The sequence below is a fragment of the Pilibacter termitis genome (assembly GCF_900167335.1).
In the GTDB taxonomy this organism is placed as follows: Bacteria; Bacillota; Bacilli; order Lactobacillales; family Streptococcaceae; genus Pilibacter; species Pilibacter termitis.
The window spans coordinates 1-55,865 of record NZ_FUXI01000020.1 but is presented as its reverse complement, the minus strand read 5'-3'; the positions used below and the strand labels follow the sequence as shown (position 1 = coordinate 55,865).

64 protein-coding genes, 1 tRNA gene and 1 pseudogene (1 of these 66 running past the window's edge) are annotated in these 55,865 nt (G+C 37.3%); 9 read left to right on the top strand and 57 right to left on the bottom strand.

Annotated elements, in window-relative coordinates:
• The 36 genes from B5D30_RS08870 to B5D30_RS13720 all read right to left on the bottom strand — a co-directional run.
• On the bottom strand, nucleotides 1–1,780 hold the 5' portion of the coding sequence (locus B5D30_RS08870; RefSeq protein ID WP_078807718.1) for a hypothetical protein. Its footprint begins 272 nt before the window's first position; only the first 1,780 of its 2,052 coding nucleotides appear in the window; it begins with the start codon at nucleotides 1,778–1,780; its stop codon lies off the left edge, out of view.
• 11 nt (nucleotides 1,781–1,791) lie between these two features.
• Nucleotides 1,792–5,457: a phage tail spike protein gene (locus B5D30_RS08865; protein ID WP_159443279.1), complete on the bottom strand. Its 3,666-nt coding sequence runs from the start codon at nucleotides 5,455–5,457 to the stop codon at nucleotides 1,792–1,794.
• Entirely contained in the window at nucleotides 5,454–7,010 is a 1,557-nt protein-coding gene (locus B5D30_RS08860) for a distal tail protein Dit (protein ID WP_078807716.1), read from the bottom strand. The genes B5D30_RS08865 and B5D30_RS08860 overlap by 4 nt, the downstream gene beginning before the upstream one ends.
• A complete protein-coding gene (locus tag B5D30_RS08855) occupies nucleotides 7,010–11,032 on the bottom strand; it encodes a phage tail tape measure protein (protein ID WP_078807715.1) in 4,023 nt (1,340 codons plus the stop codon). Before B5D30_RS08855 ends, B5D30_RS08860 begins: the two co-directional genes overlap by 1 nt.
• Nucleotides 11,033–11,091: 59 nt before the next feature.
• Nucleotides 11,092–11,496: a hypothetical protein gene (locus tag B5D30_RS08850; RefSeq protein ID WP_144399552.1), complete on the bottom strand. Its 405-nt coding sequence runs from the start codon at nucleotides 11,494–11,496 to the stop codon at nucleotides 11,092–11,094.
• A 217-nt stretch (nucleotides 11,497–11,713) separates the two neighbouring features.
• Nucleotides 11,714–12,016, bottom strand: coding sequence for a phage tail assembly chaperone G (gene gpG, locus B5D30_RS08845; protein WP_078807713.1), 303 nt, complete (start codon nucleotides 12,014–12,016; stop codon nucleotides 11,714–11,716).
• Nucleotides 12,017–12,068: 52 nt separating this feature from the next.
• Nucleotides 12,069–12,659: a major tail protein gene (locus B5D30_RS08840; RefSeq protein WP_078807712.1), complete on the bottom strand. Its 591-nt coding sequence runs from the start codon at nucleotides 12,657–12,659 to the stop codon at nucleotides 12,069–12,071.
• A 60-nt stretch (nucleotides 12,660–12,719) separates the two neighbouring features.
• Nucleotides 12,720–13,088, bottom strand: a complete 369-nt coding sequence (locus tag B5D30_RS08835) for a hypothetical protein (protein WP_144399551.1) — start codon at nucleotides 13,086–13,088, stop codon at nucleotides 12,720–12,722.
• Between the two features lie 11 nt (nucleotides 13,089–13,099).
• Nucleotides 13,100–13,510, bottom strand: a complete 411-nt coding sequence (locus B5D30_RS08830; RefSeq protein WP_159443278.1) for an HK97-gp10 family putative phage morphogenesis protein — start codon at nucleotides 13,508–13,510, stop codon at nucleotides 13,100–13,102.
• Nucleotides 13,503–13,853 carry a hypothetical protein gene (locus tag B5D30_RS08825; protein WP_078807709.1) on the bottom strand — a complete coding sequence of 117 codons (351 nt, stop codon included), beginning with the start codon at nucleotides 13,851–13,853 and terminating at the stop codon, nucleotides 13,503–13,505. Before B5D30_RS08825 ends, B5D30_RS08830 begins: the two co-directional genes overlap by 8 nt.
• The gene (locus B5D30_RS14095; protein ID WP_234984647.1) at nucleotides 13,819–14,124 is read right to left on the bottom strand and encodes a phage gp6-like head-tail connector protein; all 306 of its coding nucleotides are present in this window, start codon (nucleotides 14,122–14,124) and stop codon (nucleotides 13,819–13,821) included. Before B5D30_RS14095 ends, B5D30_RS08825 begins: the two co-directional genes overlap by 35 nt.
• 9 nt (nucleotides 14,125–14,133) lie before the next feature.
• Nucleotides 14,134–14,334, bottom strand: coding sequence for a hypothetical protein (locus B5D30_RS08815; protein WP_078807708.1), 201 nt, complete (start codon nucleotides 14,332–14,334; stop codon nucleotides 14,134–14,136).
• An 11-nt stretch (nucleotides 14,335–14,345) separates the two neighbouring features.
• On the bottom strand, nucleotides 14,346–15,485 hold the full coding sequence (locus B5D30_RS08810) for a phage major capsid protein (protein ID WP_078807707.1): 1,140 nt from the start codon (nucleotides 15,483–15,485) through the stop codon (nucleotides 14,346–14,348).
• A 77-nt stretch (nucleotides 15,486–15,562) separates the two neighbouring features.
• Nucleotides 15,563–16,249 (bottom strand): head maturation protease, ClpP-related, encoded by a 687-nt coding sequence (locus B5D30_RS08805; RefSeq protein WP_078807706.1) that lies wholly within the window; start codon nucleotides 16,247–16,249, stop codon nucleotides 15,563–15,565.
• Nucleotides 16,246–17,373: a phage portal protein gene (locus tag B5D30_RS08800; RefSeq protein ID WP_078807705.1), complete on the bottom strand. Its 1,128-nt coding sequence runs from the start codon at nucleotides 17,371–17,373 to the stop codon at nucleotides 16,246–16,248. The genes B5D30_RS08805 and B5D30_RS08800 overlap by 4 nt, the downstream gene beginning before the upstream one ends.
• Before the next feature lie 15 nt (nucleotides 17,374–17,388).
• The gene (locus B5D30_RS08795; protein ID WP_078807704.1) at nucleotides 17,389–19,068 is read right to left on the bottom strand and encodes a terminase TerL endonuclease subunit; all 1,680 of its coding nucleotides are present in this window, start codon (nucleotides 19,066–19,068) and stop codon (nucleotides 17,389–17,391) included.
• Nucleotides 19,065–19,364, bottom strand: a complete 300-nt coding sequence (locus tag B5D30_RS08790) for a P27 family phage terminase small subunit (RefSeq protein WP_078807703.1) — start codon at nucleotides 19,362–19,364, stop codon at nucleotides 19,065–19,067. Before B5D30_RS08790 ends, B5D30_RS08795 begins: the two co-directional genes overlap by 4 nt.
• Before the next feature lie 119 nt (nucleotides 19,365–19,483).
• A complete protein-coding gene (locus B5D30_RS08785; RefSeq protein ID WP_078807702.1) occupies nucleotides 19,484–19,780 on the bottom strand; it encodes an HNH endonuclease in 297 nt (98 codons plus the stop codon).
• 153 nt (nucleotides 19,781–19,933) lie between these two features.
• Entirely contained in the window at nucleotides 19,934–20,389 is a 456-nt protein-coding gene (locus B5D30_RS08780) for a type II toxin-antitoxin system HicB family antitoxin (RefSeq protein ID WP_078807701.1), read from the bottom strand.
• Between the two features lie 39 nt (nucleotides 20,390–20,428).
• Entirely contained in the window at nucleotides 20,429–20,611 is a 183-nt protein-coding gene (locus tag B5D30_RS08775; RefSeq protein ID WP_078807700.1) for a type II toxin-antitoxin system HicA family toxin, read from the bottom strand.
• A gap of 73 nt (nucleotides 20,612–20,684) precedes the next feature.
• On the bottom strand, nucleotides 20,685–21,110 hold the full coding sequence (locus B5D30_RS08770) for a hypothetical protein (protein ID WP_078807699.1): 426 nt from the start codon (nucleotides 21,108–21,110) through the stop codon (nucleotides 20,685–20,687).
• Between the two features lie 66 nt (nucleotides 21,111–21,176).
• Complete coding sequence (locus tag B5D30_RS08765) at nucleotides 21,177–21,371, bottom strand: hypothetical protein (RefSeq protein WP_078807698.1); 195 nt, start codon at nucleotides 21,369–21,371, stop codon at nucleotides 21,177–21,179.
• 371 nt (nucleotides 21,372–21,742) lie between these two features.
• Nucleotides 21,743–22,030, bottom strand: a complete 288-nt coding sequence (locus B5D30_RS08760) for a hypothetical protein (RefSeq protein ID WP_078807697.1) — start codon at nucleotides 22,028–22,030, stop codon at nucleotides 21,743–21,745.
• A gap of 15 nt (nucleotides 22,031–22,045) precedes the next feature.
• On the bottom strand, nucleotides 22,046–22,201 hold the full coding sequence (locus tag B5D30_RS13725) for a hypothetical protein (protein WP_159443277.1): 156 nt from the start codon (nucleotides 22,199–22,201) through the stop codon (nucleotides 22,046–22,048).
• Nucleotides 22,198–23,067, bottom strand: coding sequence for a rolling circle replication-associated protein (locus tag B5D30_RS08755; RefSeq protein WP_078807696.1), 870 nt, complete (start codon nucleotides 23,065–23,067; stop codon nucleotides 22,198–22,200). The genes B5D30_RS13725 and B5D30_RS08755 overlap by 4 nt, the downstream gene beginning before the upstream one ends.
• A gap of 178 nt (nucleotides 23,068–23,245) precedes the next feature.
• The gene (locus B5D30_RS08750; protein WP_078807695.1) at nucleotides 23,246–23,452 is read right to left on the bottom strand and encodes a hypothetical protein; all 207 of its coding nucleotides are present in this window, start codon (nucleotides 23,450–23,452) and stop codon (nucleotides 23,246–23,248) included.
• Nucleotides 23,453–23,460: 8 nt separating this feature from the next.
• Entirely contained in the window at nucleotides 23,461–23,898 is a 438-nt protein-coding gene (gene ssb, locus B5D30_RS08745) for a single-stranded DNA-binding protein (RefSeq protein WP_078807694.1), read from the bottom strand.
• Nucleotides 23,898–24,584: a putative HNHc nuclease gene (locus B5D30_RS08740; RefSeq protein ID WP_078807693.1), complete on the bottom strand. Its 687-nt coding sequence runs from the start codon at nucleotides 24,582–24,584 to the stop codon at nucleotides 23,898–23,900. Before B5D30_RS08740 ends, ssb begins: the two co-directional genes overlap by 1 nt.
• A complete protein-coding gene (locus tag B5D30_RS08735; protein WP_078807692.1) occupies nucleotides 24,584–25,309 on the bottom strand; it encodes a hypothetical protein in 726 nt (241 codons plus the stop codon). The genes B5D30_RS08740 and B5D30_RS08735 overlap by 1 nt, the downstream gene beginning before the upstream one ends.
• Nucleotides 25,309–25,731, bottom strand: a complete 423-nt coding sequence (locus B5D30_RS08730; protein ID WP_078807691.1) for a hypothetical protein — start codon at nucleotides 25,729–25,731, stop codon at nucleotides 25,309–25,311. Before B5D30_RS08730 ends, B5D30_RS08735 begins: the two co-directional genes overlap by 1 nt.
• Before the next feature lie 25 nt (nucleotides 25,732–25,756).
• Complete coding sequence (locus tag B5D30_RS08725) at nucleotides 25,757–26,029, bottom strand: hypothetical protein (protein WP_078807690.1); 273 nt, start codon at nucleotides 26,027–26,029, stop codon at nucleotides 25,757–25,759.
• A gap of 31 nt (nucleotides 26,030–26,060) precedes the next feature.
• Nucleotides 26,061–26,279 (bottom strand): hypothetical protein, encoded by a 219-nt coding sequence (locus B5D30_RS08720; protein WP_078807689.1) that lies wholly within the window; start codon nucleotides 26,277–26,279, stop codon nucleotides 26,061–26,063.
• 997 nt (nucleotides 26,280–27,276) lie between these two features.
• Nucleotides 27,277–27,543 (bottom strand): helix-turn-helix domain-containing protein, encoded by a 267-nt coding sequence (locus B5D30_RS08715; RefSeq protein ID WP_234984646.1) that lies wholly within the window; start codon nucleotides 27,541–27,543, stop codon nucleotides 27,277–27,279.
• Nucleotides 27,527–27,709, bottom strand: a complete 183-nt coding sequence (locus B5D30_RS08710; protein WP_078807687.1) for a hypothetical protein — start codon at nucleotides 27,707–27,709, stop codon at nucleotides 27,527–27,529. The genes B5D30_RS08715 and B5D30_RS08710 overlap by 17 nt, the downstream gene beginning before the upstream one ends.
• A 32-nt stretch (nucleotides 27,710–27,741) precedes the next feature.
• A complete protein-coding gene (locus B5D30_RS08705; RefSeq protein WP_078807686.1) occupies nucleotides 27,742–27,987 on the bottom strand; it encodes a hypothetical protein in 246 nt (81 codons plus the stop codon).
• 156 nt (nucleotides 27,988–28,143) lie between these two features.
• Nucleotides 28,144–28,308, bottom strand: coding sequence for a hypothetical protein (locus tag B5D30_RS13720; protein ID WP_159443276.1), 165 nt, complete (start codon nucleotides 28,306–28,308; stop codon nucleotides 28,144–28,146).
• Between the two features lie 147 nt (nucleotides 28,309–28,455).
• Here B5D30_RS13720 and B5D30_RS08700 point away from each other — a divergent pair, with 147 nt between their 5' ends.
• From B5D30_RS08700 to B5D30_RS08690, 3 genes are all read left to right on the top strand, one after another.
• On the top strand, nucleotides 28,456–29,166 hold the full coding sequence (locus B5D30_RS08700; protein ID WP_078807685.1) for a LexA family transcriptional regulator: 711 nt from the start codon (nucleotides 28,456–28,458) through the stop codon (nucleotides 29,164–29,166).
• 199 nt (nucleotides 29,167–29,365) lie between these two features.
• A complete protein-coding gene (locus B5D30_RS08695; protein ID WP_078807684.1) occupies nucleotides 29,366–29,554 on the top strand; it encodes a hypothetical protein in 189 nt (62 codons plus the stop codon).
• Between the two features lie 171 nt (nucleotides 29,555–29,725).
• Nucleotides 29,726–30,844, top strand: coding sequence for a tyrosine-type recombinase/integrase (locus tag B5D30_RS08690; protein ID WP_078807683.1), 1,119 nt, complete (start codon nucleotides 29,726–29,728; stop codon nucleotides 30,842–30,844).
• Nucleotides 30,845–30,930: 86 nt separating this feature from the next.
• On the opposite strand, the gene B5D30_RS08685 is transcribed toward B5D30_RS08690, so the two are convergent.
• The 4 genes from B5D30_RS08685 to B5D30_RS08665 all read right to left on the bottom strand — a co-directional run bounded on the left by B5D30_RS08685 (nucleotide 30,931) and on the right by B5D30_RS08665 (nucleotide 38,682).
• The gene (locus tag B5D30_RS08685; RefSeq protein ID WP_078807682.1) at nucleotides 30,931–31,737 is read right to left on the bottom strand and encodes a hypothetical protein; all 807 of its coding nucleotides are present in this window, start codon (nucleotides 31,735–31,737) and stop codon (nucleotides 30,931–30,933) included.
• 372 nt (nucleotides 31,738–32,109) lie between these two features.
• The gene (pyk, locus tag B5D30_RS08675) at nucleotides 32,110–33,960 is read right to left on the bottom strand and encodes a pyruvate kinase (RefSeq protein ID WP_078807680.1); all 1,851 of its coding nucleotides are present in this window, start codon (nucleotides 33,958–33,960) and stop codon (nucleotides 32,110–32,112) included.
• Nucleotides 33,961–34,153: 193 nt separating this feature from the next.
• A complete protein-coding gene (gene pfkA / locus B5D30_RS08670) occupies nucleotides 34,154–35,119 on the bottom strand; it encodes a 6-phosphofructokinase (RefSeq protein ID WP_078807679.1) in 966 nt (321 codons plus the stop codon).
• Nucleotides 35,120–35,391: 272 nt separating this feature from the next.
• Nucleotides 35,392–38,682: a DNA polymerase III subunit alpha gene (locus tag B5D30_RS08665; RefSeq protein ID WP_078807678.1), complete on the bottom strand. Its 3,291-nt coding sequence runs from the start codon at nucleotides 38,680–38,682 to the stop codon at nucleotides 35,392–35,394.
• Nucleotides 38,683–38,870: 188 nt separating this feature from the next.
• Between B5D30_RS08665 and B5D30_RS08660 the strand changes: the two genes are divergently transcribed.
• Nucleotides 38,871–39,053, top strand: coding sequence for a DUF2929 family protein (locus B5D30_RS08660; protein ID WP_078807677.1), 183 nt, complete (start codon nucleotides 38,871–38,873; stop codon nucleotides 39,051–39,053).
• Between the two features lie 404 nt (nucleotides 39,054–39,457).
• Nucleotides 39,458–39,658: a cold-shock protein gene (locus B5D30_RS08655; RefSeq protein WP_078807676.1), complete on the top strand. Its 201-nt coding sequence runs from the start codon at nucleotides 39,458–39,460 to the stop codon at nucleotides 39,656–39,658.
• A gap of 100 nt (nucleotides 39,659–39,758) precedes the next feature.
• On the opposite strand, the gene B5D30_RS08650 is transcribed toward B5D30_RS08655, so the two are convergent.
• From B5D30_RS08650 to tsaE, 3 genes are all read right to left on the bottom strand, one after another.
• Complete coding sequence (locus B5D30_RS08650; protein ID WP_078807675.1) at nucleotides 39,759–41,033, bottom strand: LCP family protein; 1,275 nt, start codon at nucleotides 41,031–41,033, stop codon at nucleotides 39,759–39,761.
• Nucleotides 41,034–41,348: 315 nt separating this feature from the next.
• Entirely contained in the window at nucleotides 41,349–41,873 is a 525-nt protein-coding gene (locus tag B5D30_RS08645; protein WP_078807674.1) for a GNAT family N-acetyltransferase, read from the bottom strand.
• A 323-nt stretch (nucleotides 41,874–42,196) separates the two neighbouring features.
• Nucleotides 42,197–42,679, bottom strand: a complete 483-nt coding sequence (gene tsaE, locus B5D30_RS08640) for a tRNA (adenosine(37)-N6)-threonylcarbamoyltransferase complex ATPase subunit type 1 TsaE (protein ID WP_078807673.1) — start codon at nucleotides 42,677–42,679, stop codon at nucleotides 42,197–42,199.
• Between the two features lie 356 nt (nucleotides 42,680–43,035).
• Between tsaE and B5D30_RS08635 the strand changes: the two genes are divergently transcribed.
• Nucleotides 43,036–43,108: transfer RNA gene (locus B5D30_RS08635), tRNA-Thr, on the top strand.
• 134 nt (nucleotides 43,109–43,242) lie between these two features.
• On the opposite strand, the gene B5D30_RS08630 is transcribed toward B5D30_RS08635, so the two are convergent.
• Genes B5D30_RS08630 through pfkB form a run of 5 tightly spaced genes read right to left on the bottom strand, consistent with a single transcriptional unit; the run spans nucleotide 43,243 to nucleotide 46,294 of the window.
• Nucleotides 43,243–43,683, bottom strand: coding sequence for a PTS sugar transporter subunit IIA (locus tag B5D30_RS08630; protein ID WP_078807672.1), 441 nt, complete (start codon nucleotides 43,681–43,683; stop codon nucleotides 43,243–43,245).
• A gap of 15 nt (nucleotides 43,684–43,698) precedes the next feature.
• Nucleotides 43,699–45,096, bottom strand: a complete 1,398-nt coding sequence (locus tag B5D30_RS08625; protein ID WP_078807671.1) for a PTS fructose transporter subunit IIC — start codon at nucleotides 45,094–45,096, stop codon at nucleotides 43,699–43,701.
• On the bottom strand, nucleotides 45,018–45,197 hold the full coding sequence (locus B5D30_RS13225; RefSeq protein ID WP_144399548.1) for a hypothetical protein: 180 nt from the start codon (nucleotides 45,195–45,197) through the stop codon (nucleotides 45,018–45,020). The genes B5D30_RS08625 and B5D30_RS13225 overlap by 79 nt, the downstream gene beginning before the upstream one ends.
• Nucleotides 45,194–45,319, bottom strand: coding sequence for a hypothetical protein (locus B5D30_RS14335; protein ID WP_268802113.1), 126 nt, complete (start codon nucleotides 45,317–45,319; stop codon nucleotides 45,194–45,196). The genes B5D30_RS13225 and B5D30_RS14335 overlap by 4 nt, the downstream gene beginning before the upstream one ends.
• Nucleotides 45,320–45,331: 12 nt before the next feature.
• Complete coding sequence (gene pfkB / locus B5D30_RS08620; protein ID WP_078807670.1) at nucleotides 45,332–46,294, bottom strand: 1-phosphofructokinase; 963 nt, start codon at nucleotides 46,292–46,294, stop codon at nucleotides 45,332–45,334.
• Between the two features lie 120 nt (nucleotides 46,295–46,414).
• Between pfkB and B5D30_RS08615 the strand changes: the two genes are divergently transcribed.
• Nucleotides 46,415–47,170, top strand: coding sequence for a MurR/RpiR family transcriptional regulator (locus B5D30_RS08615; RefSeq protein ID WP_078807669.1), 756 nt, complete (start codon nucleotides 46,415–46,417; stop codon nucleotides 47,168–47,170).
• Between the two features lie 46 nt (nucleotides 47,171–47,216).
• Here the strand turns inward: B5D30_RS08615 and rsmI are convergent, their stop codons facing one another.
• The 3 genes from rsmI to B5D30_RS08600 are packed head-to-tail and all read right to left on the bottom strand — an operon-like array spanning nucleotide 47,217 to nucleotide 49,267.
• On the bottom strand, nucleotides 47,217–48,080 hold the full coding sequence (gene rsmI, locus B5D30_RS08610) for a 16S rRNA (cytidine(1402)-2'-O)-methyltransferase (RefSeq protein ID WP_078807668.1): 864 nt from the start codon (nucleotides 48,078–48,080) through the stop codon (nucleotides 47,217–47,219).
• 41 nt (nucleotides 48,081–48,121) lie between these two features.
• Complete coding sequence (locus B5D30_RS08605) at nucleotides 48,122–48,448, bottom strand: DNA replication initiation control protein YabA (RefSeq protein WP_078807667.1); 327 nt, start codon at nucleotides 48,446–48,448, stop codon at nucleotides 48,122–48,124.
• A gap of 21 nt (nucleotides 48,449–48,469) precedes the next feature.
• Nucleotides 48,470–49,267: a PSP1 domain-containing protein gene (locus B5D30_RS08600; RefSeq protein ID WP_078807666.1), complete on the bottom strand. Its 798-nt coding sequence runs from the start codon at nucleotides 49,265–49,267 to the stop codon at nucleotides 48,470–48,472.
• A gap of 35 nt (nucleotides 49,268–49,302) precedes the next feature.
• Between B5D30_RS08600 and B5D30_RS08595 the strand changes: the two genes are divergently transcribed.
• Nucleotides 49,303–49,656, top strand: a complete 354-nt coding sequence (locus tag B5D30_RS08595) for a hypothetical protein (RefSeq protein ID WP_078807665.1) — start codon at nucleotides 49,303–49,305, stop codon at nucleotides 49,654–49,656.
• A gap of 83 nt (nucleotides 49,657–49,739) precedes the next feature.
• Here the strand turns inward: B5D30_RS08595 and holB are convergent, their stop codons facing one another.
• The 6 genes from holB to B5D30_RS08565 form a co-directional block, all read right to left on the bottom strand.
• Nucleotides 49,740–50,672 carry a DNA polymerase III subunit delta' gene (holB, locus tag B5D30_RS08590; protein ID WP_078807664.1) on the bottom strand — a complete coding sequence of 311 codons (933 nt, stop codon included), beginning with the start codon at nucleotides 50,670–50,672 and terminating at the stop codon, nucleotides 49,740–49,742.
• A complete protein-coding gene (locus B5D30_RS08585; protein WP_078807663.1) occupies nucleotides 50,672–51,001 on the bottom strand; it encodes a cyclic-di-AMP receptor in 330 nt (109 codons plus the stop codon). Before B5D30_RS08585 ends, holB begins: the two co-directional genes overlap by 1 nt.
• Nucleotides 51,002–51,026: 25 nt before the next feature.
• Nucleotides 51,027–51,674 carry a dTMP kinase gene (gene tmk, locus B5D30_RS08580; protein WP_078807662.1) on the bottom strand — a complete coding sequence of 216 codons (648 nt, stop codon included), beginning with the start codon at nucleotides 51,672–51,674 and terminating at the stop codon, nucleotides 51,027–51,029.
• 190 nt (nucleotides 51,675–51,864) lie between these two features.
• Complete coding sequence (locus B5D30_RS08575) at nucleotides 51,865–53,349, bottom strand: hypothetical protein (protein WP_144399547.1); 1,485 nt, start codon at nucleotides 53,347–53,349, stop codon at nucleotides 51,865–51,867.
• Nucleotides 53,342–55,048, bottom strand: coding sequence for a DUF262 domain-containing protein (locus B5D30_RS08570; RefSeq protein WP_078807660.1), 1,707 nt, complete (start codon nucleotides 55,046–55,048; stop codon nucleotides 53,342–53,344). The genes B5D30_RS08575 and B5D30_RS08570 overlap by 8 nt, the downstream gene beginning before the upstream one ends.
• A gap of 57 nt (nucleotides 55,049–55,105) precedes the next feature.
• Nucleotides 55,106–55,369 (bottom strand): 7(1) septoil knot domain-containing protein, encoded by a 264-nt coding sequence (locus tag B5D30_RS08565; RefSeq protein WP_078807659.1) that lies wholly within the window; start codon nucleotides 55,367–55,369, stop codon nucleotides 55,106–55,108.
• A 312-nt stretch (nucleotides 55,370–55,681) separates the two neighbouring features.
• On the opposite strand from B5D30_RS08565, the pseudogene B5D30_RS08560 reads away from it, so the two are divergent.
• Nucleotides 55,682–55,865: pseudogene (locus tag B5D30_RS08560) on the top strand (hypothetical protein); the annotation flags it as partial.

Sequence of the window (55,865 nt, the reverse complement as noted above, 5' to 3'; positions counted from 1 at the left end):
CTTCCGTTTCTGTTTTATCGAACCATTTTTTAGGTTCAACCGTCAACAGTCGATTCCCTAAATCTAATCTGTCTTGTACCTCTGAAATCGACAGTTTATACTTACTTGCAGAAGTTGAGCGGAATAATGTCCACCCTGAAGTTATTCCTACATTTGCAGCAGCACTACTTGTTCTGTTGTAAATTGACCTTGAGTTTGCAAACTCAATCACGCTATCGCTTGCGTTTCCCAGATAAAGCTCTGCATATGGAATACTCCCAGTATTCCTGTCGTTATTCTTCGCTCGTAAATGCGTATTCCCGTTATATGGTTCAAAAATTAATTCACTCCCTTGGTTGTACATATACGCATCAAATCCTGTTATAATTGATAACTCACTGTCCGATGTAATTTTTCTATCTTCGCCAAGTTTGTTAACACCTAAATAAATATCTCCATTAATGTCAAGCGAGCCTTTTTCATGATATTTGCCAATTCCCACACCGCCACCATTTTTCCCTTTATGCAAATCGAACAAAACGAAAGGGCTTTTCACTTTAAAATTAACAGATACCTTTTTCCCTACTTCGTCCACCACCTCAATCACACCTGCGTAAGTTTTGGTTTCTTCCAAATTCAGCGTAGTTGTTTGAACTGTTTTTGTTCCCGTTCCTGTTGCTAGTGTCGCTGTTTTACCATTGACGACAACTCGGCTCGTTATCACGTTCTCAATTCCATTGATAGAACTTGTTCCTGTTTGGGTGAACGTCAATTTTAATTCTTTTCCTACTCGTTCTACCTGAACATTCGTTGCATTTGGTGCAGTATAAGGGAATATTTGAAATGTTTTTGAGCTTGCAGTAACCGTATAGCCACGGTCGTCTTTTACAGTTAGCTCTACGGTGTATGTGCCACTTTCCGTAGGAGTAAAACTCGTGCCGCCTTTTCCATAACTGAACTTTGTTACCCCGTTTAATTTGACCGTTCCTTGCACTTCTGATAAACCCCAATATGTTCCCTCGCCACTTGTGCCATAGCTAATTGCTGGTATCGTAATTTTTGTTACCGTAGGAATCCCCCAACCAGAAAATTTACTTGGGTTATTACTCGCCTCTGCCGTTGGAGTTGTTGCACTTGTTATTGAATATGGGCTTGTTTGTTGAATATTGACTGTAAAGTTTTTTTGCTCATATCCTAAACTTGTACTGCCATTTTTCCATTCCATTTTACAAAATGCTGTAAAACTTTTCACACCTCTATGTGAACTCGCCCAACCTGCTGGAATGGTTTTCTGGCTATCCACACCATACGTCCAACTCTGCTCTGCACCACTTCCGTTGTCATTCAACGTCGCATATCTTGTCGCATTTGTGCCAGCTGTTGCACTTATTGTAGGGGTTCCTCCGATAGTCACATTTCCTACACTTGACAACACTCCTTTACTAGCCAGTGTCGGCAACGTCCAACTTGTTGATTTACTTCCTGCACTTCCTCCAGCCGTTGGACTTGCACTCATGGAAATGGTCAATCCTGCACCACTTCCCATACTTCGTGTAACTGTCTTTAGATTCGTCCAACCTGTTCCAACACTTCCACCTGCACTATAACTACAATCCGTACCGCCTACGTTTGCAGTAATATAATAATTACTTGCACTCGCACTTGTATAACCACCATTTGTTTTTGCTTTCAGTGTGGCACTCACCGTCTGCGTTGTCCCGCTCGTTGAACTAATGCTCCAGTCAATCTGGAAAACGAAATAGCTATTCGCTATATTGATACTACCGCTTGTACTTGCCATATTTCCCTCCTCTAATCGTCAACATAATAGACAACCGTGTGTCCGTCATTTTCTTTTGTAAAAATGTGATTCGCTACTTGTAGATTCTCCATAATCTGACCATTTGGAATATGGAAAACATCACCAGAAATTTCAGCTGTAACATTCATATCATATTCGCTTTCCCTTCCAATTTTTTCCCAAAAAAGTTCTTTAAAAGCAGCTGAATACCAAGCCTGCGGTGTTGGAATAGAGCCTTTTTCTACTTTCCACGATGAAAACTGCATATACTTTCCAGATGTGTAGCCTAAAAAGCCTCTTATAATTTGTAAAGAATTTCTAACAATCTTTCCAGCCGTAAACATTTCTTCACCCGTTTTAAATGTTGCCCATAAAATATAATATTGACCCTGTACATGTGTAATACTTAAATCTTTACTAATAGCCGTTTCACCGCTCGCAAAAAATCGAACCCTCGGCTTTTTTGTGACATCAACGACATCGTTTGTTTGTAACAAACAAGAAAAAACATACGTTCTACCTTCTTCTAATGTGTAATACTTAATCGGATTTTGAATAATTTCTGTCGCTGTTGTACTTAGTACATCGTTGAAATCGAATTTCCAATACCTTTCACTTTTTATTCCTTCTAAATGCTCAATCGGATTAGAAGATTTTCCAGCGTATAGCCGCAATGGAATACTTTCGTCGTTTTCTAAAATTCCTTGAACATACAGATTTTCCGTTGGTTTCCCAAACTGTATTTTGTCGCCAGAAATCAAAATCGCATAACCACTATCATTCTGAATCAACAACCCACTTCTTGAGAAAATGAATTTCGTTGTTAGTGCATCAATCGTCATAGCAGTATTTCCAAGTTGAATGTTAATACTATTGATAAGGTTCTGCATCTCCGCCCAACGCTCTTGTATGCTTTGTTCTCTGTCATTACTTTCTGTACTGATTGCTCCAGCAATTTCTTTCAACTTATCCTCAAGCGTTGTATTGTCGCCTGCCATGTTGAACGTGATTGAATTTGCTTGTAAGTTTAACTCACCTGTATTTGGGTCAAAATCAATCACTTTCGTACCGTCTGTTTTCGTTGCTTGCAAGCCGTCATCTGCCGAAATAGAAATACTTGTGTTTGCATTGTTCGAGGTGAATCGGTTTGCCAGTAATAAGTCTGCCTGAATATTGCTTGCATAGAAATACCACAGTTCCCATTTAGTTCCTGTGTAACGATAAATAGACGTTCCCTCAATTTTTGACGAACCGCTCCATGTTGTACTTGTAGGTGCGTTATTTTCTGGTAAATACTGTACGAGCATACCAACATATTTTTCGCTTGGTTCAACACCGTTTGTGTTTACAGTTACTCCTGTTGGATTTCCTTTGTAATTGCTCCAAGTATAGCTTGTTGCAGCAGTTGGTGCAGATGCACTTGTTCCTGCATAAACACCGATATATTTTGTATCTACATTTGGTTGTTGTGTCATACTCGAGCCATTTGCATTTGCCGAATAGCGTATCCATGTATAACTATTCACTCCTGCTACTCCAGCCTTTGCTTTACTGAAAGTTTGAATTTTAGTAAGCGTTCCAGTTTCTCCCCAACTACTTTTGAAATCAATTGTAAAAATTAGCTTTCCTATTGTTTCACTGGCAATAAAATTACTGATATTTCCATATGTGATACATTTATTCGCTGTATCAACCGTTTTACTCCCTTCATTCAAATTACTCGCACTTACCGACACTTTAAACTGACCATTGCTAAGTGTTGCATTGTTCGTTGGTGTGTATATTAACGTTCCTTCCGCTACGCTAATACTCACTCCAGAATTTTCATAGCTTGTAATCCCTCCTTCAACGTTCGCTGGCAATGTAACATTTTCATTCGTTAGGTTTGCTGTTACAGCAGGTCTTCCTATCGGTCCTTGCGTACCTGTTTCTCCTTTTGGACCAGTTGCTCCTGTATTGCCTTTTTCTCCTGTATCTCCTTTCGCACCTGTTTCTCCCCGCACACTGACGAGTTCTACAAGGTCAATCACACCACTTGGGTTTGCGTAAGTTGTCCTTGTGATTTTCCATAAATAACGATTGGTTGCACTCGGCATAATCGGGCTTGTTTGCCACACACTATTTTCCCAAAGTTGCGTTGGTTTACTCTCGCTACTTGTCACTTGATACTTTTGCTCAATACTGCTAATTTTTACACCATCGTCTCCGTCCTTCACATTCGTAAGAGTTACCTCTGCTCCACCAATCACTACTCCTTTATACGTTGCCTCGTAGCGATATTTCGACCGCCCAGATACTTCATGAGCAGATATGGGGCAAGTATTCCCTGTTGTAATAAGACTTATCTCTGTGCCGTCTGGTAGTGTTTTAAACCACTCTATTTCTTCCATAACAAGTGGTACGACATCTTGACCTTTAAATACGATTGCTTGTAGCTCTGTCGTTCCCTCATCATTTTTGAATGATACCCCATTACTCGTTACGATTTCAAAACGATACGGAGTTATTTCATCAATCAACTGATTCATGCGAGATAATAAATCTGTACTCATTTTATTTTCTAAAGCTTTGAAATTAGAAAATGTTGTTCGATTCCTACTTGGTTCAGTAAATGAAACTTCCTGTTTACTCACACGTGCTTTCAGTGCGAGTGTCGGTGTATATCCCTCGTCATGAATGAGAATCGTATCTCCTATGCCCACATTGTAAAATCCGTCTACTTCATACTCTACAGCAGGCTCACAATTTTTCTTTAACCGCCCATAACCTTGAGCAGTCAACGTTTCTTTATTGTCGCTATCATATTCCCATTCTTCAAGAATATATCCGTCACTTGTCTGACTTGCCCAAAAACGTTCTCTTGCAAGAGGTGCAGAAATTGTGTCGCTTGTTTGTGTTGTAAAAAACTCCACACGTCCCTCTTTGTCTTTCCACTCTCTTGCAATTCCTTTAATATTCGTACCGTCTTTTCCACGCACACGAATCGCTGTAAATAACTTTTCAATGCTTACCGTGCGTTTTATTGTTCTCACATTTTTTCCATACGTCAGCGTAATATCTCGTCTATCCTCGCCAACTCCTTGTGTATTCTCACCGTCATTCTTCTTGTAGATATTCAGAACAATTTTCTCTAATTTCCCTTGACGGTCTAACTTTGTGATAAATTCCCCCTCTGCATCAAACTTATTGAGTATCGACAGCACTCGAGCTAATTTACTATCCGTTCCCTCCCATTCACATTTAATCGACTTATCTGATACCTCATTCAATCCTATTTCTACTGCTGTATATTCTAGTGGTTTCCCTCCTAAATCCCTCAGATAGTCAACGATTTTATAAGCCTTATCTGCACTGTACTTATACACCGATTCATTGATAAGCTCTAAATTGAGATTATATGCAATAACATTTTTATGAAACTCATCTTCCTCTGTACGCATAATTTTCATAAGGAAATCTTGTTCGTCATATCTGAAACTAATGTAACTTTGTTCATTCAACAAATTTACATCATCATGTGTCTTTGGAACGGTAAACTCAAAAGCACTCGCTCCCTCTAAAAGAGAACGAGTAAATGTATCATTGTAATAGTGCATTGCATTTTTCGCCTGATTATCCAATAGTCCTATACGATTCCATTTGTTATCATGTATAAAAATAATCGGTGTTTCATTCATAGCCATTTCTCCCTATAAAAAATTTTGACATCTGGCATTTCTTCTATCCATTCACTAAAATAAAATTCGATTTTTGTTTCCTCTTTCGGTGGAAGTGAGAAAAATTTCGGCACTTGCACCACATCCGTGAGAATAGGAATATTGTCAAGATTGACCTTTCTTGTTTCTCCTTCAATCCTCAATACACTGCCCTCTGGATAGCGATTCGGAATATCTCGCTCTTTCTCCACTTTGTGTACTTGAACAGTAATAGAATTGGTATTCATTCGCCATACCCTATTCGTTGTTCGTCCATATACCCCTCCAGAAATAGTAAGACGAGAAAATTCCACATTAGCTATTTCTGGCACAATAAACTCACGTTTTCTCACGTAGTCATACCACGTTACTTTTCCGCCAAATTTTTCAAAGTAAACAGAATGACCATAACTCCCCTCATGCTTTCCACTTCCATTCGGTGTGAAATACGTGCTATCTTCCACTAACATTTTCTTCACTCCGTCTTTCATGTCGTAAACAAAGCGAGTAAATCTTACTTCATTTTTTGCATTTGGCTCTTTACAGAAATAATACCCCATTCTCCAGCGACCGTCTTGTGTACTCAGCACGACTTGATACAGTCCGTTTTGGTCGCTTTTGCTTGTTTCAAAAGCAATTCGATTCCGAACCGTAAAATTTTTGAATGCCGTTTTTCCATCACTTGTCGGAGTTAACGTTCTTGATTTTCTCGCTAAATGCCATAGATTGCTCGCACCATTATTGCCACCGTTACCACTTCCACTATAATACTGTGTCGCCCACACGCTCCCCGTTGGTTCTGTTATCAATCGCCAAGCACTACCTATGATGTTAAATCTATCATCTGTCGTGTACCCCGTGTCAGTTGACCACGCATTAACTATTGCATTAGAATCATCAATACATACCATTTCAGATTGTTCATACTGTTCTCTATCCGCCTCAAACTTATCACCTATCTCAATTGCTCCATGAGCTGAGACAATCCCAACATATCCGTTTTCAGTAGGGTGAGTGATTTCATAGTCAATCTCACATGGTGCTGTGCCGTCATTTGTCACCTCAACTGTCATTACTTGATAAGCATTTCCCTTATCATCAGTCTTGCTGACGAGTTGTCCCTCCTTATAAAGCTTATACGTTGAGTAAGAAACTCCGTCTGGTACTAAAAACGTAAGCACACCAGTCGCCTCTTGTGAATTGTCCAAATCTCGTATAAAACTACTTTCTCCGTCTAAAATCGCCATGTAATAACGATTTTCCTCATCAGAAAAAGTCAGTTTTTTCAGCTCATGATTATACAAAATCCCTTTCAGCAGCTCTCTCTTTTCAAAAGTGAAGCTGTCTGTAAAAATCTCAAGCGTAATTTTCAACGCTCCTCGCCTTGTGCTAATAAGTTCCCCACCGTCTTTTGCCTGAAACTCTACCAAGTTGTTTGTTACATCGCCAATCAAATTCCTCTTAGGAGCCTCGAGTAAGTCAAAAAAGGCAGTCAACTCTTGACCGCCATAAAATATTTTCAAATCACTTTTCATTACACCAACACTCCTTTAAATGCGTTATTCATTCTTTCTTCTTTTAACTGCTCTTTCGCTACTTCTCGCATAACTTCTTTTCCATTAATCAAAACAGAAGTATCTTTCTCAATCAAGCGACTTAATAACTCAATCATTCTATCAAGTTTCTTTTCAGAAAAATTATTTTCGATTGTTGTTACGTTACTTGATTCAGCTAATTTATTGACGTTGTTTGCCCACCTTAATCCTTTTATGAATTTAGAAGTGCTTGGAATCCCCACACCGTCTGCATATTGCGGAATAATCTTATTCGTTTCACTTGCACGCAATACTTTCGTACCTTTCGGCAAATCAAGTAAAGTATTTCGCTCTTGTGGAATAAACATTTTTCCACTTGGTAAAGTAATCAACTCTCTGAACAGTCTCCCCGATTGGTCATTAACAAGAGCTAAACCTCCGCTATGATAATCTGTTCCTTGTTTATACCCTTTCTGTCTAGGTCCTATGAACTCCTCTCTATGCGTTGTGGTTATCGTTGTGTTGTAATAGGGTAATATGCTATTCAAACCATTTAAAATCGTTCCAATCGTACCTGTCGCATTGTCACGTGCTGTGATTGTTTTCGGTACAACATTTGCATTTTGGTTGAAATCATTAATCACTCCTCTTCCGCTCGCAATCTTGCTGATTAAATCTCCATTTTGTGCCAACAACTGTTTTTGCTGTGGTGTCAAATTGTTAAATGCACGCAACTCATTTTCACTTGATAATACTTTATTCATCAAGTCGTAGTTTTGAGCTAATATTTTCTTTTCTGGTACAGGAAGTGCATTCCACCTTGTCATGTTTTGCTCTGAGCTTAGAACAGCCGAAATAACAGACGGATTACTTGCAAGCAATTCTTTATTCTGAATAGGTGCATTCAGCCACCTTGACAACGTACTTTCACTCTCGAAAATTTTATTCAATGCAACTGTATTATCCACACCTACTTCTTTTGCGACCACAGGATAAGCATTCCATTTCCCTATACGCATAATACTTTCATATAGCTCCACTTTTCCCTGTTCTCCGTCAACTAGTGCTTTCTTTTCTTCTAATGTCAAATTGTTCCATTCTCCAGTACGTGACATTGCCTCAATCAATGAGTTTTCTCCTTCAACTGTCAATTTTCCAGTTTTGGAATCCATTTTGAAATTGTTCCAATCCAATTTCATTTTACTGATTACTTTTGCCATTACCTCGCTTTTCTTTTCTGTTTCAGCAGAACTAGCACTCATTACACGATTGATTTCATCGACACTCACACCTAACGTTGCTAGATATTGTCGCATATGTGTATCTTCTACTCCATGTGCTTTTGCTGACTTATAGAGGTTATCCGTAATTGTTTTCGTTGCTTGTGTATGTTTTTCTTTCAACAAATCCAATTCACTCTCATACTGCTTTTGAGTAATGATTTTATTTTCAACATTCGTCTTTAATGCTTTTTCCTGTTTGTTATATTCGTCATTTTGTGCCTTTAACACATTCTTCAAACTTTTTTCATACTCTATTAATTGCTTGCTATTCATATCCGATAAATCAGCGTTTAATTGTTGTGCTAATCGTTTCGCCTCTTTATTTTTAAAACCGTTCAACTCAAGCAACCGTTGTACATTCTTTTCATTGATAGTAAATATTTCAGCTTTTTCTTCTTCTGTAATAGCACGCTCATTGCTAAGAGCATTTTTCAAAATATCTCCTTGACGTTTCGCTCCCTCTTTCGCTTGCTCTACCTCTCTATCAATTTCCTTTTTTTGCTCCTCAAGTCTTATCTTTGCTGTTTCTTTTAAATACTCCGGCAAACTATCATAAGCTTTTTCCAAATCCTCTTTCATTTTTTTGCCCGATTGCTCAATATCATTTGATAATTGTTTAAATCCCTCACCCGCATTTTTTGCTGAATTTTTCATGTTCAACTCGAATGTGTCTAAACTTCCCTTTGTATTGACAACCAACTCGCTTGTTGAGTTCACCACTTTTGCTTGGTGTTCACTCATGCGACTTCCCCATTGTCCACCATGCTTTTCCCAATCATCATATAAAAGTTTGCCTGCAACCGCTAAAGTACCAATTGCTGCAACGGTTAATGTAATTGGATTCGTCAACAACCCTAAAGTGCTTGGCAAAACTCCTACACTCTTAGCTAAAGCTCCTACTCCACCACTTGCCACTTGGCTTGCACTTCCCACTCCTTCTATCGCTCTCGCACTCGTATTAAAAAGCCCTGCACCTTTTGAAAATCCTTTAAATAAAAATCCTATTACTGTTGAAAGATTCCCTAAAGCATTAGAGGCTGGGTAAGCAACTGCAAGCAATCCGCCTAATTTTAAAATCGTATCTTGCGTTCCTTCCGAAAGACCATTAAACTTATCCGCTAAATTAGAAACAACTTCCATTCCTTTGGTTAATAACGGCAATAACTTCTCTCCTAGACTAATTGCAATCACGTTGAATTTTTCTTTTAACCGATTCATCTTATTTGCTGCACTATCATTCATTACATCAGCTAGTTTTTTGGTGTAACCTGTTGCTTTTAAAGTTTCTTTCGACATTTCTTTAATCGCACCGCCACCTTTATCAATTAATACCGTCATAGCTGTCAATGCCTCTTGACCAACTAATTGCTTGATAATACCGTTGAAATCTTGCACACTATTGCCACTACGCAACCATTCTTCACGCATCGCTTTCAATGATTCTATTTGGTCTGGAAAAGACATTTGTTCAAATGCTTTTTTTATGTCAATAAACGAATCTTCTAATGCACCTTGTGCTTTCTTAATCGCTGTTTTGTTTCCGCTCGCCAAAGCATTTCCTAATTCGTCTTGAGCTTTTTGAATCGCTGGAATTGATTGTCTGTAAGAATCTGCCAACGGACCACTTGCCTCTTTTGCCACATCAACCAATTCACCAAATGCTGCAACAGCTTTATCTGTTGAGATTTGCGACAACTTCATTAATGCCGTACGCAAACTAGTACCTGCCTGTGTTCCCAAAATTCCTGCATCTGATAAAATCCCTATTGCACTTGCTGTGTCCTCTAAACTGTTCTTTGTCGCTTTTGCTACTGGTCCTACATACTTCATTGCCTCGCCCATGTCTGTAAAGCCTGAGGATGTTTTATTCGCAACATAGGTTAGCGTATCTGTCACTCTCCCTGCGTCTTTTGCTTGCAAACCAAATTGTTGTATTGTAGAACTTGCTGAATCCATCACAGTTGTGAAATCATCGCCACTCGCTCGTGCAGCATTTAGTAACGCAGGCATTGCATCAATCGTTTCATTCGCATTAAACCCTTTTTTTATCAACTCACTCATTGCGTTATTTATTTCGCTCGTTGAAATTCCATACTGAGCTGACCATTTTTTAGAATTATCCCCAAGTTTTGTTGTTACTTCGTCTAATTCTTTCGTATTACTTACTGTATCACTTAACAACGACTGCATTGTCACCATTTCACCACTGAAATCCATTGCCTTTTTAGTAGCTACACCAAAACCTGCACTTAAAATCGTGCTGACTGGTTTCATCTTATCTCCAATGTTTCGTAATTTTTCCCCTGCTGAAAATGCCTTTTCGCTTATTTGGTGCAAGCCTCCACTCACTCCTGTATTCTCTATTGCGAATTTTTTCGCCTCACTCGTTGTGCGTGCTAATTGTGCTTGAAACCCTGCAAACTTCGCTGTTTCTCGTTCAATACTTACTGCTGCTCGCTCTCCCTCTTTCGTTAAATTCCCTTGCTCGTCTACCTGTTTCTTTATTTTTTCAGATAATTCATTGACAACCTTTTTCTGTGCCGTCATTACTTGCCCTAAAGATTTAATTTTTGCAGAATAACCAGCCATTCCATTTCCTGCAAATTTCATTGCACTATCTGTCGTTCTCAATTCTTGCGTGAAATACTTTACTTGATTTTTAGCATTATTTATCTTATCGCCAAATCCTGTTGTATCTAATCCTAGTTTTATCTGCATATTTCCTACAGTTTCAGCCATTTTCTCACTCCTTCACTCTTATCATCGCAACAAAAAAACACATCCTAAAATGTGCTTTTTTAATATCTAATCCCATATTTATCATTCAACCTAACGGAAATATATACCGTCACTCCTACTACTAAAAAATATAGGAACACCCCAGCCAAAAATGAAACATTTGTTTTAAACACCAACACAACAGGTAAATAAAAGAGTTGGAAAAAAGTAATGCCAAAAAAAGTATGTTGGGATTTCTTCACTTTCATTTCAACTAAAACAAGCAAAACTTGTAAAATCACACAAACGAACAAAACACTCCAAAAAGAAACTTGGAAAAGAAACGATACTATTAACGGTGCGAGTAAAAGAGAAAAAGAAAGAAATTCGCTAACGGTCAATTTTCCCGCATATTGTCTCTCACCATTGCTTGCACTTCCTCCGTACAAGCTCCCTAACATAAGCCAGCCCCACATTTCACTCACTTCCTTTCACATTCTTTTTTGATAGCTTTATTATAAACCTACTTACTTAAAAAGTCATGTAAAGATTGCTGTTTTGGCTGTTGTTTTTCAGTTGTTTCTAAGATTTCTAAAAGCGTGTCATAGTCTGTATTGAGTATGTCGTTAATTGACATACTCGGCAAACATTCATTTAATTTTTTTATAAAAAATAGAAGGTCTTTCTTCGCTTTTTTAAAACTTACTTTCCCTCATTTTCGCTCCCTTTTGGGCTTTCCATCATATCCGTAATAGTCGTTAAAATCACATCTACAAGCTCCCAACTAGGTACACCATTCAATAGATTCTCAACCGTTACATCTTCATCATCAAAAAGATTTGCTACAAATTCAATTTTTTTACGAATTGCAGCCGTAAACGATTCTTCTGTCATTAATTTATTTTCCAAATCCAAATACTCGAGATATTTCTTTGCTGGCACGAAACGTTGTACTCGTTCCACTTCTTTGCCATTTTTCATAAATTTAATACGCAATTCTTTCATGTCGTTTTCTCCATTCTAAAAAAAGAGAGTGGTTACCCACTCTCTAAACTGCTTACAATGTTGGCGATGTTGAAGTTGTCGGTTGTGCAATCAAAGCACGTAATGCTGAAATTTTTTGTGCATCATCGCCAATATACTGAGCGAACACTTTTCCTTGTGTCGCCCCTACTACATCACTTTCAACAGCAGTAAACGTGTATTTCACACCTTCTGGTGTAAAAGTTTCCTCTGTTTGTGTTTTCATCTCAATCGCATCACGACTGATTGTTCCTTTCAAGAATACAAGACCTGCAAATTTTCCATGCAAATCAACCGATTCCAGTGCAATAGAAACATACGGTGGTTCTGTCGTGTTCCCGACATATGTTAAACCGTCCGAACCTTTCTCATAGCCAGAAACAAACTCCACGCAATCATTTGGTAAATCAATCGCTTGAAACTCAACTTTAATATCGCCTGTTCCTTTACGTGAAACATAATAAGCTACATCTGAACCAAATACTTTTTTGGGTTCTTTTGACATTCCAGAAATCGTTGCAGAAATAGATGCACCTTCGTCCTGCGTTCCTTGTACTTCCCAATAATGCTCTGTAACATTATCTAAACCTTTGATAATCAATTTTTTAAATCCTACTGTTTCCATGAGTTTCCTCCTTTGTCTAACTGCGTAGTGCTGAATTTTTGTCGCACTGCTACGCTTTTCTTAATAGTTCGTTTCATATAGTTTCGTTGACCCTCTAAATCTTCTTGCATCAACGTAGCGACCTGTCTCCTCAAAATATTCATCTAGTCCACCTAATTGCTGAACAAATCCCAAGGCACGCATTTCTTCGCTTACTGCTCTTTGCATTTCTTTTACACGCAGTCTACTCTTGCTTTCTGCATTAATTTGGTAAGCGAACACTTGCGTAAGCACTCTGTCACTTCCGCTTATTCCATTTTGAATTGGTTCAAGTGGAGCGATTGTAATACTATCAACATCATCGCTAAGTGTCTCTGGTCGAATATATGCCTTGATAAAAGTATTTGATAACACAGCATTTCCTTTCAATCGCTCTGAAATCTCACTCATTTTATCCCTCATCATTTCAACCCCTTTTTAATTTCGTTCGCAATAATCTCTTTTGCCTCATGCTTAAATTCATTATAAAAGTTCTGCACAACTCCATATCCACGAGGACGTGTAAAAATACCGCCTCGTGTAAATCCAAATTCATTTAAATGCTCTAACCGCCAGCGACTTCCTTGTCCCCAGCCTACACTTGCCTCATGAACTCCAAATGAATCTTTTCGGCTACGTTTGAACGTAATCTCCGTTTGCGTTTGCCCAGTGCGTTTAAAAGAAGAAACAGCCTGTTTAAGTTTCTGTTCGCCTACTTCTGCTGCTTTCGTGAGAGCTTTATTTGCCACACTATTTGCTTTTCGTTCACCTAACTTTTCCTCAAGCTGTTTGATTACCTCATCTGCACCCTTTAGTTCAATTCCACTACTCAATTGCACCACCACCTAACAAAAGCGTAACAAATTCATCATCAAAACGAACATCTATCACATTCCACATTTCTGAATAACGAGAATCTAATAGTTTCACTTTCATTTTATTGGTAAATGTAATAGAGTTTCTTCTGAACTTTATCGTCACAGACTGCTTTGTGTTCACTCCATTGAGTATCTCTAAATCTTTCATGCTCGGATTATACACCTCTGCAAATCCGCTATGAACCTCATGGAGTATCGCATTAACTTCCAGTGTGTCAATTTCTTTTGGATAAAACACAACAAATGGTGTTTTTAATTTCCCATTATGTGTCCTCTGAGGTTGATACTTCTTCACCATCTACACCGCCCTCATTTCTCCTATACGTGTCGTAAATTTCTTCCAAAAAATTTTCCTTGAAAAACTCTAGAGAATCATTATATACATAACGACTCCGCTCAAGGATTAATTCACGTATTGAAAAATCTTCAATATTTTCCGCACCAATCAACGAGGTAATAGACGAGATAGAACCACCTAAAATTTCTCTTAGGCGGTCATCTTCAAAATCATGAGAAATACGCATACGGTTTTTAAACACAGGAAGAAGAATATTTATTTTTTCTTCCACATATCCCACCTACTCGCTTTTCTTTTTTTTCGCTGCTTTTTTCTTCGGCTTTTCTTCCTCCACTTCTAATGGAGGTTGTAAATTCAATCTTTTCAACCCTTTTGAAATCTCATCTAAACGTTCAGAAGAAAACTCAGCGAGCATTCCTTCCTTAAAATGCTCGCCTGTTTCTTTATCAATGAAAGCCGATTGTACTTTTACTTTTATCATGTTCTCTCCTCCTAAAGTGTTGGTGACGTTGGCGGAGTTGTTACTGGTGTTAAGTTGTACACTCCTGCCACCTTATCATCTTTTGCTTTTCCATAAGCAAACGTTTTGCACGCATATAAACGCATATCTTCAAAAGCAAGAGTTTGGTCAAACTCTTTAATTGTTTGTCCTCCTGCTACATACGCATCGTAACGACTTGCAAGAAATGCGGTCAATTTTCCAACTGGTTGTGCTGCACTTGTAATAAACTGCATAGAATAAGGCAAATCAAAACCGTATACTCCATTAGCATTTTTACTAATGAATTTCGCAACAGTTTGATTGTAATCTTGTGGATTAATCAATAAATAAACTGTTCCAAACTGAGTAACAGGCTCTCCATTTTCTTTTACCGATAAATAATCTAGTACCTTTGCAAATTTTTCTGGTGCATTTTCAGCAGTCAACCCCAACAAATCATCACTCGCTGTTTTTTCTGGATACCCCGTTGTTCCAGACACCGCCACACCGTTATGCACATCTCGATTCAAACCAATAGGCTTATCCAACCCATTTCCAGAAACGATTGCACTCTCTAATGCTACTGCAAATGCCTCTGTAATTTGTGTAGTGATGAATTGTTTCAACCAAGTAGCACCATATTCTAGTGCATCATTTGGAATGACAACAAACGCAGTCAATTTATTTTGTGAAAAATCTACTTCGTTAAAAGTCGCGTCTAGTTGCCCTTGAATATCACCGTTAATTTTGCCCCAAATCGCCACTCCGCTTGTTTCAGAAATTAATGCCTTAATACGCAATGTTCCTTGCTTAAAGTTGACAACAGAAAGAATTGGGTGTGCTTGCTGCATATCATCGAACACTTCGTTAATCGTTTCTTGAGGTAATAAAATCTCATTCTTCGTACCAACATCTTTTGAAAAAGCATTAAAGAATTTAATTTCATTTGCTGACAACGTTTTATTTGTCATGCGTTCCTCGCTCAGTTGATTAAACTTACTTTCTGTTAATGCACTCAACTCCTCCATTTGTGCATCAAGCATTTCATTATATGCAACTTGTTGTGCAACTTCATCGCCACCGTTACGAACGACATTGAAATACTTTTCCTTTGCGTTTGTGTAACGCTCTGAATTTAATTTGATAGCCATGTAGCTATTCCTCCTTTTTCTAGCCACGAGGGACAGCTGAAAACTCCAGACCGCCCTCTCCGCTTTTCTTTTTTTGATTAAAATAAAAAGTGCTTATTTTGCACTCCTACTTCCTTATTTTTTTGTTCAGCCTTAAATTTTTCGATTGCCGATTCCTCTCGCTCTTTTAAATACGTGCGGAAATGTTGCAAATGTTCTTTGCTTAATAGCATTGTCTGCACACCTGCAACCATTGGCATTGGCTGATATAATATTTCTGTTACAAAACCATTTTCTAGTGCTTGAGTTGCGTTCATATACGTTTCTTCGTCCATTAACTCTTGAATTTCTTCTATCGTTTTTCCTGTCACACTCGCATATACTCCAGCAATTCCATCACTTCCACCTTTTAGCACCTCAGCCATTTTAGAAAAATCTTGATGGTCTCCATAAGCATGAGTTGACACGTTATGGATCATCATATTTGCAGACGGTGAAATTTTTATTTCATCTCCTGCCATTGCGACTAACGAGGCGGCACTTGCCGCAATCCCCGTAATCTTCACAACCACTTTTCCTGTATATTCTTTCAGTAACGTGTAAATCTCACTTCCTGCGTACAAATCACCACCATTTGAATTGATTTGTACTTCAATCTCACCTGTTTCACCATTCAATGCACTCTCAACGTCTTTTGGTGAACAAACATCCATGCCAAACCAATCCCTATAAATTGAACAATCGTTATTGCTCACAATCATTCCACTTACTTTCACTTTCTTCATTCGTCCTCACCTCCTTTCACTGTCCTCTCATAGTTCTTCGTAATAAAGAACTCATCTCCTTCTTCAACACTTTCATAATTCAATTCTTTCCTCACTTCATTGCGTGTGAACGCACCTGAAGAAATCAGCTTATCAATCGAGCTTGCCAAGTCAAACAAGCTCTTTTTTTGCGAATGAATAATCTTAATTTCTTTCCCTTCCAGATATTCTTTCTCATCGAATAATTGTGCCGAAAGTTCATCGTTTAATCTCGAAACTAAAGGCTCTATACAATTTTCGATAAATAACACCCAGTTTTCACTTTCATCCGCTTTCTCTGCTCTTAAAAGTGTCGGTGGGATTCCTAACATGATTGCTACATCGTCAAGGTAAGACGAACGTAGCTTTATGATTTCCTCTATGCTCTGATTACTCACTTTCGATGAAGTAGAGCTTTCTGAATACTTCATTCTATTGTTCGTTGGAATAATAGCAACTGGTGAGTTAGCAATCGCATTTTTAATATTTTCGATTAATGTTTTGTTTTTATTTTGCACATTATCATCTAACTTGCTGTTCAAATCCGTTTCGATCGTTGCTCTCACTTGACCGTTACGTTTTTGAGTAGCAATCAAAAAACTTAACAAATCACCATAATCAGCCCACAAGCCCTCGATGAAATCATTCAACTTGTGATTTCCTAGCTCAATAAAAATAACCTCTGAGCGTTTAAACGTTCGCTCAAACTGATAATTTTTCACAACTACTTGTGAAAAAACATCTTCAAACAACGCATATTCTTTCCTTACATAACTTTCTGCAATCAATAAGTCATCTGTATCACTCTTGATAATCAGTAACTCGTTCTCACGTATTAACGTTTCCATTGCAAAATGCCAAAACGTTGTCGCAGTCTGAGAGGTATTTGGTTTTACATTTAGCTTGTAATACCATTTACTTCGCTCATTCTTTCCATTATTCAATACTCGAAATTCTGAGCGACTAATTACTCTGGCGATATAACTAGCACATACAGACAATGCCATTTCTTTCATCTGCACTCTCTCACTGACATTCACACCTAAATTTAAATCAAAAAAATAAGTGCTATCTTTTCGTTTCATCAAAAAGTCCAACCAACTCATTTTTTCACCTCTTTTCTAAAAAAAGCTATTTGCAATATCTAAATAATCATCTATATTTCCACTATCTAGCTCGTCACCCAAGTACATTGCGTACTCAAAGGCTTTGAAACCGTCTGTTTTTCGTCTAACTTCTTCCTTTTTCAAATATTCAACATTTCCATCTTTTTTCAACTTACGCAGTACATTATTCGTGTACCACCGCATCATTTGATTATCTCCAAAACGCACACGGTGATTTGCAAATGCACTTTCAATCCTTGGTGCTAACAAGCTATCTATTGCACGTGGATTTTTCAAAACCAATACCTCAAGCCCCGCATTTTCAAATAACGGTCTTAAAATATCCATGCGGAAATTATCTGCTACAATTTTCTTAATCGAATGGTGATAGGCTTTTTCTAAAAACCAATCTACAATGTGCTGTGGGTTAATACTAGGTTCATCGAGTACCGTCAAGAAACCTTTTTCTTCCCACTCTTTAATCGGAGCAAACTGTCTTTTTCCGTTCACACTTTCTCTTGGACGAGAATATCCATAGAAATTGTCTACAAACTCTTTTCTGACAAAGCTATGTGTCAGCCAAAAGTATTCTTCTTCTTGTTTGAACAGCAATCCAACTGCTGCAAAGTCTCGAATACTAGCGAAATCTAATCCGCCAATACATTGAAACCCCTCCACATCGCCAACTTCCCTTTTAGTAGCGAGCAGTTCTTCATACGTTGCTACACTTCTTTCTGTATCACTTACAGGAAGATTCATGCGTTTTGTCATGAATTCTTCCCGATTGCTCGGGTCGTCCTGTAAATCCTCGAATTGTTCTAAAACTTCATCGAACAAATTCTCTGCATACGCACACATAGGCAAACTAAACATTGGATTAGCCTTCTCCCAATTTTTAGGGTCGTTCACCTCCTGCTCATCATCTAATTTGCAGATAAATGGAAATAAGGCATTGAAACGAGTTTTCCCGTTCAACACCTTACTTGCTTTTTCTTTTAAACTATCAATGAATCCTTCACGTACATAACCGTCTGTGCCGATATAAAATTCACGAGGATTTGGACGTTTTCCAAGTCCAGAAATATGCACTTTAACATCTTTGTTGCTCTCATATTGATGTATTTCATCAAAAACTACCGCACCATCTCGCAAACCGTCCTTTGTGTTGCCGTTACTTGTACGATACTGAATAATTGCATTTGTTTGCTTTCCTACGATTTGCGTTTTCGTATTTTTGAAAAACTGCTTTAATTGCGGATTCCGTTCAATCGTCAAATAAATTTCATCAAAACTTGTTTTTGCCTGTTCCTCACTATTTGCCACAATCGAAATATTGTAATCATTAATATTGTGAAACGGTGTTTGAAGAAAATTTGAAACGCCCGAAATTAAACCATTTTTTCCGCCACCTCGCCCCATCATAATCAAAAATTTCTTAAAAACATTGCGATTATTCGCAGAAAAAAACAAGAAAACAAACGAAATAATGAACTTTTGAAATGGCAATAACGGGAAATACCATTTCTCAATATACTGCACGCATTGTTCAATCATCTCATCATGAAAATAAATATCTTCTCGTGTATAAATTTTCTGCTCAACAAATTCAATCAATGCAATCCGCTCTTTATTCAAAAGTATTTTTCCACTCTTATAGTCTTGAATATACTCATCAACATATTTCTGATGTATCATAACAAATCACTCAAACTAGCTGATGAACTCCCCTTTTCTTTCGGTGGTGGCAATGTTTTTTCAATCGAAAGCATACTCGCATTTATTTTGTTTTTCTCTGCAAGTGCTGGGTTTGGCTTTAAATATTCATTTCCATTATTGATTACAATTATCATCTCTCCATGTTGCTTTATTGCTTTATCTAGCTTATAAAATAACTTTGCAAAATTGATATAGCGTTCCACTTTTTCAACTTCTGTCGGATTCGTTTTGTCAATTCTGCTCAATAATTCTTTTTTTATTTTTGCTTGATTCATTGCTCACACTCCTTTCTCTGAGGGGGTCACGGGAAAAATGCTCTTTTTTTGGTTAAAAGACCACTCCCACCGGTTCTTTACTCCGTGTTTTTTCGTCAAAAATTCAAATGCGGGGGGGGTCACCAATGAAAAATCTCATCGTCAAACTTCTTTTTCTTTTGTTTCTCAAAAATAATTCTCCCATGTCGCTCGTTATGACACTTCTTACATAACGTTCTCAAGTTGTCTTTATCTAAAGCTAATTCTGGATAATCTTTCAGCTCTTTGATGTGGTCAACTTCTAATGTTGCACTTGCTAGTGTTGTTACTTCCCCACGCTTTCTGCACCAAACACATTCATAATGGTCACGAACCAAAACTTCTTTCCTAATTTTTCGCCACTCTTTTGATAAATAAAAAGGATTTGTTTTCTTCATACTCGCTCCTTACTACCGCAAAAAAGCCCAAGCAAATGCTCGAGCTTTTTGAAATAAAATATTTTTGATTTGGAGTATGGAATCATTAGAAATTCACACTATCATAATAACACAGATAAAATGTGTTTTAATCACAGTTTAATCACGACACAACTAAACGTGTGTTTTTTTGTAAACAATGGCATCTGTTAATGTTTGAGAAAAATTCAAATGCAACTCTTTTCCCAACTTATCTGCCCACTTTGGAATGGTAAGAGTTTTCTTGACTGGTTCACTATCTTTCAGATATTCACTCAACTCTACTGATACCATTGAAATAAATGATTTCTCTTTGTTGTACTCATAATCAAAATCATCATCTTTGAAAGGATTATTTTTCTCTAAATCTAATAGATTTATCGGAGTAGGGTTGGGCATTTCTCTATTGTTTTCAATATCATCAGATAACACAAGACCTAACCAATCAGCCGCATTATATATAGCCTCTGAAATAGTATCGCCTTGTGTACCTCCGCAGTTCTCAAAATCTGGAAAAAATACAGAGAATCCCTCTGGGTACCCTTCTTTCGCCTCCTCATAGTAAAACAATGCAGGATAAGAAACAAACATGATAAAACCTCCTTCGCATTCGAAGAAACAAGGAAGGGTTTATTTCAACCCCGCCTGTTTCAAGATACCTTGTTCCGTACCACGTTTTAGTTTGTGAGGAACAATAATCGGACGGTTAACTCCCGGGTACAACACTTTTACATGAGACCCCTTGCCACCTTTGACTTCTATGCCACCATTAGCAACTAAAAGTTTCACCATTTCCTTTTGTGTCATTGGCATTCTAGACTACCTCCTGACGATTTTATTTTAACACGTATTACACGTATAATCAATTAAAATCTTCTTCGTGGCTCTATCGAATCAATTCATACTCAAGCTCATCAATAAATTTATTCACTTTACTTGTCGCTTGATTCTTATTCAAACACATTTTTTCAGCAAACGCATGGAATGACCATGCCGAATGCTCTTGCAAATAAAATTCTTGTATTAATGCTTTCGTATCATCATCTGCTCTTTCTAAACAATTCCTTACTGCGATATATTGCTTTTCTAATTTCGCTAATCGTTTATCTTGTTCAAGTTTAATAATATAATTCTCCGCCTCGAAGTTGTTTTTATTTGAACCTTTTATCCAAAAGTTTTCATCTTCGATATGTTTTTTAGCTCTCAATTCTTCTTTTCTTTCTAAAATGTATTGTTTCATTTTAGGATATTCCACTAAAACATTATGTTTGAAATAAGCATTTTTCCGTTTTCGTTGATGTCTGTTTGTCAAAATAACGCACCTCTATGCTATAATAATTTTGTCTGGGTGCATATGGCACCTTTTTTGTTTTTCAGTTCATCTTTTTTCTTGCTTATAATTAGGATTTCTCTCCTTATAAATACTTATAAGTTCCTGCATTTCTTCCGTTGTAGCATATTTTTTTATATATGTTCTAGTTGAATACTTTAAATGTTTTAACGTCCTTTCCTGCTTTGATAATTTTGATAAATAGTTCCTATTCGCTTTCACTTGTGATTGTCTTGTTTTCATCGCCATTTCCCTCATAAAACGTAGCAGTATGGTTATATTGTCTATTTCTGTATAACAGTACTGTTATATCTGTCTTGCTCGTATAACTGTACTGTTATATCTGCCTTACTCATATAACTGTACTGTTATATCTTACTTACTCATATAACTGTACTGTTATATCTACCTTGTTCATATAACTGTACTGTTATATCTGCCTTGTTCGTATAACTGTACTGTTATATCTGCCTTGTTCGTATAACTGTACTGTTATATCTGCCTTACTCATATAACTGTACTGTTATATCTGCCTTGTTCGTATAACTGTACTGTTATATCTGCCTTGTTCGTATAACTGTACTGTTATGTCTGCCTTGTTTGTTCCTTTCTTTCTAACAATTTGTTTCTTTCTGCTGTTTCCAAACTTCCACCTCACTCCAATCTTCCAACAACTCGCCCCAAAAACTTATCTCCAAAGATTCTGCTATTGCTGTAATCCTGTCTGCTCTCGGCAATTGCTTTTTATTTTTTGCTTGAGCAACCCAATTTTGATTGTTGCTAATCTCTAGTGATAAATCAGACGGTGTTAGCCCCTCTTTCTCCAATAAATCATAAACATTTGCCCAAAATACTTCGCCGATTGGTTTTAATTCCATTCCTTTATTTTTTTTATTATTCATCGCCATTCTCCTCACTCATAAAATCTTTCCTGTTTTTAAACTCATCACTCGCTTTTTTCCCTCGTGTTCCACAATCTTAACCCTCTCATACTTATATTCTTTCTTCCAACCATTCAAATTGCCTTTTTCAAAAATATCCACTTTTACTTTCTGTATTGTTGTTTCTTTCATGATTTCTGCTCCTTATCTATTTTTCTTAGTCTAAAATATATGCGTACACCCAAAAATAAATCTTCCCTCACATCTATCTCTACCACTGCACTCTTTTTCGTTTCTCTCTCGTATATCGTAAATGGTACAAATTCCCACCCTTGATATTTTTCTTGCAAAAATTCTTTTAAGCTGTCATTCTCTACTGCCTTGATTATTTTTGACCTAGTGTATTTATATTTATTCGGTTTGTGAATGACTGGTTTCTTGAGATTATTTCTACTTGCAAACCATTTTCTTTTTCCTTGTCGATTTTCTTCCTTGAATTCTTTTGTCATATACTGTGCAACCACTTCTACACCATTTAGCCACTTCCCACCTTTAAACACTTTTTTTATTTTCTTAATATGCACAAATCCTTTGGGCAGTAATTTCTTTCCTCTACCGCTTTGCCAACACTCCTCTATTTCATCGTAAGTATTACTGCTATCAAGCAAAACATTAAAATGGTACCTTCCATTTCTTCCCTCTAACGTAGCTAAATATTTAGCATTTGCTAAACCTCTCTTTTTTCTTCTCGCATTTAATCTACGCATATAATTTTTAAATTCTTTTTCTGCCTCCTCCTGTGATTTTGGCAAAGATAAATCATTGAATGTGAGGACTATGCTATAACTTCCTTCTTTAAAATTTGCAATAGCTGTCAGACGAAACCACTTGCTTGCATTTTGATAATTTAAATTTCTTTGTTCTGGTCTACTGGCATCTTTTTTTCTCTTTCTTCCATGTGGCTTGTTTAACAATTCTATTTTTTCTGTTTTAGGTAAAATGCTCACTTCTTGATATTCTTCTCCTGCTGAATATCGAACCTCTTTCATAAATTGCATAGTCTCAACCTCGTTCTATCTTGCGTTCTTAAGTTAATACCTATTACAAGACCGCAATGCACTTTCCTAGAAAAGTGCAGAACGTTGACAAATAAGCGTTTCTATGCTATATTTTTCTTGTAATTAGGTTTTCTTTTTTTAAAAAGAGCGACTGCGAAACGCTCTTTTTTTGTTTTCACTAAATAACTACTTGCATTTTCCATTTTTTACAGTTCCACCACAAAAGCTGACCGTTTCTCAGCTGGAATGTTTGCACTCTACCTCTATAACGAACATCGAAATTCTGCACAATCTGCCCTGTCGCTCTAATTACATCTTCCTTATGAATCTCAATTATTTCTGCCCCATGAGAACGGAAAAAGTAAATCACGTCTTTCTCTGTCATATCTTCTCCTAGAATGGTAAGTCATCATCTGGTATGTCTATCGGCTCTCCTTGATGAAATATTTGGTTTTGCTGTGCTTGTTCTACTCGTCCAAGGAAATCATCTTCTGGAAGTGGTGCTTTTTCTCGTTTGCTTTCTAAAAAAGTGAAAGATTCTGCTACAACTTCCGTTACATACACACGTTGCCCTTGTTGGTTTTCGTAATTTCTCGTTTGGATACGTCCTGTTATTCCAATCAATGAACCTTTATGTGTATGTTTAGAAAGAGCCTCAGCTTGTTTTCCCCACACTATTACATTGATGAAATCTGCCTCACTATTTCCTTTTGAATCGGTAAATTTACGATTAACCGCAAGTGTAAAACTTGACACCGCTCGTCCACCTGTTGTGTACCGTAATTCTGCATCTTTTGTTAGTCGTCCAGTTAACACCACATTATTTATCATCAAAATCTCCTATCAATTTTTTCCATTTGTTTTTTCGTCATAATATGCAATCGTTGAAGTGTGTGTTCGTCTAACGATATTGCTTTTAACTTGTATTTGTTTTCAGCTGTTTTTAATCCGATATAATGAAACTCATTATGATGTTCACGACAAAGTGCGATAAATTTACTCGCTCTGTGGTCGAAAATCTTCCTCGAATTTAAACCTACTAAATTTTCTTGGTGATGAATGTCTGCACCCTTTCGACCACAGACAGCACATACTCTATACTTCAAACAATTAAACAGTTGTCTATTCATATTTTCTGGTAAAATATTATGTTTTTTCATCGGCACATCAAAACTAAAGCAAAAGTCAATCAAGTAATTAAGAAATCTAGTTCCCTCAACTTTGCTTGCTTTTGAAAAGGCAAACTCCTCAGCTGTATCTTTTAAATACATGAATTTCATCAGTCGCTTAATTTCTTCTTTGTCATATCCCGTGAACAAAGAAATATCCATAAGCAACGCATAGCCAAGTTTGACTTGACTATACGTTATTGCTCTAGGGTCTTTTACACGAACTTCCACTTCTATATCATCGCCATGTTCGCCAATTAGTTTGATGAAATTGAGATTTATTTCTTCATCGAGTTGTATTTTTAATTCATCGCCACTAATTGATTTTAGTTTTCCTATTACTTTCATTAGCCTACTACAATAATTTTTCCACTTTCAATTTTCTCTTTTAATGCAGTATTAAAAAACTCTTTGATGTTTTCAATTGCTAAATACTGCCACTTGCCACCGTCCGCATTAAATAAAGCTAATTCCCCGTTTTTATTTCCTCGAAATACGAATGGGCTAGGTGGCTGTGCGACATCTAAAAATGTTCTGTACGGTTGTAATTCAATCGGATTGTCAATTTCTACCATTTCAAATCTTGCACCCGATTTCATTTTCACTTCTTGCGTGATACCATTGTCATTAATCTCTGACTGTTCTCCTACTACAATCTTACTTGCAAGAGTTAGCAAAATATCCACATTTTCCGTGCGTTCAAAATGCTCCATAACTGAAATATTGAACCGCTCAGAATCCATGAACATACCATAATTGAACTCACGAATCATAGGTGTTACAGAGGCTAACACTGGGTGGTCATTGTTTGAATTAACCGCCTCAAGCAAGCTAACTCTCGTTGCACTTTCAATATGAATCATCATATCTGTTTCCTTTTCAAAATCAGATTTGATGTAATCTACTAGCCCTTGTAAAGTATGGAGTTTTATCGTTTCAAAGGGCAGCTCTTTAATTTCTGTTAATGTCGCACGTTCTCTGTCGTAAAACGTGCGACCATTTTCTAATTCGTACAACACCGTTTGCTTTTTCGTTAACTCACTAACAAATTGTAAATCTTGATTGTTTTCCATTACATTTCTCCTGCTTTCTTATTGAATTTGATTACTTTTTTACTTTCTGTTTCTACTTCTTCAATTTTCTGCCCAGTATCTGTCCTCAGCTGTGCTTTTTCGTCAAAGTACATTTGCCCTCTTTGATTTGTTTTCAGCTCATTTACTTCCATTTCCCCTGTCATTCCCTCTCCGTAAAGAGCGACCACCTTACTTGTTTTTTCTGGTAATAATTTTGATTTTACAACCGCCTCGATGTTTATGGCGGAATCAAAATTATTGCTCGGGGTAATGTCTAATGTGATAATAATTTGCCGTTTTTTATCACTATCTACATTTGGGTCTTTGATGTTTTCAATTACTTTATCCAGTTCATACCTAAAACGTTCTTGGATAATACCGTCATTCAATTTTGCAATGTTTAATTCGTTTGTGTCGTGCATTCTTTTTTTCTTCCTTTCGTTTTATTTAGCTCTGCCAAGCTAGGCTTTTTCTGTCCTCAAATTTTAATTCCGAACGTAGCATGAGATTTTCTTTTTTTAGTTCTTTATTTTCGTTTTGGTATTCTAGCAAATCATGCAAATTCACATCATGAATAACGTTTGAATCTTGCTTTTCTTCTTTTAGTTTGTTAATTTCTTTACGTTGTTGCATTACAATATGTGTTATACGTACCGTGTAAATTGACATCACTCCCCACGAAAACAACAAAAATAAATCTGCTATCATAATTTCATTCATCGCCACACCTCTTTTCTTTCGTTACGTTTCATCAATAATCAACATAACTAAATCGCTGTTTCGTTTTCCATGCCATGTAATCCAAGTAAACTTCATAATTAATCATTGCATGACGACCATATACTGCATAGCCACGCTGAAATTCTGGAATACTACGCATTTCACTAATTCGCCTTTGGTATGTTGTTTGACTGATTTTTTCAATTTCGATTAATTCTTTTTTAGTCTTGAACTTTGACCATTCAATCATTTTCACACCTCTCTCTTTTCATTTTTTTATTTCTTCTTTTACTTTCCTTAAAAAAGAAAGTCATGATATAATACAAACAATCTGATAACCCCTGGAGGGGACGAAAACAATCCTCGAATTGTTCTAAAACTTCATCGTACAATTTAGAACCCTTAAACCCCGATAGGGGACGGAAACTTTATTTCATCTCCTGCCTTTGCGACTAACGATGCGGCAGTTCAGAACACTTAAACCCCGATAGGTGACGGAAACTTATCATCTAGCTTGCTATTTAAGTCCGTTTCGTTCAGAACCATTAATCCCCGTGAGGGGACGAAAACTCGAATAATTGTGCCGAAAGTTCATCGTTCAACCGATTTAGAACACTTAAACCCCGAGAGGGGACGAAAACTCTCTCTTACATTCACACCTAAATCTAAACCAGTTCAGAACACTTAATCCCCGTGAGGGGACGAAAACATCACTAAACGTTGCACACGTTCCACTTCTTTGCTATTCAAAACCATTTATCCCCGGGAGGGGACGGAAACATATTCTTTCTCATCGAATAATTGTGCCGTTCAGAACCATTACCCCCGTAAGGGGACGGAAACTAATACCACTTACTTCGCTCATTTTTTCCATTAGTTCAGAACACTTAAACCCCGTGAGGGGACGGAAACCCAAAAACCAATCTACAATGTGCTGTTGGTTAATACTATTTAGAACCCTTAATCCCCGTGAGGGGACGGAAACAGATATTTCTTTGCTGGCACGAAACGTTGTACTCGTTCAGAACCCTTAACCCCCGTGAGGGGACGGACGGAAACTCTGACAAAGCTATGTGTCAACCAAAAGTATTCTTCTGTTCAGAACACTTAAACCCCGATAGGGACGGAAACACCATAATCAGCCACAAGCCCTCAATGAAATCAATTTAGAACCTTAATCCCCGAAAGGGGACGGAAACCAACTTCATCTCCACCGTTACGGACGACATTGAAATGGTTCAGAACACTTAATCCCCGTGAGGGGGCTTTTTTGAATAAATAAATTTATCCCTTTTAAACAGATTGTTTGTATTAAAATCATGAAATTTTTCCTTGATTTTTTTTATTAGGTGGAAACTCGGAAAAACAAAACCACCTTCAAGTTTGCTATAATGCGATACTGAAATAGATAAAATTTCAGCCATTTCTTGTTGCGATAACTTTTTTTCTTTGCGAAATTGTTTTAAATAAGCCATGCCACTGGTTACCTTTCGTTTTTTAATTACTTTTCGCAACGTCTAACATCTCATTAACGAAGTTTTCTAAATGAATCAATGAATTTGCCAAATCACTTGCGAGCTTAGTGTTTTTGTTTTCTGCTGCACACACTAATGCTAATTTAATTAGTTCATATTGCATTTCGTAGTATTCTTTTATTGCTTTTACTTTTGTTTCTGTCATTTTGTCAATCCTTTCTAGCTTTTACGTCTACATTATGGACTTTTCGATTTGTCAAGTTCGTTTCCAAAATTTTTTACAACATCAAAAAGTTGTAAAAAATTTATTCCTGTACTTTCAGAAATTAACCCTAAATTATACGCAGAAATCAATTTTGGATTAATCCGCCATTTATATAATGTAACAATATTTATCCCTATTTTGTTAGCTATGGCTTCATATTTTAAACCTGTAGATTCTAATAATTCGTCTAACGGCTTATGCGTTTTGCTTGTTCTCATTCATTCTCGCCTCCTAACATTACAAACATTTAAACAATGCAATCAACACAATACCAACACAAACACCTAATAACCAATATAAAAAAGTTTTCTTTTCCATTTCATTTTCCTCTTTTCTATGTTAATATAAAGGCAAAGGGGCAAAGCCCCAATGCTTTATTTAATCAATGCTGATATTAAAGCACCGATTATGATTCCAGCTGTTCCGATTAAAGCTACTGGAATCTCTTTAGACTCGTTTGCCGACGAGTCTTCTTTTTTGTTGTCAACATTAAGGTGAATATGGATTTCGTATTTGACAACTTGTTTTTTCTTACTCATTTTCTCACCTCCCTCAACCTTATGAATTAATTATACAACTAACTTTACAAATAGTCAAGAATAAACTTTGCTTTTTGTAAAGTTTATTTTGATTTTTTTCAGTGAATACATTACAATATAGATATATAAAGAAAAGAGGATAAACTAATGAAAAAAATTCAATTACCAAAAATGATAGATTACTATAGAAAACAAAATGGACTTACTATGAAAGAGTTGGGGAAATTAATGAACAAAAGCGAATCGGCTATATCTTTGTGGATTAGCGGAAAACGTTCGCCAATGGTAGATGATTTGGATAGATTAGCTGAATTGTTAAACGTTACAATAGAAGACTTAATGTTTGGAGCTAAAAAAACATCAATTATTTCAGAAATAACAACAACATCAGAGCAACTAAACGAACCAAGACAAGAAAATGTCCTAAATTTCGCTAAAAACGAGCTTTATGAGCAAGAAAAACTCGAAGATGAAGAAGATTACACACTAGAGGAAGAAACGCACACATACGAGGCTATACGTCTCGCAGCAGGTACTGGAGCATTTAACGAACAGTACAACCTTGAAACTGTCGAGCTATGCCCAAGCGAACTACCTCCTCGTTTTGACTACGTTTTTCTGGTGGACGGTGATTCAATGGAGCCATTTATAAAAGACGGTGACGTTATTTTTGGAATAAGTGAAACAAGCATCACCAACGGAGGTTTTTATGCAGTTACAATAGACGGAGAAGAATATGTAAAAAAATGCTACTTAGAAGATAATCGCCTGCGTTTGTGTTCATTGAATAAAAAGTATGATGATTTCTTCGCAACAGAAGAAAATCAAATACGTGTGATTGCGAGGATTATGTTGTAACGTAAAAAACACTAAAAATTTTAAATAGAATTAGTTGACTATATAAAGAGTTTCATGTTAAGATTATTTAACATGTCAAGCTCAAGTCGTACGTCGTCTTGAGCGTTTTTTTGTATAAAAGCTGTCATTTTTTATTTGACAGTAGAAAGGAATATGCTGCAACCGATTATTAACTATTTTATAACTAAAGGATGGAAATATGGAAAAATCAAAACTTAGTAGTTCAGATAATATGCTTGAAAACAACACAGTTAACAACTCAAAAGAAGAATATCCCGACTTTGACTTTGACTTTATACACAGTTTTGACGGAAAAGAGGTAACAGAAAACGATAAGAAAGTTATGAATGAACTTATCCGAACGTATCTCGAGTCTAAAAAGAAATAACTTATGTATAAATGCGAAAAAGTATTTGACAGTTTTCAAAAAAATAATGTATAGTTAGGTTAATTCAAAATGGTTGCTGTGGACGTTGTTCAGAAAGTGACTAGAAAAAGAACCTATGACTTATGTTGTAGGTTCTTTTTCTTTATAAATATAAGGAAGTGATGATAAAAAATGTGGATAGAAAAACTAGAAAACGGTAAATTTAAGTTTATCGAGCGTTATCTTGACCCTTATAGCGAAAAATGGAAAAAAGTTTCTGTTACCCTTGATAAAAAAAATCAACGTGAGGCACAGCGGATTTTAGAAAAAAAGATACAAGACAAATCAAATAAAATTCAAAACAGAGCTATCACTTTGCATGAATTAATGGACAAGTGGTTACAAAATTATAAGATGAAATCTAAAAATAGTAGCTACTTTTCAAGAGTAAGTCATATCAAAAAACTAAAGAAATCTATCTCTCATGAAATACTTGTAAAAAATATAGACAGAGTTCTTTTGATTAAACAAATAGAGGAATGGCTATTTGTGCAGGATTTAAGTAGAAACTACGTGAAAGAATTGAAAAATGTATTGAATATGCTGTTTAAATATGCGATTGATATGCAATATATTCAAACAAATCCTTTAAACAATATTCAAATTCCTACAAAAAAAGTGGAAGTCAAACATATAAAAGAAAAGTATCTTGAAAAAGACGAAGTAGAAATGATTCTTGACAATTTGCGGAATGCCTATGGAAATAAAAAGAATAAAAGAATTGCGGACTTATGTGAATTTTTGTATCTCAACGGTTTGCGGATTGGTGAGGCACTCGCTTTGGAATGGTCTGAGATTGACTTTGAAAATCGCACAATAGCTATAAATGGCACTTGGGATTATCATTATAACAACCAAGATTTTGCACGAAAAACGAGTACAAAAACAGCACAATCAAAACGAACAATATCATTTAACGAAAGAACAAATGAAATATTGCATGAAATCCAAGCAGAAAACCCAAAAGAAGTCCCTTATATTTTTATCGGTTTACTTTCACACAGACAGTTAACTGTACAAGTAATTAGCAGTAATCTCCGCAATGCTACTAAAAGAATTGGCTTAAATAAACGTGTTTCACCACATACATTTAGGCACTCACACATTTCCAGACTTGCCGAACTTCATTTGCCTGTTGCTGCAATTATGGAACGTGTCGGACACGCTGACAGTAAAACGACACTTGAAATCTATACACACGTTACAAATAAAATGCGAGAAGAAATCATTGAAAAAATTGAGCTTTTATAAATAAAAAGGGGCAGACTAGGAGCGTTTGCCCCTTTTCTGCCCCTTTTGGTGTTTCTTACTTCTTTAGAGTAGATAGAAACGTTGATTTAATAGTTATCTCCCTCTACTAAATCATTGATTTCTTGTTTCATTATATAAAACAAAATGTTTTTGTATAATCCGTCATATAGCTCAATCATCTCTTCTGCATTTAGGTGAGGTGCCGTTGCATTTTCGCCTTGCTTTGCATAATATTTGTTTAGCACAAACGACAAGTTGCTATCTTTGACGATTTTTAGCTTTGGTTCTACATAATCCACTAATTGCTTGAGAATCACTCCTTTTTCCTCTATATCCGCTTTATGCGAATAATGCGAATATCCTAGGACAGCCAGTGCCAATTGTTCATCTTCGGGTAAAATAATGTCTGCTACTGCATTGACAAAATCATCACTTGGCACAACAATCAACTGTTTCGGACGAATTTCAATAATTTTATGTGCAATTTTCTCAAGAATATAATGGATATTATGCTTAATCTGTGCTTTCGCCTCAGCGAAATCATATTTCCCTTTGTGATTAATTTCTTCAAGTTCTTGGAACACTAAAAGAATCAACTCGATAAAACAATTCAACTCATCTAACGAGACACCGTAAACAATGGCAGGGAAATATCCACTTTCCTCACGAAACGGAAGTTGAAAATACCTTACCATTTCATGAAAACTCACGAAACTTACCCTGCGTTTAAAATTCAAAAATTCTTTTTCTATAATTTGCAAAACCGAAACAGAATAATTGTGCGTTGCACTATAACTACTCCTGCTCCTCAGCAACGTCCACAATCGTTCATATTCTTGCCTTGTGTCAATTTCGTGTTCATTGAGCAAATCATAAATATTTTTTCTAGCCATAACCAATCTCCATTATATGGGCACCTCTAAAAACTCACGCCTATCCAAAATTGCTAGTTTTCCGATTTTCTTCGTCATTCTCCTCAACCTATGAACCACATAGCTTTCGTCGATTTCCTCGAAAATCGAAAAACTAGCTAATTTTGGCTTAACCGGAGTTTTTAGAGGTGCCCATATTTTCAGCCTTAAATCAATAGTTGCCGTCTCCAACGACAATGTTATGATATTACTACACCTTACGCTGAAATGTCAACTTTGACTAAAAAAACACAAACTTTAATCAAGAATATCAGGCAGAATTTCTCATTTTTCTAATCTAAAAAACGCATGAAATCTTAAACCTGATTCCATGCGTTTATTTTTTATTTCAAATTAAATCGCTGCTGTTTCACCTTTGTAAACAATACCACGACGTGGGTCTACGGTTACGATTTGTCCGTCAGAGATTGCATTTGTTGCGTTTGCTGCTGATACAACCACTGGAATTGATTTCGCAATTCCCACAACTGCTGCATGACTTGTAAGTCCACCTGTTTCAACGATAATTGCTGCTGCTTTCGTCATTGCTGGAAGGTAGTCTGCATCTGTTGAAGGTACAACTAAAATGTCGCCTTCTTGAACTTTACTTACCGCTTCTTCAGCAGAGAACGCTACTACTGCACGACCAATTTTCGTTTCAGTTCCCACACCTTGACCTTCAACCAATTTGTTACCGATAAGTTGAATTTTCATGATGTTTGTTGTTCCACGTTCACCTACTGGTACACCAGCGGTAATCAAGATTAAATCACCTTCCGATGCAAGTCCCATTTCAACAGCTTTTGCTGTCGCTTTTTCAAACAATTCATCCGTTGAGAAAACTTTTTCAGAGATAACTGGCAATACACCCCAGTTTAACATCAATGAACGTTGTGTTTTTTCGTCAAACGTTAACGCTAAAATGTCTGCTTGCGGACGGTATTTAGAAATCATGCGAGCTGTATAACCAGATTCAGTAACCGCAACGATTGCTTTTACACCAAGGTTTTTCGCTGCACGTGCAACAGAAAGACCAATAGTTTCTGTCACATCTGTTTTTTCAAATTCGTTTAGTTCAAATGAACCAAATTCTTGAAGATAGCTTTCAGATTTTTCGTTAATACGTGCCATTGTTGCAACAGATTCGATTGGGTAAGCACCATTTGCAGATTCACCAGAAAGCATTGTTGCATCTGTTCCGTCAAATACCGCATTTGCCACGTCACTTGCCTCTGCACGAGTTGGACGTGGGTTAGCTTGCATAGATTCCAACATTTGTGTTGCTGTTACAACTGTTTTTCCTACCGCATTAACTTTTTTGATAATCATTTTTTGTACCAATGGTACATTTTCAGCAGGAATTTCCACACCCATGTCACCACGAGCAATCATAATCCCGTCACTTGCTGCGATTACTTCATCAATGTTGTCGATTCCTTCTTGAGATTCGATTTTTGAGATGATTTGTACGTGTGTGTTTCCTGTTTCTTCAAGGATTTCACGAATATCCAATACGTCTTGTGCTTTACGAACAAAACTTGCTGCGATAAAGTTGATTCCTTGTGTCAAACCAAAGCGAATATCTGCCTCGTCTTTTTCTGTGATACCAGGAAGTGAAAGAGATACACCTGGTGCATTTACACCTTTACGGCTACCTAACATACCAGCATTTTTCACTTCTACGACTAATTCACGAGTTGCCTCATCTTTTTCCAAGATTTCCATGTCGATAAGACCATCATCAAACAATACATGACCACCAACGTGAACATCATCAAAAAGTCCCGGATAAGTGACAGCAATTTTTTCTTTTGTTCCTTCAAGATTTTCGTCCATTGAAATACGTGTTTTGTCGCCTACTTCAAATTTGATGTAGCCTGCACGTCCAAAGTCTGCCTCTGTTGTGTTTTGTTTCGTTGTACGAATTTCTGCCCCTTTTGTATCAAGCAAAAGTCCTACGTGTTTTCCTGTTAATTCTTCTGCTTTACGTACTAATTCCATACGTGTGCTTTGTTCTTCATGGTCACCATGCGAGAAGTTAAAACGGAATACGTTCGCTCCGTTGTTGATTAATTCCCCAATTTTTGCGACTGTTGGTTCAACGTCAACCGCATCACCAAACGAATAATCTGGGTCTAAGTGTGTGCGACCACCACGAAATTCAACAGCAGGTCCAAGTGTGCTTACAATTTTTGTTTTTTTCATTTGAGGTAAAAGCTCCCATCGTTTTTTTATAATTTATTTTTATACTAATGAAAGTTCTAATGCTGACAAATAAAATTGCTTGTCCAACTACTGAAAAACCTCGCAAACCTCCTAAGGTGTGAGAAACATAACAACGTAATTGCACAAATAACCACTTAGTCTTTCTTAAACTTCAATTAGCATGAAACCAAGGTTAAATAGACAAATCTGCATTGAGCTGGTAAAGGCTCAAGTCCGCTTTGTGTTTGTGATTTGTAAGGGTGTCGATAATGTCTTTGGCAACCAATTCTTCTTTTTCGATACCAACCGCAAGACCGCCACGACCTTCTTTTAGAAGTTCGACTGCATAAGCACCAAATTTTGATGCAAGCACACGATCTCGTGCAGTAGGCATACCGCCACGTTGAACGTGACCAAGAATAGATACACGTGTGTCGGTATCATTTCCAGCCTCTTTTAGTTTATCTGCAAATTCCTGACCACCCATTACGCCCTCGGCAAGTACAATAATCGTGTGTTTTTTACCACGTTTACGCCCAGCCTCAATACGTGTCATAATTTCTTTAATATCAAAATCGTGTTCTGGTATGATAATATCATCTGCACCACCTGCAACACCTGCCCAAAGTGCAATGTCGCCAGCTCCACGACCCATTACTTCTACTACAAAGGTACGCACGTGACTTGTTGCCGTGTCACGCAAACGGTCAATCGCATCAAGTGCTGTATTTACCGCTGTGTCAAAACCGATTGTGTAATCTGTTCCCGGAATATCGTTGTCAATTGTTCCCGGGATACCAACAGCTGGGAAACCATGCTCTGTAAGACGCATTGCTCCATGATAGCTACCGTCACCACCGATTACAACGACTCCTTCAATTCCATGTTTTTTTAATTGATCAATTCCTGCAAGTTGACCCTCACGAGTCGCAAATTCAGGGTATCGTGCAGAGTAAAGGAACGTTCCTCCACGAGCAATCTTGTCGCCAACAGACGCAATATCAAGCGGAAAAATATCTCCTGCTACCATTCCAGCGTAACCGTAGTTAATACCGAATACTTCCATACCCTCAGTAATCGCTTTGCGAACAACTGCACGAACTGCAGCATTCATTCCCGGAGCATCTCCGCCACTTGTTAAAACAGCAATGCGTTTCATATTTTGTTCACCTCATTAAAAAATTAATACTACTCAAATTTGTATTTGAACTCGTATAGAAAACTCTATCTAGTTTCCTTATAGCTCTCTCTGAAATTACTGCTTGCCAAAAATTTTCAAGCAGAGTTTTCAGAAATTGCCTTATCACTTTCCCTATTCTATCACTTTTAAGTCCAAAAGTCTTTTGTTAGGGTCAAGTTTTGAAAGAAATAATGAAAATTTCATTTTTTTCATTGTCGTTTTTGAAAATTGACCGTTAAAAGTGTCCTACATTATTTTCTCTCTACAAAAGCAAAGCTCTCGCTCCCAAGAGAAATGCTAAGTTTTTCTTCTAGCTCTAGGGATTTTTTCACCGAAAATCTTTCATTCAATGCAATCGTGTTCCTCGTTTCTCCTACGACTAAAATCACCGGGATATTTCCAGAGAATTGTAGAAGTTCCTCTTTGAGTTGCGGGATTTTCTCTTCGTCTAACACTCGCAAAAAGAGGTTTTCCGTAGGAATATTTTGCTCCATTTCGTGTGCATTTTGAATGTTATCAGCTAAAACTTGCACTCCTTGGCTAAATTTATTTTCCGCACCCTTACCTTCGATGTAAAGAATCATTCCTTTTTCTAAAAGCGGATAGACTTTCCGATAAATTTTTGGAAAAATCGTGACTTCTATTTCGCCTGTCGTATCCTGTGCCTCGATAAATGCCATTGCCTCATTTTTCTTCGTGCGAATTTCTTTGACACTTTTCACCTGAACAATCATTCGCACCACGTCCCCTATGAATACTTCGTTTATCGCCTTTGTTTTCTTTTCTTTCCTCAAGCGAGTCAAAAGTTCTGTTGGGTGATTGGAGAGAAAAATGCCGAGGGTTTCTTCTTCTTTTTCCAGTCGTATTTCTGGAGAAAAATCAGGCATCGCTTCTTCTTTTACTTCGTATTGCCAAAACAAGTCGTCCATTCCTCCGAAAAGTTTGATTTTCTCAATTTTCCGCTTAACCTCAATCAACAATTTTTGTCGGTTTTGCTCAAGTTTGTCAAACGTTCCGCTGTAAATGAGGGATTCCATGTTTTCATCAGTCAAATATTTCTTCGGTATTCTAAGAAGAAAATCGTCCACGCTCCGAAAAGCTCCAGCTTGTTGTCTTTCTGCTAACACTTCACGAATAAAATCACTTCTCAATCCTTTTATTTCAGAAAAACCAAACTGAATTTCATTCGGCGAAAGAAGTCTAAAACTGTACTGCGATTGATTGATGTCTGGAAGTAAACTTTCCACACCATAACGCTTTGCCTCGCCAACATATTCACGAATTTTTCGCTTGCTCCCTCGGTTACTGTGCATCAAACTTTGGAAAAATGCTCCCGAGTAATGCACTTTTAAATATGCCATTTGATACGCTACAAAAGAATAGGCAAATGCGTGCGAACGGTTGAAACCGTAATTGGCAAATTTTTCGATGTAATCATAGACTTCCTCTGCTACATTTTCTGCGACACCATTTTTCATAGCACCTGTCAAAAAGTTTTGACGCTCTGTATCAATCACGTCACGTTTTTTCTTTCCAATTGCACGACGGACAATATCCGCCTCACCAAGCGTAAATCCTGCCATTTCTACCAACGCCTGCATAACCTGCTCTTGATAGACTAGCACTCCGTAGGTATTTTGCAAAATCGGTGCAAGTCGTTCATCTGGATAAACGATTGTTTCTCGTCCATGTTTTCTGGCAGCAAAATGGTCGATATTTTGCATAGGGCCCGGACGATAAAGTGCATTAACTGCTGCAATGTCCTCAATCGTATCAGGCGAAACTTTCCGCAAAACTTGTCGAATCCCAAGAGATTCAAACTGAAAAATTCCCGTGGTATTCCCTTTTCGGAACAATTCTAACGTTTTTTCGTCCAAAAAATTGATTGTTTTGATATTCAAATTTTCTTTGTACGTTTTCAAAATAGACCTGAGGGCATCTGCGATAATTTTTAAATTCTTCAGCCCAAGGAAATCCATTTTCAGCAAACCGACATCTTCCACGCCGTACATATCAAATTGCGTCAAATAAATCGTTTCACTCCCTGTTTGCAGTGGAATGAGGTCAAATAAATTTTTGTCACTCATCACGACACCAGCTGCGTGAGTGGAAACATTTCTCGGCACACCTTCTAATCGTTTGGCAATTGCAAATATCAACGTATTTCTCGTGTTTTTCTCAACCAAATCTCTCAGCCGTTTTGATTTGTCATATGCCGACTGCAAGGTTATCTTAAACTCACTTCCGACCGCACGACTCCATTCGTCAGATTCACGCATGGATAAGCCAAAAACACGTGTCACATCACGCAATGCTTGTTTGGCACCAAGTGTTTGAAAAGTAGCAATTTGTGCCACGTGCTTGCGACCATACTTTTCAGCGACATAACGCAAAAGTTCCTCTCGCTTGTCATCTGGAATGTCAATATCAATATCTGGCATGGTGTAGCGTTCTTTGTTTAAAAAACGCTCGAAAAGCAAATCATAACGAATCGGGTCAACGCCTGTAATTTCTAACACGTAAGCAACGAGAGAGCCAGCGGCACTTCCTCGACCAGAACCTGTAAAAATATGTTCTTCATGTGCAAAACGCAACAAATCCCAGACAATCAAGAAATAATCGTCAAATCCCATTTCATGAATAATATCCAACTCCATTTTCAAACGCTCATGGTATTCCTTTGTAGCATTTGGCACAATGTATTCTAACTTTGAAAATGCTAATTGTTCTAAATACTCACGTGCATTTTCTTCTGATTTCAATGGAAAATGCGGGAGCAGGGTCTGATGAAGTGGTATATCTAGCTGAATTTCTTCAACTAATTTCTCCAAGTTTTCCAATGCGGAAAACAACCCTTGTTTTTCAAACAACTCCGTTGTCTTAGCGTTGTTCAAATAGCTACTCTCACCAAAAACTTCCATACTTGCAGGCTCTAAAACTTCTTGAGAGAGAATGGCTCTTGCCACCTGCAAACTCCGTACCTCTTCTGGCTCAAAGTAAAGTACCTCACGCAAGGCAAGTGGGCGAAGTTGCAACTGCTCAATCACGTTGAAAAGGTACGGCTCAATATTGGCAGAGATGCCAACATATTGGTCTATCTCCTCGGAAAATTGCTTGAGCCAAACGCCTAAATGCTGAAAATTTTCCCTCGCATAGAAAAACAGCTCACTTCCCTCATCAAAAATAACCGCCAAATGCTCTAGGTGTGGCAATATATCTGCAAGTTGTATCTGCTCTTTGATTTTTTGTTGCGAGGACAATTTCATCATTTGCTGATACCCGAGATTGTTCTTAGCAATCAGCGAGAGCGTGAAGTTTTTATTAACTTCCGCTGAAAAATATTCCAATGTCACCCCGATAATTGGTTTTATCTTTTCTTTTCGACAAGCCTTGTAAAACTCTATGGCACCATGCAGAACACCTTTATCCATAATGCCAAGAGCTGTTGCTTTCTCTTTTTTCGCACGTGCCACGTAAGTCGGAATATCCACTAAACTATTCAACAAAGAATAAGTCGTTCTCGTCATCAACTGTGTAAACATTTTATCCTCCCTCCTTATTCGTGTCATTATAGATTTATCATACCATATCTCCCCCATACTTTGCCAAACGGATTTTTATAAAGATTTTTAACTTGAGTCAGTTTCGCTTTACTTCTCTTGCAAAAGTGCTAAACTAAGAGACGGGTAGTTTTCTGCTTGAATATTCATAGATTGTCGAGGTATTGTTTATGAAATATGTCATCGTTACATTTTGGGCAATAATATTAGGACAAGTGGTCGGTTATATCGCCACAAGTCTTGCGGGTGTCAAAGAAATCCCTGTTGTCCAAATGCTTATTCTTTCACTTATCGTGGAAATAATTCTAATTGCGATAATCAAAATTGCAATTCCAAAAGAAAAAACTGAGTAACACAAATTTATAAATCGTTGATTTTCGTAAAAGTCAACGATTTTTATTTTAAACTTCTAACTATATAAATAAAAAATCACTTCCTCTTATTCAACAAAAACTTTAATTAAAAAAACAACGAGAAACCTTTATATGACAAGGTTTCAACCAAGAAACTCGCCTTTTTAAAACCTAACATTAAACGTAATTTTTCGTCTTTAGCCCTCTTTCTTAAAACTTTTTTCATAAATATTAAAATAATTTTATGCGAAAGCCTTGTCAATTCATTTCAATGTGTTATAATGACAATGTAGTTTTTGTAAGGATTTCAAAAGTTTTTGTTCCAATGTAATAAACACTTCTTGAGCCACCTGCAACAAATTGCACTATATATTTCGAGCAAAAGCTCAAGGAGGATGCTATAAATGGCACAAGGTACAGTTAAATGGTTTAACGCAGACAAAGGTTTTGGATTCATCACTTCTGAAGAAGGTAACGACGTATTCGTACACTTCTCAGCAATCCAAACAGACGGTTTCAAAACATTAGAAGAAGGTCAACCTGTTTCTTTTGATGTTGAAGAAGGAGCTCGTGGACCTCAAGCAGTAAATGTTGTAAAAGCATAATTACTACTTGCCCTAAAAGCAGTGCGTTGTCACTGCTTTTTTTGTTGATTTTATAGGCACTATTAAAAACGCACAAGACGAATCTCGTGCGTTCATTTTATTATTCTACAACTTCGTCCACAACATTTTCTTCTCCATATGTCGCGTAGCTTTCCGTTGTAACATTTTCTGTCGTAGCATTTTCTGTTTGGTCCGTTACTACTTGACCTTGAGTAGTGTTTGAGGAATCTGCATAGCCACTTGCCTCAGAAGTAGTAGCTCCATTCACATTTGCCACCTCGGCACCTGAGAATAAATCCACTTTCGTTTGAGATTGTTGCCCTGTAAACGATTCGTATGTGGTTGCCTCAGGGTCTGTCAATTCTTCCTTCGTTGGCAAATCTAATTGCTCTTTCAAGTAATTTTGTGCCTCTAACAAAGTTGAACTTGGTAATAATTGGTAATACCCTTGAGGGATATTGTAATCAATTCCCTCTAATTGCATATTTTTCACCGTATCCATTGCTGAACGATAACTTTCAGCAATCGTTGTTAGTTGGTTAAAGGATAAATCTGTTTTCATATTTTTTGATACAGCATCGAAAATCTTTTCATATTTTCCAAGACTATCAAAGCTCATCATTTTTTTCACTAAAAGTTGCACCACTTCTCGCTGACGTTTTTGACGTCCAATATCGCCTTCAGGGTCTTGATGTCGCATACGAGAATAAGCAAGAGCTTTTTCACCATTGAGATGATGTTTGCCATATGGAACAAAAGTACGTCCGCTCGCTCCGTCATCTACGACAAAACCACGTCCTTCTTCTTCTGTTGGCACTTCAGCTGGATATTCATTCGGATAAACTTCCGAAGCGTCAAATTTATTGTCGATTTCAAGACCACCTACTGCATCAACTAAATCACTCAAACCTTTCATATTGACTGCTGCATAGTAGTCAATTTCAATGTCAAGCAGAGTTGAAACAGTTGCCATAGTGCCTTCCGCACCACCATAGGCATAAGAGTGATTCATTTTGTCAGGATTTGGGCTGTTTTCCCCAACATCCACCAAATGCGTCAAAATATCTCGGTCAAGACTTAAAATTGTTGTTTGCTTTTTCACTGGATTGACAGTAACCACCATCATCGAGTCGCTACGTCCTTGGTCAATTCTTCCTTTATCTCCCGTATCAATCCCCATTAGGAGAACAGAAAAAGGTTTGGTTGCTTGCACAGCATCTTCCGTCTTTTTCTTTTTGTTCTTCAACGGCTGATACGTCGTACCGAATTTCGTTTCTGCACTTTGATACATTTTCATCCCTAATGCAGTGACTGTAATACTTCCGATTGCAAGAATACCAAGAATTACTAGGGTAATTTTTTTCGTTAAGGTCATCTTTACTTCCTCACTTGTTATTTTCCACTATCCTAGACATTTTCCCACATTCCGTTGTAAAAAACAATGGAAAATACAACTTATTTAACTTTCTTTATACTTTTTAAAAGGAGCGTTGACAGTTTTGTTTTAAAATCATTTTGAAATATTTTTGTCATCTTTCCTCTAAATCCTTGATTTGACAAGAGTTTTATTTTCTCTTACTTTTACATTTTTTCACAAAAAAACAAGGTTAAATCAAATGAATTCTCCTAAACACAAGAAACTTTCGTTTTATTTTATTTTCAGAAATTTTCAAGGAGAAAGTTTCACATACTATTCTCCAATAAGTTTGCTCATCAAATGTACTCTTAAAAAGTTTCCCTCTTTATCAACGGCACCTCGCTCCATAATGACCTCTGTTTGAAACCCTAGCGAGTGGTATAAGTGAACCGCACGAGCATTTCTCTCTTGCACAGTGAGCTGCAACCGCTTGATTACACCACTCTCCTCACTCCAAAGAATCCCCTCCTGCATCAACGTGCGACCTAGCCCCATTCCCCAATAATCTTTCAAAATCGAAATCCCAATTTCACCAATATGGCGAATGCGTTTGTGGGAGTCGGCATGAACAGAAATTGTCCCTGCTATTTTCTCTCCGTCAAGTGCAAGCAACAGCACATTGTTTTCAGAGTCGTAAATTCGAGCCAAATGTTCCATTTCTTCTTCAATAGAAATTGCCATGTCCGTTTCGTCCATTGTCAAAAAATCAGTCTCTTGGCGAATTTGATTGAGTGTTTTCAACAACTCCTCTGCGTCTTCTGGCACTGCCTCACGAATATTAATTGATACTTCTGTCATTTTTATAATCATTCCTTTCGATTGAAGTAAAGTATAACTGTCCAAGATGCGAGGGGGGACGTCTGGGGGCTGTTCACTGCCACAGACTTCAATTCGCCCTCTTCGCTTTTCTTGTTGTCTAGCTACGAGGGGCTGAAGTCTGGCAACTGCTCGCAGTGTCGATCGAAACTAAAGTTTCGATCAAGTAAACGACATGGCTCACTGCGACAAACTCCTGAACGCCCCTCTTCGCTTTTCTTATTGTCTAGCTACGAGGGGCAGGAGTTGGGTCGCTGTTCGCAATGCCACCTGAAGCTCTGCTTCAGGCAAGTAAATGGCATGGCTCACTGCGACAAACTCCTGACCGCCCCTCTTCGCTTTTCTTGCATAATTTTTTCGTTCAATATTTTTGAGCGTTGTCCTACTGGTTTTAGTGTTATTTCACGTTGTTGTTCAGAAGGTGTCTTTTTCAAAATAATTTCTAAATAGTCTTCTGGCATTTCTTCACCGAGCATTTCACCCCACTCAACAACACACACACCATTGTTTTCAAAATATTCTTCTATACCTAAATCCTCAACACCATTTTCCACACGGTAAATGTCCATGTGGTAGAGCGGCAAACGACCTGTTGTGTATTCTCGGATAATGGTATAGGTAGGAGATTTTATCATTTGGCTAATCCCCAAGCCTTCTGCCAACCCTTTTGTAAAAGTGGTCTTGCCAGCACCTAAATCTCCTGTCAAAATCAGCACCGTTTGAGGAGAAACGAGCTTGCCGACAAGTTTGGCAAATGCCAATGTTTCATTTTCATTTTTTACAATCATTTTACACACTCTCATTCCATATATTACCAAGTCAAACTAAATCCTAGCTTAAAATTTTCCATAAAACCATTATATACTCAACCGAGCAAATAACCAAAGGATTTTTTTTATTCTTTACATATGGGTACCTCTAAAAACTCCGCTTAAGACTAAATTAGCTAGTTTTTCGATTTTCGAGGAAATCGACGAAAGCTATGTGGTTCATAGGTTGAGGAGATTGACGAAGAAAATCGGAAAACTAGCAATTTAGGATAAGTGCGAGTTTTTAGAGGTACCCATATGTCTTGAATTACGCAATTTCTACATAGAATTTCTTGACGAACTTCTTTTCTTTTAGTACAATTCTTATTGTTCGTGCCGTCATAGCTCAGCTGGTAGAGCACCACCATGGTAAGGTGGGGGTCGTGGGTTCGAGCCCCATTGATGGCTTAGGATATTGAAACGCTCTAAGGGGCGTTTTTTTGGTTCTATTGTGTCTCTTATTTCTGCACGTGCAAAAACCTCACGAATTTTAGTGTTCATGAGGTTTTTATCAACTTTTGTTTTCTCCGTTCTTTTTCTCTTTATTCTTGTACGATTTTTTCTGTTAAATATCGTTCAATCTCCCCTTGACTGCTCAAATGTTTCAACTCATTTCTAAATGTTTCACTCATCAATAACCGAGCGATTTGGGAAAGCATTTTTAAATGAGTAGTACCTGCCTCTTTTTCTGGAATGAATAGTGCAATAATAAATTGAACAGGCTGATTGTCTATGGTTTCCCATTTGACCGGTTTTGTTAGTTTGACAAACAAAATTTCAGCTTGCTTAATTTCTTCGTTTTTCGCATGAGGAATGGCAAAGCCATCTAGTAAACCTGTACTCCCCTGTTCTTCTCTTGCAATAAACGAAGAATAAATTCCTTCTTTTTTTGTCGCAATAGATACATTAACTGCATAATCTGCAAGAAAGTCTAAAACTTCTTCTTTTGTATGAAATGACCCGTCTAAATATACTTTTACCACTGTGTTAACACCTCATTACTCTCCTTTATCCACTCTGTATTTCTGCAAACGACCTAATAAAAATCCGCCGATAACTGAACCGATTAATATTGAAATCACCCACATCGCACCATGTGTTACAACAGGTAAAACAAGAAATCCGCCATGCGGTGCTGGTACTTTTACACCAAAACTATAAGTTAAAATTGCCGCAATGGAAGAACCTATCATCATAATTGGCAATGCACGGAGTGGATCTTTAGCGGCAAACGGAATCGCCCCTTCCGTAATATGCGTTGAACCGAGTACAAAGTTTACCAAACCTGCATTTCTCTCTTCTGTTTCAAAATATTTACGGAAGAAAAGAACGGCAAATCCTGTAATGAACGGTGGGGCGATACAAGCTGCCGATACGCCTGCCATAAAGCTAGTATTCCCTTGAGCTAATAACGCTGTCCCTGTCACATAGGCTGCTTTATTCACAGGACCGCCCATATCAAATGCACACATACAGCCGACAATTAGTCCTAAAATAAACGGATTGGAATGTTCAAAACCTGCTAGAAAATCCATCATTCCCTTATTGATAGCGGACATTGGTGAAGAAAGAAGCACCATAATTAAACCTGTAATCCCCACTCCTAAAACTGGGTATAAGAAAATAGCTTTCAAACCATCCAATTGTTTGGGCAAAACTTTGAGCAGTTTGCTCAATAAAAGCACTACATAACCTGCTAGGAAACCTGATACAATTCCTCCTAAAAATCCTGTCCCTCCATTGCTTGCGACAAGTCCTCCAACAAAACCTACGACTAATCCCGGACGTTTTGCAATTCCTTCTGCGATAAACGCTGAAAGAATCGGTACCATCATGCCCATCGCAAGCCCGCCGACATCTTTTAACGTAGCAGCAAATTGATTATACTGAGCATTTTCTGGGTCAAAGGAATAAATTCCCCAAAGGAAAGAAATCGCAATCAAGACTCCGCCACTTACAACAAAAGGCAGCATATGCGAGACACCATTCATCAAATTTTTATACAAAAAATGACCAATATTTTTAACTTCTGGTGCTTTGCTTGTTGTATCTATTGTCACTTGTTCACTTACTTCTTGAACTTTTCCAGCTCCGTTTAAAGCCTCGGTAATTAAAGAGTCCGCATCTTTAATCCCTCGACCAACAGAAACAGAAATCACACGTTTTCCTTGAAATCTTTCAGCATGAACATCTTTATCCGCGGCAATAATGACGACTTCAGCTTGCTTGATTTCTTCTTCGGTCAATTCGTTTTCAATCCCAATTTGACCGTGCGTTTCCACTTTAATCGAAACGCCTTTCTTTTTCGCCGCCATTTCTAAGGCTTCTTGTGCCATATAGGTGTGTGCAATCCCTGTTGGACAGCCTGTTGCGGCAACAATTTTGTAATTAGACATTTAAAACCCTCCTTTTGTCTAGCTACGAGGGGCAGGTGTTTGGTCGCTGTTCGCAATGCCACTTGAAGCTCTGCTTCAAGCAAGTAAATGGCATGGCTCACTGTGACAAACTCCTAAACGCCCCACTCGCTTTTCTTTGTCTAGTTACGAGGGGCAGGTGTTTGGTCGCTGTTCGCAATGCCACTTGAAGCTCTGCTTCAAGCAAGTAAATGGCATGGCTCACTGCGACAAACTCCTAAACGCCCCACTCGCTTTTCTCTTTTTGAAGTACTGAAAAATCTCGAACGGTAACTTGTTGTTTTAATTTTTCTACATCGTGAAAATCCGTCAATCCTTGGCTAAACGAAGTAGAACTTCCTGCTGCAATCGCTGTTTTGAGTGTTTCTGCAAGATTTTCTTGACAAACTATTCCTTTTAGAAAAGTAGCCAACAAAGTATCTCCCGCACAAGCAGTATTGACCACTTCACCTTTCGGAGCATTGGCATAAAGCATTTGCTTGGGATTTGCATAAACCCCCCCTTTTTCACCTAAAGAAAGCAAAATATTCTCTGCTCCACATGAGAGCAATTGCTCCAAATAAAAAGGGTACTCCTCAAAAGAAATCATCTCCTCCCCAAACCAATGAGCCAACTCCTCTTCATTTGGTTTAAGCAAAAACGGCTGATAAGGCAAACAATCCAAAATAATTGGCGAACTCGAATCTAAAAGTAGATGAACTCCTTTTTCATGCGTGATTTTACTGATTTCCAACAAAATTTCCTCTGAAACACCTTTTGGCAAACTTCCTGAAATACAGAGAAAATCACCTTTGTTCAACTGTCGAATTTGTTCTAGCAACGTTTCTATTGCATTTTTTGGAATAAAAGGCCCTTTATTTACAAGTTTGTACTCACAATCATCTTCGAGGACTTGTGCAAAAACATTGATTCTCGTTTTCCCGTCTACATGGATAAATTGATTGTCAACTCCTTTCTTTTTCAGAAAATCTTCAATGTATTTCCCTGTAAAACCTGCACTAAAACCAAAAGCCGTGTTTTCAATTCCAAGCATTTTCAGCACAAGCGAAACGTTTACTCCCTTGCCATTCGCCTGAATATCATCATGAAGCGTGCGATTTACTGTGTTCATTTGAAGTTGTTTTGTCGCAATAAATAAATCTATCGCTGGGTTCATGGTACAAGTATAAATCCTTTGCATTTTCTCACCTCTTTCTGATATAGTCAGTATAATAAAAAAACAACTGTAAAGGTTTTCAATTTCAATGTAAAAAGAGGAAAATACTTACAATTTATCATTGCCAGAAAGGTCGGGGATATTATGGGGAAAACATTAAGTAGTTCGGAGAAATATTTGTGGGCATATATCGAAAAGAATATTCAAGAGGTCGCAGATTATTCAATTGTGCAACTAAGTGAAGTAGCGAACGTTTCTACTGCTACGATTGTTCGTACAATGAAGAAAAAAGGGTATGACGGTTTCACATCGTTTAAGCATTATCTAAAGGAGAAGAAAAACACAGCTGTTCACTTGAAAGATGCAGACAAAATGGATAGCAAAATTCAACGTGCAATTTTGAAAAACGAACAAGAAGTCATCCGCACCATCAATATGCTAGATATTTCCATTATTGACGAGGCAATCCAAATTTTGAAACATTCAAAGAAAATCGTTCTCTTTGCACGTGGTTTTTCCGAGCTTATCGCTTGTGAAATGCAAACAAAATTTCAATTGCTTGAAAAATATTGTGAAATGCAAACCGACCCGAATATTATCAAAAGCCTCAGTCGGAAGTTAACAAAAGATACAGCAGTTATGTTTATTTCGTTGAACGGAGAAACGCCTGAACTTGTAACAGCAGCGAAACATTGCGTTGAAAACAACGTTTCCACTATTTCTATTTTAGCCAATCCAAATAGTACGCTCGCTCAAATCACCGAAATAGTGTTATGCGGATTTAAATCCGAAATTAGCTATTTTCCAGATTATGAAGTGAGAAGTCGCCTCCCTCTATCAGTTATTGCAAGAATCTTGCTTGATTCCTACGCAATTGAGGGGTTAGAAACAAAAACTTAAACAACCAAAAAAATCGCATCACTTCATGCGATTTTTTGAGTTCCACTTATTGATGATACACCCTATAAACCTCTTGTTTTCTCACCTTCCGCAACTTTGCGACCTCTTTTATCGCTTCCTTATTCGACAAGCCTTGATTTTCAAGCTCTTTGATATGATCTAAAATACTAAGTTTTTCCCATGAAGTGTCAAGAGATTCCACTTCTCTCGCCCCTTCAATAAGTAAAACAATCTCGCCTTTGACTTCTTTTTCTTTTAAACTTTCGATAATCTCAGAAATCAATCCTCTGCGGTATTCTTCATGAAGTTTGGTCAATTCTCTTGCGACTACCGCCATTCTCTCGCCGTACACTTCACGTGCGTTTTCGAGTGTTGCCAAAATACGAAAAGGCGATTCATAGAAAATTTGCGTTTGTCGCTCTCCTTTATGTTCTTCAAAAAAAAGAAGTTGTTCTTTCTTTTTTCTAGGCAAAAATCCATAAAAGGTAAATGGTTGCGGAGAAAGTCCTGAGGCGATGAGTGCTGTTACTCCCGCTGTTGCTCCCGGCAAAGCTACTACTGGCAAGTTTTCTGCCACGCACGCCTCCACCAATTCTCGCCCGGGGTCACTAATGCTCGGCAATCCTGCATCACTCACCTGTGCAAAATTTATCCCCGTATGCAATTTTTCCACAACTTCGGGTATTCGCCCCTTGATATTATGTTCATGAAAACTCAGCTGTTTCGTTTTCAGTGAAAAATGATTGAGCAATCGCTGTGTATTTCGTGTATCCTCACTCAAAATAACATCCACATCTCGCAAGGTATGAATGGCACGAATCGTCATATCTTCCAAATTGCCAATCGGAGTTGGCACAAGGTATAACGTGCCAGTTTGTATATTTTTATTAAAACTTTTTTGAATGTTCATCTTTGCTCCCAATCTAGTTTTATCAAAATTTCGCCATTCCCCTAATCCAACGTATCCAACATATCCAAGCAAAGCATACATTCTTCATCATTTTCACGACGTTGACCATAGCTTAAATTGCAAATGTGAAAACCATCATTATAAAGCTTTTCCATCGCAATTTGAGCTCGATTTTTGACTTTTGTTTTCTTCTCATTTTTTGACAATTGAGCAATGCGATCACGCAGACGTGTATTTTCCATTTCAAGCGTATTATTCCGCTCGATTACTTCCTGCGTGGTCGCCTTAATTTCACTCACATTCCTCAGCGTTTCGCTAAGCGTTTTTTCCATATCTGTTAGTGCATCGTACAATATTTTTTTATCCATTTATTCTCTCCATGGTAAAAATTATTTCAGCAAACTAATTTCACTTGCCAAATATTCTGTTGCAACTTCTTTTCCGTTTAGTTTCACTGAAACAATACGACTGAGTAAATTAATCCCCTCAACACGACCAATTCCATCTGGTGTTTTGACCGTTTTTCCCCAATCTGGCATTTCACGCTTGGCTTCTTCATATTCTTCTTGCTCATAATTTAAGCAACACATCAAGCGACCGCAAATACCCGAAATTTTGACAGGATTAAGACTTAACCCTTGGTCTTTTGCCATTTTTATCGAAACAGGGGCAAAACTGCCAAGATAACTTGTGCAACAAAGCACTCGACCGCAAGGACCAAGTCCTCCTAAAATCTTCGCCTCATCTCGCACGCCAATTTGTCGCAATTCAATACGTGTTTTAAAGCAACTTGCCAAATCACGCACCAATTCACGAAAGTCAACACGGTCATCACTTGTAAAATGAATGAGCATTTTACTTCTGTCATACATATATTCAATATTAATCAATTTCATATCTAAATTATATTTGTGAATTTTTTCTTTTACAATCGGAACAGCATCTTTTGCCTCTTGTTCATTTTGAGCAATTTGCTGAATTTCCAATTCAGATGCTTTTTTGAGAATTTCTGGAATTTCCTTTTTCGATGAAATTTCCTCTTTAAACGCAAGCGTACTCACCTTTGCAAGCACAATTCCTCGCACGGTTTCAACTAAAACTGCATCTCCTACACGTAAATTTTCACTGCCTGCATGGTAGTAATGCACAACTCCGTTATTTTTTATTGTCACACCAACAACGCTCATGTTAGCTCCTTTCTACGCTCTCTCTTCGTGAGATCTTGAAACTTGAACTTCGCTTTCGCTCCGTCCAAGCGGGGTCACGAGCGAACTTACGTCCGCTCGAAGGCTTTTCTACGCTCTCTCTTCGTGAGGGCTTGAAACTTGAACTTCGCTTTCGCTCCGTCCAAGCGGGGTCACGAGCGAACTTACGTCCGCTCGAAGGCTTTTCTACGCCCTCGCTTCATGAGGGCTTGAAACTTGAACTTCGCTTTCGATTCGTCCAAGCAGGGTCACGAGCGAACTTATGTCCGCTCGAAGTCTTTTCTACGCTCTCACTTCGTGAGAGTTTGTCTTTCGGGATTTTCATTGGACTTACGTTCAATGAGACACTTCGTGTCTGTCGACTTCGTTGACAAAATCTCTCATACAAGGTATCTTTGTATATTCTTTTTTTGAGAAAGTTAGTCTTTTCTTCCCTCTGAATAAAATTTTCTCTTTATTTTCCATAAAGAAGTCGAATACTCAATGCCTCAAATGCACTTTGAAATGGTACATTGCTAGTCATTCTTGCTTTCGCCTCGTTGATTGCCTCTATTGCTGTTGCGGCACTTGGCTTTTCTTTTAGTTCTTCTTCGTAAAGTGCAGTTAAAAGTTTTAACACTTTTTCTTGATTATTTCGTTTTTCTTCGTCCGAAAATTCTTTGCCGTTGACCTGTTTTTGCAGATTCTGTCCCACGTAAACAAAGGCTTTATCTTGTTTGTTATCACACAAACTCTTAAATTTCTTGACCGCCTCACGCAAGTTTAAAAATTGTTCCTGTTCAGCTAAGTTTTTTGCCTCTTCTAGCGTTTCAGATAGAAAAGATAAATCTTTCGCAAGCGAAAATGCTATTCCACTCTCTGTCAATAATTCTACCATTCTTTTAGCTGATACGGGCAAAAAATGTAGCGTTTGAACTCTTGATTGAATGGTTGGTAAAATGCGTGCGTTCATCTCAGTTTGTAAAAGCAAAAGTTTTTTTCCGTCAGGTTCTTCCAAATATTTCAGAAGAGAATTTGCAGCACTGCTATTCATGGTTTCAGCCTGACGAATCAAAAGTGCTTTATAACCACCTTCCATAGAGCTTGTCGAAAGACTGGTGATAATTTGTCGAATTTGGTCAACTTTAATTTGCCTGCCGTCTGGGGCTACCACTAAAACATCCGGGTGCTGAAACGCTCTGACACGTTTGCAGCTGTTACATTCTTCGCAAGGCAATTCATCTTTTGGTTGATCGCAAAACAATGCTTGCAACAGCCAAATACTTGCTTGCTCAATATCATGAGAATTTTTCCCTTCAAACAAGTAAGCATGAGCCAAACGTTTTTTTTGAACCATTTTGACAAGCATTTCACTTGCAACTGGCTGTGTCGCTTGAAAATTTGTCATTAAAATTGTAAAAACCTTTCTACCGGCAATACAAACACCGTAGCCCCACCCACTTCAATTTCAACTGGCAGAGGTGTTTGAGCATCCAAAGACAAGTCTAAGGTCATCGGCGTGTTGACAAATTGTTTGCGACTTTGTGAAGTTTTCTCAATAATCGCCAAAACTTCTTCCACACGCTCATCCTCAATTCCAATAATAAACGTAGAATTGCCCGATTTCAAAAATCCACCCGTTGTTGAAAGTTTGGTCGCTCGAATGTTGGCATCAATCAGCTTATTACTTAATCTATTGGCATCCTTATCTTGAATAATTGCAAGAATCATTTTCATGTCATTTTCCTCCAATATTAATTATTTAGACATCTGAAAACTCCGTTGGAAATTCATCTACAAGAAGTTCCATTACTTGTTCGATTACAAAAGGCAAACTTAGCCTTGCATCAACTTTTTTTATTCTCTCAGGGTATAGCTCCAAAAGTTTCAAATAGCCATGACGCACTCGCTGGTGAAAACTCATTGCATCAAGATCTAGACGATTGACTTCGTTCATGCGGCTGTTAGCAATGCGTGAAAGACCTGTTTCACTATCCACGTCCAAATAAATGGTCAAATCAGGTGTGATGCCTTCTGTGGCGAATAAATTAATTTGTGCAATTTCATCCATACCAAGTCCACGTCCTGCCCCTTGATAAGCAAGCGAGGAGTCGACAAATCTATCTGCAATCACAATCGCCCCACGATTCAACGCTGGAATAATTTTTTCCACCAAATGCTGACGTCTACTCGCTGCAAATAGCAACGCCTCCGTCCTCTCGTCCATCGCTGTATTTTTCGGGTGCAAAATCACCTCACGAATTTCTTCTGCAATCGGAATGCCTCCCGGCTCACGAGTAGCAACAATTTCTCGTCGTGTCATCTCTTTCAATTGTGGCAACACTTCCTGCAAAACACTCGTTTTTCCAGCACCGTCTGGACCCTCTATCGTAATAAAAATACCTTTCATGATATTCCCGCTTTCATTTTCAATTCATCACTTTGTGATTTCTTCTAAACTCTATTTTATATGAAGATTGTCTTTTCGTCTATGAGCAATAGAAAAACAAGCTATTTTTCTTTGCGAATATGGCAAGTGGTGAGATTTTTGAGGGAAAAGGAAAAGCACGCTGTTAGGTTGCGTGCTTGTGGGTTATATTCTATCGTAATTCAAAACGTTTACTATCATCTCTTTCTAAATAAAAACCATATCTTTTTTTCGATATAATTGGCCATGCCTTATCAGACTGATAAGGAGGATCATTCGGATTTTCTCCCTCATACATAGGTACTGTCGTCATCCTCTTCACATTCAAAAATTCCATATCTGTTTTTAAAGTATAAACATATCTAAGTCCCTTACCGGACACATCCATATATACTTTTGTCCCTGCTTTATAAACTTCAGGAATATAATACGCATCTGCACCAGATAGATCTTTATTCACACTAGGGTCTCGTGATACATGCATAGTAGGATCATCACATAACGCACTTGCCTCAATCAAAGCTTTCTTGATGTCCTCCTCGCTAAGATCTGATATTTTAGGAATTTTTAAATCTGATTCCTTAATAAAAATAGGAAGGTCTTCATCTGAACCTGCTAAAAAACCAGAAATCCCTTCTGCCGCTTCACCTTTTACTATTTTAATAGGAGTGTCATTTTGAACGGTATAACTCCCATTAGCACTCACTTCAATTACAGCACCTGCTCGAAGAATAAATTCTTCTCCTTCAAAATTTACAGAGTTTATAATCTTCTCCCTGCAATAATTCGTAACAAATTCTTGCCACTCTTTTTCATTTCTAGTTGCTACATGTTCAACCTTCCCTTGAGTCAATTTCAATTCTTCATAAACAGCTTTCCCCTCTATTGCTGCTTTACGTTGCATAAAACCAATAGAACCAGCACCACCTACTCCACCAGACACCCATATCTGATTATCATGTGGTGTCATCCAATGGTACATCGTCCCTACATAAGTAAACAATGGTGTATCATTTATATGAAACTTGTAGAAAGTATTTCCCTTAATGTCAAGTAAGTTTAACATTACATTTTCTTCTAAAGTGTAAGAAACCCCATTTCTCTCTATAACTCCACCTTTTGCTAATTCCGTAAAATATAAATCTCCTCTGAGGACATTCCCTTCACGTTTGAATGAATACACATATTCTTTTAACGCACTTACTTCCGCCTGAACCTTAGCCTCCTCTTGCTCTTTTTTCACCATTTCTACACGCTCTGTAATCTCTTTTTCAACTTCCTCAATCGTATATTCTGGTGCATATTTTTCAAGTTGTTTAGGTGTTACCCCATATTCGATTTGAATTTCTTTGCGAATCGTGTCATATTGCTTTATCAGCTCTACCACGTTATTTTTTATGGTTGGCAATTCCTCTACTTTCGCTGTTTTTATCTTTGACAGCTCACCTTCAATTTTCTTAGAAAGTGCTTTAACCTTTGATTTGTAAAGAGAAATTCCTTGCTCTATCTTCAAATTTTGAAATGCGTGATATTGATAAGCCCCCAAACCAGCTAAAAAAGCGATAAGTAAAATTATCACGATTTTTACAACTTTTTTGTTTTTCATTTTCTTTATTCCTTTTTTGTGTTCAAACAATACATTCATTCCCTCAACCAATCTTCCACCGTTTAAGCACAAAATCAATGATTGCCTTTCCTCGTTTGGTAATCTGTTCTCGTTTCCAAACAGGGCGTTCTAAATCATCAACATAATCTTTTATTTCTGCTTGTTGATTTAGTAATGGATTATTCCTGTATGAATTTAACTTTTCAGAAAAAGGTTTGTTCCCTATTGACGCATTATGTGATTTTGAAATAAGCAATAAATTCCCTATGCTATTGAGATATTTTTCTTTAAATTCATCATCATAAAGCCCTTTTTCGTTCAAGTCATAACCAGAGCTTTTGTTCTTGTCTGTTGGTTCTGTTTGTGGCGAAATATGCTCTATTTCTTCATTTTCTAATTCCACTTCATTGATAGAATATCCCTTGTTTTGAATGAATTTTTCATATTCCCAAAAAATATAACGTAACAATTGAGCTTGAGTGTTACTTGTAAGTTGATAACTTCCATTTAACACTTCATTAAATCTATAATTTGCCCAATAGCATGATTCTCCTAGCATTTCTTTTATGCTTAAAGATAAATTTTGGAAATCTCCTTTAAAATTTTTAAGTATTGGGTTTAGTCTGTCTTCAAACTTAGCTCTTGTTGAAATCAACTTGTCTCTGAATGCTATTTTTTCCAATAACTGTAAGTATTCACGTCTTTGCGGTAAAGGATTTGAATAATACTGATACCCTTTCATAATAAACGGCCAAGTCCAAGCAGGTATTCCCAATTTCTCCAAGTTTCTTTTTTCTTCGATAGTATCTTGCTCAAACTCTTTTATATATTTAAAGGATTTGAGTAGATTCGTTGAATATTCTCCTATCCAATTTACTGGATTCTCTGATTTTAAAAGTTCGTCTTTTACATCATCAATATTTCTATACGCATACCCATTCAGATATGCTTGATTGTGATACCTTAAAACTTGATCCTCATTCAGTATTGCTATATAGGACAACGTTCTATAAATTTCTTCAAATGTTCGAGATAAGCCTTCAATTAAATTTTCTGTTTCATCTGCACTTGTATTCGAATAAATTTTATACATAAAAAATGCTTTGATTTTCTCTAAATTCGTTAGTTCCTTTCCTCTGTTATTCTGAAGTTCAAACATTAGAGAAGATTCTTTTTTACCTGATAGCGTAATGATATTCACTTCACTAGCTTGTAATTTATAAAACAATGCTAAAATTTCTTCCGTAGTCAATTTTCTCAATTCTTCCTCAAAAAAAACTTTACATTCAACATATCGTCTTTGAGAAGTAGATTCTGGTTTAAATTGACCGTCATTTCTCACAATAATAGCTTCCCATGCGGTGCTATCGTATTCTACTGGAATGAATTTTATTCTCTTTTGATAAATTAAGTAATTTTTCTTGATTTCCTCTCTATCAAATTTCTCTACTGATAACTCTGTTTCTTTTTCCGACAAAACATTTATAACTGCTCTGATAAAAATAATAACAGTAGTCAACCGCTGTTGACCGTCAATAATATCAAATTCCTTATTACTAGAATTTATTTTTTCAAGAAGAATATTCCCATAAAAATACTGGTTTTCTCCTTGAAGAGATTCTTTTAAATCCTCTAAAAAAGTCTGCCATTCCTGTTTCTGCCAAGCATAAGCTCGTTGATATACTGGAATAGTATACTTCACACTTTTACTTGAAAAGAATGTCTCAATATCTGCGTTATTAAATTCCATTTATAATTCCTCCAATTTCTTTCTCTTGCCTTCATTTATTGAATCGTTTCCATTTTTTTACCCTAATCGATTCTCCCAAGGATTGTTATTTTTCCAACCTGCGAGATATTCTGACACCTCACAAACTTTAATATCCGCTAAATACTCTGGTACCCAAGCAATTCGAATGTCTGCAAGATATTCTGGCACAAAAGCCCAATTTTCTTCTCTATCTGCAAGATAATCTGGTACTACACAATAAAGTAAATCTGCTAAATACTCTGGCACTTGTGCCACCTTCACATCTGCTTGATAGTCCTCTACAATCGCTACTTTTACCATAATTTTTCCCACCCTTTGTCTTTTAATGTTACAAGGTATTGTAAAACAATAGCTTGTAACTTTAGTGTACTAAAGTTGAATTTCTTCAAATCTTGTAAAAGAAATGACATTTATAAGATTATCTTACCAAAACAACACGACACTATCTGTCGCAAAAAAAAGCGAGTCACAAGACCCGCTTTCCCTTTTCCTTATTTCGGCTCTATACTAAATCGTGTGGAATAACAAAAATTCCATGCGATTTTTTTGCATAAAAAAAGACATCTCGTTTACAATGTAAGTGCCTAACCCAACAGTAAAGGAGATGTCTTCATGGATAAGTGTACAAGAGAATTACTAGGATTTCAAGATGAAAGTTTGATATTTGAAAAGGACCGTTGGTTTTCTAGAGGGGTAGATAAGAAAAATAGAAAATTCAACAGAATTGATGGGCTATATGCGAAAGTTCCTACGCATTGCGAGAGTTGTGGGGTTCTATTTCAGAGCTCAGCAGATT

What these genes read in the sequence shown, in the direction of transcription:
- B5D30_RS08685 (WP_078807682.1), bottom strand. Translation starts at nt 31,737, where the DNA reads ATGGCTAGAAAAAATATTTATGATTTGCTCAATGAACACGAAATTGAC.
- pfkA (WP_078807679.1), bottom strand. Translation starts at nt 35,119, where the DNA reads ATGAAACGCATTGCTGTTTTAACAAGTGGCGGAGATGCTCCGGGAATG.
- B5D30_RS08780 (WP_078807701.1), bottom strand. Translation starts at nt 20,389, where the DNA reads ATGTTTGTTTCTTATCCTGCATTGTTTTACTATGAGGAGGCGAAAGAA.
- B5D30_RS08650 (WP_078807675.1), bottom strand. Translation starts at nt 41,033, where the DNA reads ATGACCTTAACGAAAAAAATTACCCTAGTAATTCTTGGTATTCTTGCA.
- B5D30_RS08585 (WP_078807663.1), bottom strand. Translation starts at nt 51,001, where the DNA reads ATGAAAATGATTCTTGCAATTATTCAAGATAAGGATGCCAATAGATTA.
- B5D30_RS08605 (WP_078807667.1), bottom strand. Translation starts at nt 48,448, where the DNA reads ATGGATAAAAAAATATTGTACGATGCACTAACAGATATGGAAAAAACG.
- B5D30_RS08570 (WP_078807660.1), bottom strand. Translation starts at nt 55,048, where the DNA reads ATGGAATTTAATAACGCAGATATTGAGACATTCTTTTCAAGTAAAAGT.
- B5D30_RS13725 (WP_159443277.1), bottom strand. Translation starts at nt 22,201, where the DNA reads ATGAAAGAAACAACAATACAGAAAGTAAAAGTGGATATTTTTGAAAAA.
- B5D30_RS08565 (WP_078807659.1), bottom strand. Translation starts at nt 55,369, where the DNA reads ATGGTAAAAGTAGCGATTGTAGAGGACTATCAAGCAGATGTGAAGGTG.
- B5D30_RS08750 (WP_078807695.1), bottom strand. Translation starts at nt 23,452, where the DNA reads ATGACAGAGAAAGACGTGATTTACTTTTTCCGTTCTCATGGGGCAGAA.
- B5D30_RS08665 (WP_078807678.1), bottom strand. Translation starts at nt 38,682, where the DNA reads ATGTTTACACAGTTGATGACGAGAACGACTTATTCTTTGTTGAATAGT.
- B5D30_RS08660 (WP_078807677.1), top strand. Translation starts at nt 38,871, where the DNA reads ATGAAATATGTCATCGTTACATTTTGGGCAATAATATTAGGACAAGTG.
- B5D30_RS08700 (WP_078807685.1), top strand. Translation starts at nt 28,456, where the DNA reads ATGAAAAAAATTCAATTACCAAAAATGATAGATTACTATAGAAAACAA.
- B5D30_RS08775 (WP_078807700.1), bottom strand. Translation starts at nt 20,611, where the DNA reads ATGCCAATGACACAAAAGGAAATGGTGAAACTTTTAGTTGCTAATGGT.
- B5D30_RS08810 (WP_078807707.1), bottom strand. Translation starts at nt 15,485, where the DNA reads ATGGCTATCAAATTAAATTCAGAGCGTTACACAAACGCAAAGGAAAAG.
- B5D30_RS08755 (WP_078807696.1), bottom strand. Translation starts at nt 23,067, where the DNA reads ATGCAATTTATGAAAGAGGTTCGATATTCAGCAGGAGAAGAATATCAA.
- B5D30_RS08645 (WP_078807674.1), bottom strand. Translation starts at nt 41,873, where the DNA reads ATGACAGAAGTATCAATTAATATTCGTGAGGCAGTGCCAGAAGACGCA.
- B5D30_RS08765 (WP_078807698.1), bottom strand. Translation starts at nt 21,371, where the DNA reads ATGAAAACAAGACAATCACAAGTGAAAGCGAATAGGAACTATTTATCA.
- gpG (WP_078807713.1), bottom strand. Translation starts at nt 12,016, where the DNA reads ATGAAAGAATTGCGTATTAAATTTATGAAAAATGGCAAAGAAGTGGAA.
- B5D30_RS08695 (WP_078807684.1), top strand. Translation starts at nt 29,366, where the DNA reads ATGGAAAAATCAAAACTTAGTAGTTCAGATAATATGCTTGAAAACAAC.
- ssb (WP_078807694.1), bottom strand. Translation starts at nt 23,898, where the DNA reads ATGATAAATAATGTGGTGTTAACTGGACGACTAACAAAAGATGCAGAA.
- B5D30_RS08825 (WP_078807709.1), bottom strand. Translation starts at nt 13,853, where the DNA reads ATGGTGAAGAAGTATCAACCTCAGAGGACACATAATGGGAAATTAAAA.
- B5D30_RS08690 (WP_078807683.1), top strand. Translation starts at nt 29,726, where the DNA reads ATGTGGATAGAAAAACTAGAAAACGGTAAATTTAAGTTTATCGAGCGT.
- B5D30_RS08615 (WP_078807669.1), top strand. Translation starts at nt 46,415, where the DNA reads ATGGGGAAAACATTAAGTAGTTCGGAGAAATATTTGTGGGCATATATC.
- B5D30_RS08785 (WP_078807702.1), bottom strand. Translation starts at nt 19,780, where the DNA reads ATGAAGAAAACAAATCCTTTTTATTTATCAAAAGAGTGGCGAAAAATT.
- B5D30_RS08740 (WP_078807693.1), bottom strand. Translation starts at nt 24,584, where the DNA reads ATGAAAGTAATAGGAAAACTAAAATCAATTAGTGGCGATGAATTAAAA.
- B5D30_RS08710 (WP_078807687.1), bottom strand. Translation starts at nt 27,709, where the DNA reads ATGACAGAAACAAAAGTAAAAGCAATAAAAGAATACTACGAAATGCAA.
- B5D30_RS08805 (WP_078807706.1), bottom strand. Translation starts at nt 16,249, where the DNA reads ATGAAGAAAGTGAAAGTAAGTGGAATGATTGTGAGCAATAACGATTGT.
- B5D30_RS08625 (WP_078807671.1), bottom strand. Translation starts at nt 45,096, where the DNA reads ATGTCTAATTACAAAATTGTTGCCGCAACAGGCTGTCCAACAGGGATT.
- tmk (WP_078807662.1), bottom strand. Translation starts at nt 51,674, where the DNA reads ATGAAAGGTATTTTTATTACGATAGAGGGTCCAGACGGTGCTGGAAAA.
- B5D30_RS08725 (WP_078807690.1), bottom strand. Translation starts at nt 26,029, where the DNA reads ATGAATGAAATTATGATAGCAGATTTATTTTTGTTGTTTTCGTGGGGA.
- B5D30_RS08760 (WP_078807697.1), bottom strand. Translation starts at nt 22,030, where the DNA reads ATGAATAATAAAAAAAATAAAGGAATGGAATTAAAACCAATCGGCGAA.
- B5D30_RS08840 (WP_078807712.1), bottom strand. Translation starts at nt 12,659, where the DNA reads ATGGAAACAGTAGGATTTAAAAAATTGATTATCAAAGGTTTAGATAAT.
- B5D30_RS08835 (WP_144399551.1), bottom strand. Translation starts at nt 13,088, where the DNA reads ATGAGTGAGATTTCAGAGCGATTGAAAGGAAATGCTGTGTTATCAAAT.
- rsmI (WP_078807668.1), bottom strand. Translation starts at nt 48,080, where the DNA reads ATGAACATTCAAAAAAGTTTTAATAAAAATATACAAACTGGCACGTTA.
- B5D30_RS08600 (WP_078807666.1), bottom strand. Translation starts at nt 49,267, where the DNA reads ATGAGCGTTGTTGGTGTGACAATAAAAAATAACGGAGTTGTGCATTAC.
- pfkB (WP_078807670.1), bottom strand. Translation starts at nt 46,294, where the DNA reads ATGCAAAGGATTTATACTTGTACCATGAACCCAGCGATAGATTTATTT.
- B5D30_RS08735 (WP_078807692.1), bottom strand. Translation starts at nt 25,309, where the DNA reads ATGGAAAACAATCAAGATTTACAATTTGTTAGTGAGTTAACGAAAAAG.
- pyk (WP_078807680.1), bottom strand. Translation starts at nt 33,960, where the DNA reads ATGAAAAAAACAAAAATTGTAAGCACACTTGGACCTGCTGTTGAATTT.
- B5D30_RS08860 (WP_078807716.1), bottom strand. Translation starts at nt 7,010, where the DNA reads ATGAAAAGTGATTTGAAAATATTTTATGGCGGTCAAGAGTTGACTGCC.
- B5D30_RS08855 (WP_078807715.1), bottom strand. Translation starts at nt 11,032, where the DNA reads ATGGCTGAAACTGTAGGAAATATGCAGATAAAACTAGGATTAGATACA.
- tsaE (WP_078807673.1), bottom strand. Translation starts at nt 42,679, where the DNA reads ATGATTGTAAAAAATGAAAATGAAACATTGGCATTTGCCAAACTTGTC.
- B5D30_RS08795 (WP_078807704.1), bottom strand. Translation starts at nt 19,068, where the DNA reads ATGATACATCAGAAATATGTTGATGAGTATATTCAAGACTATAAGAGT.
- B5D30_RS13720 (WP_159443276.1), bottom strand. Translation starts at nt 28,308, where the DNA reads ATGAGTAAGAAAAAACAAGTTGTCAAATACGAAATCCATATTCACCTT.
- B5D30_RS08815 (WP_078807708.1), bottom strand. Translation starts at nt 14,334, where the DNA reads ATGATAAAAGTAAAAGTACAATCGGCTTTCATTGATAAAGAAACAGGC.
- holB (WP_078807664.1), bottom strand. Translation starts at nt 50,672, where the DNA reads ATGACAAATTTTCAAGCGACACAGCCAGTTGCAAGTGAAATGCTTGTC.
- B5D30_RS08720 (WP_078807689.1), bottom strand. Translation starts at nt 26,279, where the DNA reads ATGATTGAATGGTCAAAGTTCAAGACTAAAAAAGAATTAATCGAAATT.
- B5D30_RS08705 (WP_078807686.1), bottom strand. Translation starts at nt 27,987, where the DNA reads ATGAGAACAAGCAAAACGCATAAGCCGTTAGACGAATTATTAGAATCT.
- B5D30_RS08800 (WP_078807705.1), bottom strand. Translation starts at nt 17,373, where the DNA reads ATGAGTTGGTTGGACTTTTTGATGAAACGAAAAGATAGCACTTATTTT.
- B5D30_RS08865 (WP_159443279.1), bottom strand. Translation starts at nt 5,457, where the DNA reads ATGAATGAAACACCGATTATTTTTATACATGATAACAAATGGAATCGT.
- B5D30_RS08790 (WP_078807703.1), bottom strand. Translation starts at nt 19,364, where the DNA reads ATGAATCAAGCAAAAATAAAAAAAGAATTATTGAGCAGAATTGACAAA.
- B5D30_RS08655 (WP_078807676.1), top strand. Translation starts at nt 39,458, where the DNA reads ATGGCACAAGGTACAGTTAAATGGTTTAACGCAGACAAAGGTTTTGGA.
- B5D30_RS08730 (WP_078807691.1), bottom strand. Translation starts at nt 25,731, where the DNA reads ATGCACGACACAAACGAATTAAACATTGCAAAATTGAATGACGGTATT.